General features: G+C 38.3%; 37 protein-coding genes and 1 tRNA gene (1 of these 38 running past the window's edge). 13 read left to right on the forward strand and 25 right to left on the reverse strand.

What is annotated here, in order from left to right:
- Positions 1-338: 338 nt before the first annotated feature.
- The 8 genes from AC6CHH_RS08960 to AC6CHH_RS08995 all read right to left on the reverse strand — a co-directional run bounded on the left by AC6CHH_RS08960 (position 339) and on the right by AC6CHH_RS08995 (position 11,567).
- Positions 339-1,259, reverse strand: a complete 921-nt coding sequence (locus AC6CHH_RS08960) for a molybdate ABC transporter substrate-binding protein (protein WP_498281960.1) — start codon at positions 1,257-1,259, stop codon at positions 339-341.
- A 24-nt stretch (positions 1,260-1,283) separates the two neighbouring features.
- Entirely contained in the window at positions 1,284-1,751 is a 468-nt protein-coding gene (locus AC6CHH_RS08965) for a DsrE family protein (RefSeq protein ID WP_498281962.1), read from the reverse strand.
- Between the two features lie 10 nt (positions 1,752-1,761).
- Complete coding sequence (locus AC6CHH_RS08970; protein WP_498281964.1) at positions 1,762-2,844, reverse strand: c-type cytochrome; 1,083 nt, start codon at positions 2,842-2,844, stop codon at positions 1,762-1,764.
- A gap of 429 nt (positions 2,845-3,273) precedes the next feature.
- A complete protein-coding gene (locus AC6CHH_RS08975) occupies positions 3,274-4,170 on the reverse strand; it encodes a LysR substrate-binding domain-containing protein (protein WP_498281966.1) in 897 nt (298 codons plus the stop codon).
- Between the two features lie 264 nt (positions 4,171-4,434).
- Positions 4,435-6,048, reverse strand: a complete 1,614-nt coding sequence (locus tag AC6CHH_RS08980; RefSeq protein ID WP_498281968.1) for a SusD/RagB family nutrient-binding outer membrane lipoprotein — start codon at positions 6,046-6,048, stop codon at positions 4,435-4,437.
- A gap of 21 nt (positions 6,049-6,069) precedes the next feature.
- Positions 6,070-9,120, reverse strand: a complete 3,051-nt coding sequence (locus AC6CHH_RS08985; RefSeq protein ID WP_498281970.1) for a SusC/RagA family TonB-linked outer membrane protein — start codon at positions 9,118-9,120, stop codon at positions 6,070-6,072.
- Between the two features lie 330 nt (positions 9,121-9,450).
- Entirely contained in the window at positions 9,451-10,836 is a 1,386-nt protein-coding gene (locus AC6CHH_RS08990) for a mechanosensitive ion channel family protein (RefSeq protein ID WP_498281972.1), read from the reverse strand.
- A 185-nt stretch (positions 10,837-11,021) separates the two neighbouring features.
- The gene (locus AC6CHH_RS08995; RefSeq protein ID WP_498281974.1) at positions 11,022-11,567 is read right to left on the reverse strand and encodes a hypothetical protein; all 546 of its coding nucleotides are present in this window, start codon (positions 11,565-11,567) and stop codon (positions 11,022-11,024) included.
- Positions 11,568-11,838: 271 nt separating this feature from the next.
- Here AC6CHH_RS08995 and AC6CHH_RS09000 point away from each other — a divergent pair, with 271 nt between their 5' ends.
- The 3 genes from AC6CHH_RS09000 to AC6CHH_RS09010 all read left to right on the forward strand — a co-directional run bounded on the left by AC6CHH_RS09000 (position 11,839) and on the right by AC6CHH_RS09010 (position 17,693).
- The gene (locus AC6CHH_RS09000; protein WP_498281976.1) at positions 11,839-12,453 is read left to right on the forward strand and encodes a response regulator; all 615 of its coding nucleotides are present in this window, start codon (positions 11,839-11,841) and stop codon (positions 12,451-12,453) included.
- 336 nt (positions 12,454-12,789) lie between these two features.
- Positions 12,790-16,092, forward strand: a complete 3,303-nt coding sequence (locus AC6CHH_RS09005) for a SusC/RagA family TonB-linked outer membrane protein (RefSeq protein ID WP_498281978.1) — start codon at positions 12,790-12,792, stop codon at positions 16,090-16,092.
- 8 nt (positions 16,093-16,100) lie between these two features.
- A complete protein-coding gene (locus tag AC6CHH_RS09010) occupies positions 16,101-17,693 on the forward strand; it encodes a RagB/SusD family nutrient uptake outer membrane protein (RefSeq protein WP_498281980.1) in 1,593 nt (530 codons plus the stop codon).
- A 110-nt stretch (positions 17,694-17,803) separates the two neighbouring features.
- Here AC6CHH_RS09010 and AC6CHH_RS09015 read toward each other — a convergent pair whose 3' ends face one another.
- From AC6CHH_RS09015 to AC6CHH_RS09030, 4 genes are read right to left on the reverse strand one after another with little or no spacing between them, the layout of a single operon-like run.
- Positions 17,804-19,477, reverse strand: coding sequence for a hypothetical protein (locus AC6CHH_RS09015; protein ID WP_498281982.1), 1,674 nt, complete (start codon positions 19,475-19,477; stop codon positions 17,804-17,806).
- Positions 19,478-19,486: 9 nt separating this feature from the next.
- Positions 19,487-20,761 carry a DUF4959 domain-containing protein gene (locus tag AC6CHH_RS09020; RefSeq protein ID WP_498281984.1) on the reverse strand — a complete coding sequence of 425 codons (1,275 nt, stop codon included), beginning with the start codon at positions 20,759-20,761 and terminating at the stop codon, positions 19,487-19,489.
- 32 nt (positions 20,762-20,793) lie between these two features.
- Complete coding sequence (locus tag AC6CHH_RS09025) at positions 20,794-22,749, reverse strand: RagB/SusD family nutrient uptake outer membrane protein (protein ID WP_498281986.1); 1,956 nt, start codon at positions 22,747-22,749, stop codon at positions 20,794-20,796.
- 16 nt (positions 22,750-22,765) lie between these two features.
- Entirely contained in the window at positions 22,766-25,882 is a 3,117-nt protein-coding gene (locus AC6CHH_RS09030; RefSeq protein WP_498281988.1) for a SusC/RagA family TonB-linked outer membrane protein, read from the reverse strand.
- Positions 25,883-26,138: 256 nt separating this feature from the next.
- Here AC6CHH_RS09030 and AC6CHH_RS09035 point away from each other — a divergent pair, with 256 nt between their 5' ends.
- Positions 26,139-27,080, forward strand: a complete 942-nt coding sequence (locus AC6CHH_RS09035) for a glycoside hydrolase family 43 protein (protein WP_498281990.1) — start codon at positions 26,139-26,141, stop codon at positions 27,078-27,080.
- Positions 27,081-27,082: 2 nt separating this feature from the next.
- On the opposite strand, the gene AC6CHH_RS09040 is transcribed toward AC6CHH_RS09035, so the two are convergent.
- Positions 27,083-28,261 carry an MFS transporter gene (locus tag AC6CHH_RS09040; RefSeq protein ID WP_498281992.1) on the reverse strand — a complete coding sequence of 393 codons (1,179 nt, stop codon included), beginning with the start codon at positions 28,259-28,261 and terminating at the stop codon, positions 27,083-27,085.
- 290 nt (positions 28,262-28,551) lie between these two features.
- On the opposite strand from AC6CHH_RS09040, the gene AC6CHH_RS09045 reads away from it, so the two are divergent.
- The 3 genes from AC6CHH_RS09045 to AC6CHH_RS09055 all read left to right on the forward strand — a co-directional run bounded on the left by AC6CHH_RS09045 (position 28,552) and on the right by AC6CHH_RS09055 (position 30,775).
- Positions 28,552-28,624 (forward strand) — tRNA-Lys (locus tag AC6CHH_RS09045).
- A 530-nt stretch (positions 28,625-29,154) separates the two neighbouring features.
- Positions 29,155-29,601 (forward strand): hypothetical protein, encoded by a 447-nt coding sequence (locus tag AC6CHH_RS09050; protein ID WP_498281994.1) that lies wholly within the window; start codon positions 29,155-29,157, stop codon positions 29,599-29,601.
- A 370-nt stretch (positions 29,602-29,971) separates the two neighbouring features.
- Positions 29,972-30,775, forward strand: coding sequence for a hypothetical protein (locus tag AC6CHH_RS09055; protein ID WP_498281996.1), 804 nt, complete (start codon positions 29,972-29,974; stop codon positions 30,773-30,775).
- A 341-nt stretch (positions 30,776-31,116) separates the two neighbouring features.
- Here AC6CHH_RS09055 and AC6CHH_RS09060 read toward each other — a convergent pair whose 3' ends face one another.
- Entirely contained in the window at positions 31,117-32,676 is a 1,560-nt protein-coding gene (locus AC6CHH_RS09060) for a hypothetical protein (protein ID WP_498281998.1), read from the reverse strand.
- 384 nt (positions 32,677-33,060) lie between these two features.
- Between AC6CHH_RS09060 and AC6CHH_RS09065 the strand changes: the two genes are divergently transcribed.
- The 4 genes from AC6CHH_RS09065 (at position 33,061) to AC6CHH_RS09080 (ending at position 39,599) form a co-directional block, all read left to right on the forward strand.
- Entirely contained in the window at positions 33,061-33,495 is a 435-nt protein-coding gene (locus AC6CHH_RS09065; protein WP_498282000.1) for a c-type cytochrome, read from the forward strand.
- Positions 33,496-33,558: 63 nt separating this feature from the next.
- Complete coding sequence (locus AC6CHH_RS09070; RefSeq protein WP_498282002.1) at positions 33,559-35,934, forward strand: PSD1 and planctomycete cytochrome C domain-containing protein; 2,376 nt, start codon at positions 33,559-33,561, stop codon at positions 35,932-35,934.
- Positions 35,935-35,962: 28 nt separating this feature from the next.
- Complete coding sequence (locus AC6CHH_RS09075) at positions 35,963-37,438, forward strand: DUF1501 domain-containing protein (protein WP_498282004.1); 1,476 nt, start codon at positions 35,963-35,965, stop codon at positions 37,436-37,438.
- Positions 37,439-37,448: 10 nt separating this feature from the next.
- Positions 37,449-39,599 carry a c-type cytochrome domain-containing protein gene (locus AC6CHH_RS09080; RefSeq protein ID WP_498282006.1) on the forward strand — a complete coding sequence of 717 codons (2,151 nt, stop codon included), beginning with the start codon at positions 37,449-37,451 and terminating at the stop codon, positions 39,597-39,599.
- A gap of 108 nt (positions 39,600-39,707) precedes the next feature.
- Here the strand turns inward: AC6CHH_RS09080 and AC6CHH_RS09085 are convergent, their stop codons facing one another.
- From AC6CHH_RS09085 to AC6CHH_RS09095, 3 genes are all read right to left on the reverse strand, one after another.
- Positions 39,708-40,163 (reverse strand): hypothetical protein, encoded by a 456-nt coding sequence (locus AC6CHH_RS09085; RefSeq protein WP_498282008.1) that lies wholly within the window; start codon positions 40,161-40,163, stop codon positions 39,708-39,710.
- Between the two features lie 63 nt (positions 40,164-40,226).
- A complete protein-coding gene (locus tag AC6CHH_RS09090; protein ID WP_498282010.1) occupies positions 40,227-40,970 on the reverse strand; it encodes a hypothetical protein in 744 nt (247 codons plus the stop codon).
- 472 nt (positions 40,971-41,442) lie between these two features.
- Positions 41,443-42,012 (reverse strand): dihydrofolate reductase family protein, encoded by a 570-nt coding sequence (locus AC6CHH_RS09095; RefSeq protein ID WP_498282012.1) that lies wholly within the window; start codon positions 42,010-42,012, stop codon positions 41,443-41,445.
- Positions 42,013-42,419: 407 nt separating this feature from the next.
- Here AC6CHH_RS09095 and AC6CHH_RS09100 point away from each other — a divergent pair, with 407 nt between their 5' ends.
- Entirely contained in the window at positions 42,420-43,661 is a 1,242-nt protein-coding gene (locus AC6CHH_RS09100) for a YaiO family outer membrane beta-barrel protein (RefSeq protein WP_498282014.1), read from the forward strand.
- On the opposite strand, the gene AC6CHH_RS09105 is transcribed toward AC6CHH_RS09100, so the two are convergent.
- From AC6CHH_RS09105 to AC6CHH_RS09125, 5 genes are all read right to left on the reverse strand, one after another.
- Positions 43,658-47,077 (reverse strand): sulfatase-like hydrolase/transferase, encoded by a 3,420-nt coding sequence (locus tag AC6CHH_RS09105; RefSeq protein WP_498282016.1) that lies wholly within the window; start codon positions 47,075-47,077, stop codon positions 43,658-43,660. The two genes, AC6CHH_RS09100 and AC6CHH_RS09105, sit on opposite strands and share 4 nt — an antisense overlap.
- Positions 47,071-48,075, reverse strand: a complete 1,005-nt coding sequence (locus AC6CHH_RS09110; protein WP_498282018.1) for a HEAT repeat domain-containing protein — start codon at positions 48,073-48,075, stop codon at positions 47,071-47,073. The genes AC6CHH_RS09105 and AC6CHH_RS09110 overlap by 7 nt, the downstream gene beginning before the upstream one ends.
- A 72-nt stretch (positions 48,076-48,147) precedes the next feature.
- Positions 48,148-48,504, reverse strand: a complete 357-nt coding sequence (locus AC6CHH_RS09115) for a response regulator transcription factor (RefSeq protein ID WP_498282020.1) — start codon at positions 48,502-48,504, stop codon at positions 48,148-48,150.
- A 1-nt stretch (position 48,505) separates the two neighbouring features.
- Positions 48,506-52,417: a response regulator gene (locus AC6CHH_RS09120; RefSeq protein ID WP_498282022.1), complete on the reverse strand. Its 3,912-nt coding sequence runs from the start codon at positions 52,415-52,417 to the stop codon at positions 48,506-48,508.
- Between the two features lie 767 nt (positions 52,418-53,184).
- The gene (locus tag AC6CHH_RS09125; protein ID WP_498282024.1) at positions 53,185-53,721 is read right to left on the reverse strand and encodes a hypothetical protein; all 537 of its coding nucleotides are present in this window, start codon (positions 53,719-53,721) and stop codon (positions 53,185-53,187) included.
- A gap of 225 nt (positions 53,722-53,946) precedes the next feature.
- Here AC6CHH_RS09125 and AC6CHH_RS09130 point away from each other — a divergent pair, with 225 nt between their 5' ends.
- Positions 53,947-54,240 (forward strand): hypothetical protein, encoded by a 294-nt coding sequence (locus AC6CHH_RS09130; protein ID WP_498282026.1) that lies wholly within the window; start codon positions 53,947-53,949, stop codon positions 54,238-54,240.
- Positions 54,241-54,676: 436 nt separating this feature from the next.
- On the opposite strand, the gene AC6CHH_RS09135 is transcribed toward AC6CHH_RS09130, so the two are convergent.
- From AC6CHH_RS09135 to AC6CHH_RS09145, 3 genes are all read right to left on the reverse strand, one after another.
- Entirely contained in the window at positions 54,677-55,213 is a 537-nt protein-coding gene (locus AC6CHH_RS09135) for a hypothetical protein (protein ID WP_498282028.1), read from the reverse strand.
- 170 nt (positions 55,214-55,383) lie between these two features.
- Positions 55,384-55,806, reverse strand: coding sequence for a hypothetical protein (locus AC6CHH_RS09140; protein WP_498282030.1), 423 nt, complete (start codon positions 55,804-55,806; stop codon positions 55,384-55,386).
- 110 nt (positions 55,807-55,916) lie between these two features.
- A protein-coding gene (locus tag AC6CHH_RS09145; RefSeq protein ID WP_498282032.1) for a COG1470 family protein crosses the window boundary here: on the reverse strand, positions 55,917-57,671 show its 3' portion. 999 nt of this gene lie beyond the right edge of the window; 1,755 of the gene's 2,754 nt are visible here — the last part of the coding sequence; the start codon falls outside the window, past its right edge — the gene reads right to left on this strand; the stop codon is at positions 55,917-55,919.

Below are 57,671 nucleotides of genomic sequence, written 5' to 3' on the forward strand. Positions count from 1 at the left end.
TCACTTTCCCAGCTCATCTTGTGTGTCCGGCCATTCTTCCCTTACAGACTGAAAAACCCCAACACATCTACTACAAAGCCTCTAAGATCTTTCTAAACGAATTAGTGAAGCGCTTTGACAAAAAGATCAAGGTCAACCAATCTATGCATAAGTATAATTAAAGGAAGTTAAAACTGGTATGAATTGATTAATACTGTTTAAAAGGGGTAAGTATTGGATTGCTCTCCAACTTTTGGTCTTTTTGAAAGAAAATAATCCTAGTAGATCGATTATACTTTCATTTTTTAAAAGGGTTTTGGATATAATTAAGCCAAAACCCAAGTATCAAAACAGGCTATTTACAGTTCACTGAAGCCATATTTTTTATAGATATTTTTTGCGGTAGGACTGATCATGAAATCTAAAAAATCATTAGCGGCTTGCTGGTGGGGTGCATTTTTTAGCTTTCCGGCAATATAGGTTGCCTTAATGTTTTCTTTTTCAGCTATTTCGACTAAATCTACCGGGTGACCAATCATTTTTTGAAAGTGAACTTCAGAGTACCATACAGGAGCTGCTTGACTTTGTTTATAAAGAATTCTCATGGGGGATTGTCTATGATGAATATGTGTCAAAAAAGTAGATCCATCTTTCGTCTTCTCTTCCATAATAGTTTTTCTCAATGTCTCCCCTCCGGCTTTAATATAGGCCATTTCAATTTGCTTTCCTATGCCCTCCCATAAAGGATTTGGCATACTCACTTTTAAGTTTTTTCTAGCTAGATCTCTTAAATTTTTTACCTTATATGGATTACCCTGGGCGACCATGATGGCTAATTTATTGTAGGTATAGACCTCAGTTCTATCGAAATATTCCGACATTTCTGTTATTCGATTTTTACCTGCAGTATATACGTCAGGTTTTAAGGTTATCCGCATATTTCCGATCGTTAAGGAACCCCCTTTAATTTGGTCAGCTAATTTCCCTGGAGGTAAAGTTTCAGCAAATACCCGTTGATATTCTGGGTATTCCTTTTTAAAAGCTTTCATTAACTCATCTACAACCATAAACTGGTTCCCAGCAAAAAATACGACTAATTGTGGATCATTAATATCTCCATACAAATCCGGAACGTTGTCTATTCCGGGGATGGTAAACATAACAGTGCTTTCAGGTGGTGTGTTCCAAGGAGGATCATATTGATGATCCTGAGAAAAGGAGGCGTTTAAGGAAGTAATTAGAAAAAGTGGGATCAGTAGATTCTTGATACATTTTTGCATAATAAATAGATTTGATAGTTAGAATTATGGATGCACGATAGCCCATCCTTCGTAATGACGTAGAATTATTTCGCCATTTCCAGTCGGCACAAAAGAAATAAATGGATAAAGATCTTCTTTGTTAATTTTTCGCTCTTTTAACGTGTTCTCACATTGCGCTAATATGACTCCTCTTTCTTTAAGACCTGTTAAGGCTTCTAAATATGGACTTCCTTTCTTATAAATTTCAACTCCATCACTAAAAACAATGAGTTCTATTTCCAGCTTTCCTTTAAGTCGAGGGTCATTTAAAGCGTTTTTTATGTTTCTTAAAGCTCCATTCACTCGTTTCTGATCTGATGAATTAATAACATAGAGTGCTTTATAGTGGTCCAATTTGGCTTCGGCACCAGTGAAGGTTAACGATCTCTCCGCAGTTGATACTTGAGCGTATGTGGAGTTAGCAATAAGTGTAAATAAAATTGCCAAAGAAAAAATTTTAATTGATTTCATATATATTGATTTAGTTATTAGATGCGATTTTAGTTTTTAAAGCTTTTTCAATAGGACCGTAAGGCCCATATTTATGTTGTTGCTGATCAAAACTGTCTTGGTATGGGCCAAAGGGCACGTCTACGGGTTTCTTTGCAATGTCTTTCCAATCAGCACTTTGATCTTTATGAGGACGAGGTTGAGAGTTTACAAAGGCAGCCACATGCCAAGCCTCCTCATCACTAAGAATTGTGTTTTCAGCAGTCACACCAAAAGGCATGTTATACTTTACGAAACCGGCAAAGTTTCTTAAGCGATATAATCCCGCGCCATCATTATAGCTATCCTCACCCCACAACGGTGGATACGTGTATTCATTCCCTTTTGCATTTAAGATTCCTTGACCAGATTGACCATGACAACTCTGACAATGTTTCGCGTAAATCGTCTTTCCAATTTTTGGATCGGCCGCAATTTTGAGATAGGGTAGCTTTTTGATTCCTGAATTCTCCGGTTTAACACCAGAGGGAACCTCAGAACCGACCCATTCTATATAAGCGACGATAGCTTTCATTTCTTTACTCTCCGGTGAAAGTTTTTTACCATTCATACTCCGCTCAAAACATCCATTGATACGACCAGCAATGGATACCTTTGCATTCGATCTCGGCCTGAACTGAGGATAGGTGGAAGCGACCGCAGAGTAATTAATCCCATACGGTTTAGTACCTGCTTGGTTGTGACAGTTCTGGCAATTCATTCCATTGGCCATGATGGCGACTGATCCCTTAGGGCCTAAATAGGCAGAGGTATGCGAAACAAGCTCTTTTCCGTAACGTACCAAATCTCCTTTTTCACCAGTGGGGATTGTATTAAGATCAGGCGCTTGCCATCCGATTTTTGGTGATGGTAGATTTTGGGGTTTTTGTTCAGAATCTGGCTTGGAGGTTGTCATGCTGTTCTCTCTTAACTGGACATTAATTGATTTCTTTTCAGGGGATACCAATAGCGTAACTAGGATAATGATTACCAGAAAGAAGAAAAAGATCACCAATACCAATGTTCGTATTGATCCAAGAAGAGCATCGCGAGTTTCAATAACGGTTTTTTCCATATTGTCTAATTATTTATACGTGAACAAGAACGTTATGACCTCATTTTATGTGTAACCAGGAATAAGCGTTTGTTCGTTTTAAGGGTTTATAGTGTTGTCCAAATTTAGAATTAGACTTCTGAATATGGTCATCACAACTTGTTATCATGCATAACTATTTGTAATACTAGGGTAATAGTAGGTCGTTAGCTAATTCTTGTTTGTCAGAAGATTTTATAATATGTTTAGGGGAAAAATTGAAGAAGGTTGTACTTTTTACTAGTCCTGTAAAAAGACGTGTTAAAAAAACAATTGAAAATTGAAGGAATAATGGGGCGGCGTAAAATAAGAGCGCCAGAGGATTGGTAACGAGAAAAAAATCAGTCTTGGATCCCTTTGAAGTAAATTATTGCTTTAAGCCTCGTATTTTCACAGATTAACTTTTGGAAGTTATAAATTAGCATTTGTTCTAAAGAATTGCTTTAATAAATCGTTCAATTTTGAATTCTTGCCATGCAATTGTATAAATTGAAAAGTACGGAAAATTTCTAGGCCATTAATTTCAATAATGCTAAGTTCATTCCGTTGAAGCTCACTGGTGATGGATTGTATGGATAGGAATGCGGCACTATCTGAATATTTTAAGTATTGCTTTATGCTAATGCTGCTCTCCATTTGAATTTCAATGATGAGATCTTTGGTGTTAATTCCGGTCCCTGAAATCGCTTTAAAAACGACATCTAATGTTCCAGATCCAGCCTCTCGTAATATCAGTGGAATCTCAAGAAGTTTTTTCGGTTCGATTTCAGAAAGTTTTGAAATTTTGCTGTTCGTATTCGCGACCAATACGATCTCGTCTTTTAAGAAGTTTTCATAACAGATCTGCGGAAAGCGAGAACTTCCCTCAACAATTGCGAAATCAATTTTTTCTTCTATAATCTGTTGTGAAATAAAATTAGAATTTCCTCTAATAAAAGATACCTGAATTGCTGGAAATGTTTTTTTAAACTTCGCTAAAATTTTAGGTGCCAAAATCTGTGATAGAGTCGTGCTTGCGCCAAACCTAATGGCTCCCTCTGCTATTTTATTTAATTGATTTAGCTCATTTTCCAAATGCGCATAGATTGTAAAAATTTCCTGAGCGTATTTCAACATAACTTCTCCAGCCGGTGTTATTGAAATTGAATTTCCATTTCGTTTAAATAAGGCTGTACCCACTTGTAGTTCTAATTCACGGATGTGTTTAGTGACTGCTGGTTGGGTGATAAATAACTCTGCCGCTGCTTTTGTGAAGCTTAATCTTAGAGCAACTGTATGAAATACTTTTAATCTGAAATCAAATACCATTTACTAGAATCTTTGGTGTAATATTAGACTTTTTTCTGTAAAAAGCACAAAATCATACAGGCTATTTAATGTTGAATTAAGAGAACCTTCTGCATTTTTAGCCTAAGATATTTAGGATCAAGACAATTGCTTTACTGTTGATGTCGTTTTTTCAGGGTCATTGGTGTGGGATAAGCGCCGTATTCATTAAAGGAAGCTTGGTATTGGTAAAATTAAAGCCCTACCTGGTGAGGTAAGGCTTTAACATAAGAATAAGTAGGTTGATTAAAATTTCTTATTCTCTACATCCCACCACAACCTAGTTCCGCCATTGTCTGGTCCTCCAAGCATCCCTACCGCTTCATTAACGGCTACGCTATTGCTATTATACTCTCTTTCGGGATAAGGCATTCTTCTGATTCCAGGGATAGTTGGAATGGTATTTCCGCTGTAATTCACCACCACAGGGAATAATATAGGGTAGCCTGAGCGGCGATATTCTGCCCAAGCTTCATCTCCATCGGGAAACATAGAAATCCATTTTTGGGTAATTATACGTTCCAATTTCCGGTCCTTAGAATCAGCTTCATTCCACTGAATGGTAATGGTACTCAAATAAGGGGAGCCGGCCTTTATATCGTTTTGACCTGCTTTAATCGCTTTAGGATCAATGTATGGTGCGGGTTTGGCACTAGCATTCGCTTTATATACAGCAGACTGGGCCGCAAGGCCATACATTTCGAATGATCTGTCTATACCTGTTTCATAATTAGTTTTAGCATCTCCGGCATCGCTCCAACCCCGCAATGCGGCTTCTGCCTTTAGAAACCAGCTCTCTGATGCGACCATTAATTGCATTTTATTTGCTTGGGGCAACAATTTGGAATACCCATCATAACGGCTCTTTGCATCAATGTCAATCCCTGAACGAATTCCTTTAAATTGGTCTTTGACCACAGGGTCTGTTGCTCCCATAAAGAGCTTTTGTAATCTAGGGTCTTTATATCCAGTTAAAAATGTCTCCATACTGGCTCCCATACGGGTATCACTCCATGAGCTAGAGATGATGTTTAATGGATGATCGGTACTCAGGCTGATATAGCAATTATCTTGGGTGGATTCAAGTAATCCTCCGCTGCTTGTATTTAGCGATTTTTCACCTTCTACTTTTGCTTTGCTTGGATCTTTAAAAGCGATGCGTATCGCTAATCTCAATCTTAAGGTATTTGCATATTTTAACCACCTTTCATAGTTATTACTCGTATAGGCTAAATCTGATTTTTTCATTGCAGCAGAAACGTCTTTGCTCACATAAGTTTTTAAAATTGTAGTCGCCGTATCTAAATCTTTGAAAAAGTTATTGTATGTCTCCTGTTGAGTGTCGTAATGTATTTGGTCATTTTCATCAGGGACGTTGTATTTACTATAAATAATGGGTCCAACTTTATCCGATGTACGGTGCATCGCCGATACTTTAAGAATCTTCGCAAAAGCAAAAATGTCCTGCATTTTTTCATCTCCCCTAGTAAACTCTTCAACACGGTACAGTGGATTCATTGCTCGAATGTATCGATCTACCCATAAGGAAGAATACCATCCTGGAACCAGAGAATAGGTCAGATTGTTTGCATTTCCGACAAAAGGAGCCTGGGCCCCAAAGTAACCTCCATAAGCATCGCTAGTTAGGTTATTGGAGAGTTGATACTCGCCAACATTTTCTGATATGATGCTCCGCTGGGCTTGAGCCAAAAATGCAGCGATCAGGGCGAAATCACCCATGGCTTGTTCATCGGTTACCCCAGCAGGGTTTGTGTTTAAATCGGTGAAATCTTTGGTGCAGCTCAAGGTCAAAAATAGGCTGCAATATAATAGTCCGATTAGTTTTTTATACGGTTTCATATGTTTCGTAAATGAGGGTGATTAAAATGATACTTTAAGATTTAATCCGTAGCTTCTGGTTGCTGGTAAGGCAAAACTGTCGTACCCTTGTCCTCCTACCCCAGTAGTGGTATTTAATTCTGGATCATAAGGGGCATCATTTTTAAAGAAAAATAGATTTCTTCCAGTCAGTGAAACTGAGGCTTTTTTGATTCCTTGCCATTTAATTGGAAGACCATAACTTAATGAGATTTCTCGCATTCGGATATTGGTTGCATCATAGACCAACCCTTCGATGATTCCATCTCGATTTCCTACGGCTGAATAATAAGCTTGGGCCGGAATCAAACCTTCCCATGCTGTCCCATCTTGCTTAACAGCAGGAATATCAACCCCTCCTTTATCGCGTGCCGCAGCACTTTCTTCACTCACCCCAAACGAGTTTAGGTACCCATCGGTAATACTGATTACTTGTCCTCCAAATCGCGCATCAATTGTAAAGCTAAGACTGAATTTATCGTAATTAAAGGTGTTATTCCAACCCACAATGGATTTAGGGTTGTTATTTCCAAGATATCCTTCGGGTCCGATCTGTGGTCGTCCATTATCGTCTACCACCATCACTCCATTCTCATCTCTAAGGAAGGTACGAGCCCAGAAGTCACCAAACGAACCATTTAAGCGAAGCACATTGAAATTCCCTCCAATACTATATCGTTCACCAAGCTTTGGCGCTAATTCCAAAATTTTATTGCGATTGGCTGTAAAATTCATTGAACTATTCCATGATAATTTATCTCCTTTGAGTACATCGACGCCAAGAGCAGCTTCAATCCCTTTATTTTCTACATTTCCGGCATTAAGGAACACAGTGGTTGAAACCTGGCCAACAGGAGCTTGGTAAGAAAAGTACTGGTCTTTCGTGTTGGTTTTATATAAAGCCAAATCAAAATTGATTCGATCATCCCAAAAACGTCCTTCATAACCTATTTCATAACTTCTACTAATTTCTGGCTTTAGTGGTAATCCTTTGTATGGTCCTGACACATTTGCATTCAGTACACCGGTACTCAAAGAGTGGGTCGGGATCGTGCTGTAAATACCAACATCATTCCCAACTTCAGCCATGGTTAACCTTAATTTGCTATAGGTAATAAATGAAGGCATCTTTATCATATCTGATAAGACTGCTGATAGCCCCGCAGACCAGTAAAAATATCCTTTCTTTTCCTGTGGTGTGTTTGCAAGGGTAGACGCCCAGTCGTTTCTAGCAGTTAAATCTAGAAATATTTTATCCTTATACCCCCAGTTAGTGGAAGCAAAGACAGATTGTAATTGACGATTGGTAATGGATTCCGTTAAACTGTTTATTGGCGCATCACGATATATATTACTTAGCAGAAATTTATTGGCAATGGCTAATTTACGTTGATCTATGCTCCATGCATTAGAACGAGTATCATTTATGGAAGTACCTGCTGTGAAATTTAGGGCCAAATCTTCGGAAAGGTTTTTATTTCCAATAAACAAGAAATCTCCATAAAGTGCGGTACTTACCGTTTCATCACGCATATAGCGACCGTTATCTTCTAAAACTCCAGCAATCGTTTCCCCAGACAAAACGCCTTGGGTTCCTGCATGTACCCTGCGTTCCCAGCGATCCCATCTCTTATTTAATGTCCCCCTAGCTGCGACCGACAACCAATCATTTATGTTGTATTTCAATTGAGCTTGCCCAATGATGTTGTCTCTGATTTGATCACTCGGTGTTCGGTTAAGTACCCAGAAAGGATTTTGAGAATGATGGGTTCCAGTTAGACCGGCATCAGCGTTAATATTCCACCAATCTTGAAGATGTAGATTTCTGCTGCTTGATAAATATTCAAAAGTTCTATATTTTTCAAAATCTAATCCCTTGGGAAATAAATACGCTCCAGCAATTGGACTGAAATATAAGCCAGATGTTGGTCTATTGTGGATATCTTGTTTTGAATACATCATACTTCCATCGAAGGCCAGCTTACCTTCAAAAAAGCTTGTCGAATTGCGGAAAGTTGCAGAATGTTGCTTGAAGCTGTTGGTTGGTAATATACCATGATTATTAGTATTTCCATAGGAGAAGTAATTCTGCATTGTACTGGTCCCTCCACTGATAGAAATGGTGTTGATTAAGGTTGTCCCTGTATTGTAGAAGTCATCTATAGGGTCAGCAAAGGTTCCCTTTTCTCCCCAACTTTCCTCACTACCTGGCGCACTCTGTGCATATCTATTTTGAAACTTTGGCAGATAAAAGGCTTGGTCCGCGGTTAAGTTAGAGGATAAATCAATTTTTAAATTTCCTTCCGCGCCTTTTTTTGTGGTAATCATAATTGCCCCGTTTGCTCCCTGACTACCATATAGGGCGGATGCTGATGCCCCTTTAAGTACATTGATGCTCAAAATATCATCTGCGTTTAAGGTGCTTAAAATATCTCCACGATCTGCTCCCCCTCCAAAGGCTCCGGAAGATCCAGTCCCTCCAGTATTGGTAATGGGCAAACCATCTATTACATATAGAGGTTGGTTGCTTCTGTTCGATTTAAAACCTCTTAATACAATATTTACGGATCCACCTATTCCTGAGGAACTTCGGTTAATCTGCATCCCTGAAACTTTTCCCGTTAGGTTGTTTAGAGGATTAGCATCCTTTACTTTGGTAAGTTCTTCTCCTTTTACGGTTTGTGTAGAGTAGGTAAGGCTTTTTGATTTTCGTTGAATACCTAATGCTGTTACAACAACGTCGTCAATCCGAGCTGCCTCAGCAGTCATCGCAATAGCAATTTTCGATTCTTGGGCAGTAACAGTTTTTTGTATCGTGGCATAACCCAAATTACTGATACTCAGTGTTTGTGACTTATTTGGTGCTTCAAGTGTGAAATTACCCTCACTGTCAGAGGTTGTTGCTATTTTACTGGAATTTACACGAATTGTTGCTCCGGCTATCGGCAATTTCGTTTGATCATCGATGATCTTGCCTTTTATGGTCCGGTCTTGAGCAAAAGAGATTTGCATGGCTAAAAGCCAAAGTAAAACTAGGTGGAGTGATTTTAGCATAATTTGAATTCAATGTTTAATACGGGTTATTGTAACAGCAATGATACAATTAATAAATAGAACGACCAAATTTTCAAAATATTTCATAGGTCCTTCTGAAAGAGTAAAATAGATAGAGATAAGATTTTTTTTCGAAGTTAATGGGGAGCCAGAAAGCTTAAGGGGAAGCTGTTAATTAATCTTGGGCTGAATAATATTAAGCTATTTCGACAATTTTGATCGATAAAATCAAAAAAAATTATTTTTGAAAAAGGCAATTATCGATAAGGGTTATTAAAGAGCTACATTTCCCTATCTTCAAAAAGGATATCCTTATCAGATAGGGAAAGCTTAGGCTCCCTTTGGATTTATGAATAAATGTTTGTTCAAGATTCTTCGTAAATCGTCGGAAGCTGGAGATTCAAAAATTTCCAGATCAAAGTATTTAATTGCAGCAAACAAATGATCAAACAAGTCCGACATTGTATCTTCATAAAACGCCCATTTAGTTCCCTTTGTAAACATATAAAGTTCTAAAGGAAGTCCATGTTCAGTGGGAGCTAATTGACGAACAAGAAGAGTTAATTCTTGATGAATATTTGGATTTTGTTCTGCATAAAGTTTGATATACGCCCTAAACAAGCCAATATTTGTCATTCTTCTGCCATTGACTAAAACAGTTGGATCTATTTTATTTTTATGATTAAATTGGTCAATCTCCCTTTCTCTCATTTCTATAAATGGAGCTAAAAGTGAAATCTTTTTTAGTTCTTGTATTTCGTCCTGATTTAAGTACCGAATGGTAGAAATCTTAATTTGAATGGATCTTTTTATTCGTCTACCACCAGTTTCCTGCATTCCTCGAAAATTTTTGAAGGAATCACTCATTAACGTATGGGTAGGTATGGTCACAATGGTTTTGTCCCAGTTTCGGACCTGTACATTGTTGAGGTTTATTTGTAAGACATCTCCATCTACTCCATATTTAGACATTTCAATCCAGTCACCAACTCGTACAGAATCGTTTGCAGAAACTTGGATACTCGCTACAAAACCCAAAATAGTATCTTTGAAAACGAGCATAAGAATGGCTGATGCGGCACCCAAAGATACCAGAAATGACCATGGTGAGCTTCCAGTGATAGAAGAAATAATTAAGGTTCCAGATACAAAAATTAGGAAAATTTGGAGGACCTGAAGATAACTGTCAAGAGGTTTATCCTCAAAGGCTTTTGAGGTCCTTAAAATATCTCGGCCGGTTTTTAGCAGTCCATTCAAAAGGCTGTAAACCGCTAAAATAACCAAAACAACTAGACCTTTGCTCAGCACGGAGGTAAGAGTCGGAAAACCGATAAAAATGTTCGGGAGTAATTGCTGGGAAAAAGAGACTAACAGTAGACGACTTAAGTGTACATGTGTCTTGTTATCCAGAAGAAGATTATCCCAATTGTTTTTAGTCTTTTTGATTAAATTCGATACAATCGAGTTGAAAAAATAGCGAAGAAGCCGATCAAGGAGAATAAGTAAGATAAAAGCAACAAATAAAAGGCAAGCAGTGCTTACTGTATGAGCGGCCTGGTTGTGAATTCCACTTGATTTGGCTAGTTCTAATGTCCATTGGTAAATGGAGCTCGTCGTTTCTTGGGTACTTAAGATAAAGTTCAATAATTCCATATGAACGGACAAATCTACAAAAAACAAACGTAGAGGTCCTGATTTTCCGCGGAATTTGGCCAATATTAGGTCATATTGATGTCTTATTCATAGTAATCTGCCTGTTTATTTTGGTTTTTGAACAGATGACATATTGATTTAAGGTTTTAAGGATCTTTTCGCTACTAATGGTAAATCTAAATAGGGTAAGATTTCTCTATTTAGATTTTACCATTTGGCTTTAACCTTGGCGGGTACACTATCGATCCTTACTGTTTAAATTTAAAAGATACGCCAATATTTAGATTGGATACTCCGTACCCCAATTCTGCGAACGCTGCTACAGACTCGCTAAAAAACCAACGTCCTCCAAGAAATCCAGAAAAACCAAGGCCGCTCCCATAATTATTTACAAAGTCACTCGTATTGTTTTCTGAAGAGTATTTGGCAATATTGTATCCAAGCATCGCTCCCGCGTAAAGATTGAGTTTGGGAAGATGACTAAAACCATTGTAATGGTATGCTCCACGTGCCCCGATCACATAATAGTTCCACTTGGCGGTATAACCCATATCAGTATATTTATAGCCTGTATTTCCCAGATAACCACCCAGACTGATTACTCCTGGACCTCCCATATCCCATACGCCATGGTCAAGGCTAATACTAATTGCAGGTCTAGCTTTTCCCAGACCACCTAAGGTTGTGCCAATGCCAATACCAAGATTGGCTACAGAGCTTCCTTTTTGAAATGATTGAGCCTGAGTCATTGTGATCAAGCAGCATGTAATGAGGTAAAAAATTGTTTTTTTCATAATAGTTTTGATAAGAAGTTTCATGTTGGTCGCGAGGTGTTTTTCTCCTCGAAGCTAATTGTTAATGAATATTCTATTACATTGGTCCATCCAATTAGATAGATATCATAGTCACAAACCTACGATCTAATCGCCCCTAGTTTTAGCCCCCTAAAGGGGGTATTTATATCGTGTATAATTACAGTACATTTGTATAGATAATCGATGATTATTAACCAGGATATTCTTGAATGTTATCCAGTATAAACAATTAGTTAGCGAATGTGTAATTATGATGATTAAAGTGGTGATAGTTGATGACCATAAGATTCTAACAGAAGGTCTGCAGAGTCTGATTATGGATTCTGAATACGCAAAAGTAGTTGGAGTGGCACACAGCGCAGCGGAATGTAGGGCTTCGCTTGGATTTTGGAGGCCTGATGTCCTGTTATTAGATGTGGGCCTACCGGACATTTCTGGAGTCGATTTTTGCAAAGAAATTAAAGCGGATTTCCCTCAGATAAAAGTCCTTGCCCTGACGACTCATACCGAGTTTACAGTGGTAAAAGAAATGTTAAACAACGGAGCCTCAGGTTACCTGGTTAAAAATGCAATGGCCGCCGAGGTTCTCTCAGGAATACAGGCGGTTGCACAGGGCGAAATATTTCTTTCGCATGAAATTGATATTTTGATGAAAAAACCAGCAGTTCAAAATATTTGGTTGACCCTGAAGGAGCGTGAATTGCTTCGATTGATTTCTGAGGGACTGACTAATATCGAGATAGCAGATAAACTTTTTTTGAGTCCGGAAACCATAAAAGGGTATCGAAAAAACCTGCTATTGAAACTTGGGGCTAAGAATACAGCTTTATTAGTGAAAATAGCAATAGAACAAAAGCTTATTTAGCGTATTATTTAGGATAATCTGATAATTTCCTAATAAAGAGAAGAAAATTTCCAAAATTTTTCTGATAAAACCTTGAAGTGCATATTATAATTGCTAAAAAATAGTGATCTGCTAAAATTGGTTTGAATTTTTTAAAGTATCCTCGTAAAGACCTTTGAATATGCGAAATAATGCGTTCATTGCGTCAGAAATGACATTTATATTTTTGTTATTGGGGATGTTTTTTCCTGATGTTAACAATAAATTAACATTCGTGCTAAAATCCATCACTAAAAACCAAAAAATTTAATATGTTTGCTCCCGGATAGAATTTTTACAACCTTAAACTTATTCTAAATGACAAGTAAATCTGCTTTAATCAAGGCATTGATTATGGCTGTTTCATTGGGAAGTATCGGCACCACCTATGCAAAAGGGAATGCTATGGCTTCTTTATGGTTACAGTTAAAGGTGCAAGGCACCATCAGTGATGAAAACGGTCCAGTTGCCGGTGCATCAATTAAAATCAAAGGAACGGGAATCTCCACATTTTCGGATGAGAATGGGAATTATTCGCTTAATGACATTAAAAGTGGTTCTGTTATTGTGTTTTCCTATGTAGGTTTCAAAACGCAAGAAATTACTTATTCCAACCAAACGAGTTTAAATGTTAAACTTGAGTCAGACATGGCCGATTTGGATGAAATCGTGGTTGTTGCATATGGTACTACTAAAAAGTCTTCTTTTACAGGGTCGGCATCGGTAGTAAAAGCAGAGCAAATTCAAAAAATATCAGGTACGGGTTTTGCAGAAGCCTTACAAGGCGCTAGTGCCGGGGTTAATGTCACGAACAACGAAGGTAATCCAGGTGGAAATTCACGAATCCAAATTCGTGGAATCAGTTCAATGTCTGGATCATCAAACCCGCTGTATGTTGTAGATGGAATGCCTTATGAGGGTCAATTAAATACCATTTCTCAGAGTGATATCGAATCCATCACTGTGCTAAAAGATGCTGCAGCTTCCTCTTTATATGGCTCAAGAGCGGCAAATGGTGTTGTTGTAATTACAACAAAAAGGGGTAAATCGAATAAACCACAAATCAATTTAAGATCTTCATGGGGAACTTCCGATAATGCAGTCGCTAATCCGGTGAAAGCAGATCCATACGAACATCTTTTGAATACCTGGGAAGGGATGTATAATGATCAGTATTATAAATATGGTCTGGACAAAAATGCTGCAGGAAATTGGGCGACCGCGAATGTGCTCGGCAAGAACCTTAAAGCTATAAAAAACTCAAAGGGAGAAAATTCGTACGTTTCCCCTTTTGCACACATCAATGAAGACTATGTTTTGCATGATGGAAACGGCAACCCATATATTAACCCAAATCTAAAATTGGTATGGGATGAAAGTGATTACGATTTCTATGGCGCAGTTTTTTCAAGGAAACTACGACAAGATTATGGTGTTGATTTGAGTGGTACAGCAAATGAAGGAAGAACCAACTATTTCCTTTCCGCAGGCTATCTGGATGATAACGGTTATGCGAGCAAACAATACTTTAAAAGAAACAACTTCAGAGCAAACATTACCTCTCAGATTACTGATTGGTTACAAATAGGAGGTAATTTGTCTTATTCAAATGCTAAACAGAATTTATCTGGCGCAAGCAGAGCATTGGTGTTTACAACTACTCTACAATCACCTTGGCTCAGAAATATAGACAATACAGATTGGGAGTATTCTTTAAAGACTGGTGAGCGTATGTTCGATTACGGTTCCTATACCAACAATTTCTTTGGAATTCAAACTTTAAATAATGGCGGCGATTATTGGGATAATCCAAATGATGAGAGTTTCAACAACAATTTGAACAACATGATCTCATCTAGGTTCTTTGCTGAATTTAAGCTCCCATTTAATTTAAAATTCAAATCTTCGCTAAGTATTGACAATAACATTGACAAATTCTTTGGTTATGGATCAGCTGTGCATGATGCCTCTCAAAGAGAACCTTACGGAATTACCGTTACCACTAACGGAGGGAATGCAACAAGAACCAATGTAGATAAGAAATCGGTTACCTTTAACAACATCCTCTCGTGGGAGCAAAATTTCGGTAAGCATAATATCTCAGCTTTAGCAGGTCAGGAGGCCTACTCAATGAATCTTTATTACGATAATTCATATGGGGAAGGAATTATGCAGATTGGACAATATGAATTAGGTTCCACCACCAGAAATTGGAGTAATACATCCCATAGAGACCGTTATAATTTAATGTCATACTTGGGAAAGGTCGACTATAATTTCGATTCGAAATATTATCTTTCTGGGTCTGTTCGTCGCGATGGGTCTTCTCGCTTCCATCCGGATAACCGTTGGGGGAATTTTTATTCTGCGGGTCTTTCTTGGAAAATTAATAGTGAAGAATTCCTAAAGGATGTTAGCTGGTTAAATAATTTGTCATTCCGTACAAGTTATGGTACAACTGGAAATGATAAATTGATCACCAGAAATGGTAATGGAACATCAGGAGGTGAGATTTTATACGCTTACCAAGGTGTTTATTCTCCGGATGACTTGTATACCGTTGCCGGATTAAAACCAGCAGCTTATCCTACACCAGAACTGATCTGGGAAAAAAACAAACAGTTTAATTTGGCATTCGATTTTAGTGTTTTTAACAGAATCAATGGTACGATTGAATACTACAACCGAGCTTCTCAGGACTTATTGTTTTACAAGGATTTTCCTCTTTCTGCACAAGCAGGTAATGCAACAGGCTTAAACACCAATTTAGGAAATCTAACCAATAGCGGTTTTGAATTTACCTTAGGAGCTGATATAATTCGTAAAAAAGATTTTAATTGGAAAGCAGATTTCAATATTTCAACCTTGAAAAATGAAATCACGTATTTACCAGGGGGTGAGTTCACATACGAAAACAGGACCGCTGGATATAAAGTTGCTGAGGGAAAATCTTTATTCGAATTTTTTATGGTGAAAAATGCTGGTGTAAATCCTGAAACAGGAAATATGCAGTACTGGATACAAGATGAGAATAAGAGCGATTGGGTGAAAACAGAAGACTATAGTCTGGTAACGACTGACGATTTTCAGTACGTTGGATCAACCCTACCTAAAGCATTTGGCTCATTGACAAATAGTTTTGGGTACAAAGGAATTGATTTGTCTATCATGCTTTATTACTCAATTGGTGGGAAAATGTATGACTATGCGTACATCGAACGAACTGCTTTACGTGGCGGGGTTGGTGTGATCCAAGATTTGGTTGGTGATAGATGGAAAAATCCAGGAGATCAAGCGTTACTTCCGAAATGGTCAAATGACAATTATTCCAATACGAGAAAAGCATCTGACTTTTATGTTTTTGATAACGATTATCTAAGATTGAGAAATGTAACCCTAGGATATAATCTGCCGAAAAACGTATTGGGGAAAATAGCTTTATCAAATGTGAGAGTTTTTGTCTCAGGTGATAATTTACTAACCTTTGGAAAGGCAAAGAATAGATATTCAGATCCTGAAACCGGTCTTTCTGGAAACAACTACAACGGTAGTGCAGATACTGATAATGGTATCCAAGGGTCAAGAAGAGTGTTTACAGGTGGTTTACAAGTTTCGTTTTAATAAAGATTATGAAAAAGATATTCAAAAAAATTCAAATATTATCCCTGGCCTCAATTATTGGATTGGCCAGTAGTTGTAGTGACTTTTTGGAAACAGGGCCATCTGTTGATACCCCTGAAGAAACTGCATTATCCAATACTACAGGTTTGCAAATGATTCTAACCTCAGCCTATAGTCAGCTGTATTTTAATGCTGGCGGTAGTGACCGTGTGTATGCAGGCTTACCTGGTTTACAAATGTATGTTGATTTGGGCGCTTCAGATATCCTGTGTCATACGAATATGGGGGGAAACCAACTGGAAGCCTATGGATATGATCCAAAGAAAACCCAAGCAAATGGTAACGCTAGTTCCATCTGGTCGATGATGTATAAAATTATTAATCAGGTGAACAGTGTAATCGATAACGTTCCAAATGCGGTTGGTCCTCAAGAAGAGAAGGATGCCATTTTGGGTCAAGCGAAGGCTATTCGAGGAGTCTGCTACTTTCATCTGATACAGAATTATCAACAAACCTATGCCATTGCAAAAGATAAGCCAGGCGTTATCCTAAGACTTACCGGGGAAGATGATCAAAATCTACCACGTGCTACCGTTCAACAAACCTATGATCAAATTGTCTCAGATTTATTGGATGCAAAAGACCTGTTGTCTGCATTTGATCGCCAAGGAGAATGGTTCATTAATCAAGATGTAGTTACCGGACAATTGGCACGTGTATACTTGGTGATGAACGATTGGACCAATGCTTTGGAACAAGCTACTCAGGTGTATAACAAATATCCTCAACTGATGACAAGAGATCAGTATCGTGGGGGTTTTGATGACGTGATAAGCAAGAAATATCCTGAAATTATTTGGGCGGTAAAATACACTGATCAAAATAATTTAGGAGGTGGAACTCAGTTTAATTTTTGGTATAATCAGGACGCAAAATATGGTGAAGGATTCACAGACGGCCCAATTTATGCATTCCTTGATTTTTTTGCAGACGGGAAGTATGAGCAACTCTTTGAGAAAACAGAAGACCGTTACCAATTTTGGAAAAGAACCAATAATGCGAATGCAGAGTGGTCTAACAAATGGGCGTATGATAAATACAAACATTATGGAGATGCTAACGGTGCGGTTCAAGGCAATACACGTCCTGAAATCTCTCTTATGAGAAGTGCAGAAATGCTATTGATTATGGCTGAAGCTTCAGCTGAATTAAACAATGGTCAGGGACTGAACTATCTTACCAAACTCCAAAAAGCAAGAGGTGTTAAAAATGTAACTACTTCCAGCTCAGGAAATCTTCTTTTGGAGGCTATTTATACAGAGAGAAGAAAGGAACTTCTTTGTGAGGGTGTTACTGGACTCTATGATTTATTAAGACTTCAGAAGCCGTTGATTCGCTATCAAGAAACGCCAACCTATAAGGAGGGGCATTATACTTGGGGCGTATCTTATTTGAATGAGTATGTTGCTAATTCAGCAAATCCATACGGTACATTTGCTTCAAATGATTATAGATTGTTATGTCAAATTCCGCAATTGGAGATTGTCAATAACGAGGCATTAACGGAAGCAGATCAAAATCCATATAGCGGAACAAAATAGATTTTAAAGGTTAATTTCTGAGTCTTAATCAGACTTTTATTACGAAACAGGCCACCTTGAAATAGATTTAAGGTGGCCTGTTTTACGTTTGGAGCATGTCTTAGCTATTGCTAATTCTTACTGAATCTAAAGTTTGAAAAATAGTAAACCATATCCGCTGGTGGACTGAATGTCATGGACGGTTCTCCTCCAATGTTAATCACAATTACCCTGTTGTGTCTATCCACTAAGGAAGAAAGGTCGACTGTAATATCGGTCCATTTCTCTAAATTAGCCTCACTGATTTTGAAATCATCTGCATTGGCATTCCACAATTCCTGGCCAAAACTACTTTCTTCTTTAAAAGCCCATAAATAATTCATCACACGAGGCCAAATCCTTCTAAAAGGCGTGTACGCGCCTTCAAGACTAGATTTTGCGGGTGTGTAAACTTTAAACTTTAAATATCTGTATTCCGGAATATTAAACCGGTATTCTGTTGGTAAAGTAAATACGAAGGAGCCATTTTTATTGTCCAGAGTGGCTTTGATCGGATTGATTATGCCTGTGCCCGCTGGATAACTAGTCGCAGGGTTTACCAAAGTCATTCCCCACGCAGTTGTTTGAGCTTTCCCGTCCAAAAAGAAGTTCATAGGAATAAGGGTCTCCTCAGGAGTTGTCACCCATTCAATAATCCCATCGTGATCAAAGGGTTCAAGCAAATGGTCAATCCCCATTGAATTAGGAACATACTTTATTTTTTTAATTATACCCAATTCCAACAAATCGACCATTGTCTGGGCATTGGCATCAGAAATAGGGGATACTTTTCGAATGAATGGCATATATTCTCCTGCACCAATCGTTTTGACCACACCATTTTTATTGTAACTTAAGGTGGTTAATTCAAACAGCGTACCCCCGGTTAAATCCAATTCTTCCACATTGGGAAAATAAAACAGATCTTGCAAGGTATTGGTATGAACTGGGAATGTCAATTTTGTAAAAGAAGACACCCCATCTGAGGTGAATGTGCTAATTCCATTTGCCACCAGTATGTCCTTTTCAGCAGGATTAAATACTGTGGATCCTGTTGGGATAGCCACCGACAATGGTTTCACAATTTCTATAGAATCTAAAATGGGTACTCCACCGATTTTTGGTATGACGTTATACTTCATAGTCATCTCTAAAGGCACCCCAGACTGAAGATTAGCGGCAAAAATCCGGGGATTATCCGTTTGCATTCCGGTAATTTTCGCGCCGTCTTTATCGGTATATTCGTATTTTAGGCTTTTATAATCCATAAGAATGGACGATAGTGAAGTGGTCCAATCGAGTACTGCTGCATTTGGAGACGTTAATACCCGAGGAGAGGGAACGGTGATATTTTCGATATCCGTATTTGTATAAGGTATTACAGCTATCTCTTGTGGAACAGATTTGTTATCAAACTTATCAACAGTATACACTTTTATTCTGTACAGTTTGGGTTGATCTAGATTTTTGACATTAACCCAAGAGACCAAAGAGTCGATCACAATTTGCTGATCATCATATTCAATAATGGTCTTGATAGACTTTCCCATCGTAATTTGCTTGGAAGGAATTCGTCCAGCTTTCATCAGGTCCAATTCTACCCTTTGGTATCCAATTTTACTAACTATGGTGTCATATTTTGCCGGATATATGGTTACTTCCGAATAAGGTTCAATATTTTCATACATTCCCTTACATGAAAAGACTAACCCCAAGGCACCTATCAAAAAGAGATAGACGGCGAAGTTTTTTGATTTTTTCTTCATGATTGAAAATTAATTTCTTTTTTTACCAAATAGTGTAATCTCTGACAGACAGTTTGCATCCTCTAAGGTGTAGTTCCCATTGAAGCTTTTTACAGCCTCATACCTAAACCAACGAGTGGGTTTCGTGTATGCTGGTTCATCGGGATACATGTACGCCATATCACCCGCTTCACCCAGTTTAACAAATTCCAATTCACTTAGTCCTTGAGGAGTAGGGATCTTATTTTGAGAAACAAACTCCCAGGATTCGCTCGCGTCATCCCAGATATACATGTTATAGATACCAACATTTTCACTGCGGTAATACTGTCCTCTAGAAATATTGGCTAATCCACCAGAGTGACGCTGCACTGTTATAACGCGGCTTAATTCATAGTGCGCACCTAAGTCAATGATTATATTCCAAGGCATGTTACCATCATTTTTGCTGCCCGTACGTCCTCTACTATTGGTGTGCATAAAGTTTAAGTTATCCCCACGGTCAATGATGTCATCAACGACATATCTGGAGCGACCCTCAAGACCTTCTCCGAAAGCCATCGGAATACCACCAATTGAGTCGTTTGCTGCTGGCAACACCCAACTAGTTTTCGGGATTTTGTTGTCTTCGAACAAGGATATACTTCCTTTATCCATCGTTTCTGTTATATTCCCATAAATATCCTCTACACGGATTTTCACGGCCACCTTTTCAGTAGGAGGAAGAAATAAGTCATTTATAAAGCGACGGTCCTCGGCTAGATTTGACGAGAAAACTGAAGTAAGGGTTCTGGTTTCGCCTTCCATATTAAAAGTGAAATCGACATACACGTTGATGTTCTGTTCCAATTCATTTGTCCAGTCGACAAAGAAGGAACTGAATCCAGGTTTCACCTCAAGAGAATTCGCAACCCGGCTAAAAGCAGGCTCTAATGGCTCTACATTTACATTTAAGGGTTCTGATCGATTTCCAGCTCTATCTATCGCAAACAACTGGATCGAATGTTCTTTTGTGTCGGGAAAACCATAAACATCTAAAGAGTCAACAAAATAGGAAGATGAGAATGTATACGACTTTCCTTCAGCGTTTGTATAAATCGCCTCAATACTCAATAAATCCTCATCTTCAGGTGGGGTATAGAAAAAGCGTGCCCCGCCATAAAGTGATTTGTAACTTTTCAGGGTCACCTTCCCTGGAGGGGTGCCGTCATCACTATTCGGTTTGAATCGTTCGACCTCTTTACAGGCTGAAAACAGCACTATAATTAGTGTGATGTATATGAGTTTAAGTTTGTGTCTGGTCATAATTGTAAAATTAATTTGTCCTTTGGCTTTTTTTACCATCCTGGGTTTTGAATTAATTGTCCATTGGTGTTCATCTCGTTTAGACTAATTGGCCATAAACAATCAGTAATGGTAAACCGGCGTTCTTGTTTAACTTCTAATACGAAGAAAGAGGAACCGGTTGTTCCGGTATGTGTCCATCCCCAGACTGGTGAAGAAAAAGATGATGGTGCTTTTTTATATCTCCACATATCCCAGAAATGAATGCCTTCAAAGGCTAGCTCAATACTGCGCTCCTTCATAATAATTTCCCTTAAACCTTCTTTGGTCGTATGTTTATTGACCGTTTTTGCCAAAGTTGGATCTGACCAAACCTCTTCAACATTTGGAATGCCTGCTCTATTTCTAACTTTGTTTATTTCCGTGTAAACCGCCTGAGAAGGACCAGAGTATTCATTCAATATTTCGGCCTTCATCAGGTATAAATCAGCCATACGGATGATTGGATACGGGAATTTGATTGTTCTTTGCCAAGCTCCGGACTGCGATTCTGGATGTACAAACTTTTGGATACCGATTCCAGTTGTTAGAAAATCAGTCGTATGCTGAGAAGAATTATACCCACCATCTGAATTTCCATACATCATGGTATTAATGCGGACAGCATGTCCTCTCCAATATCCCGCTGTGATTCCTAAATTTGCATAAAAACGAGGTTCCCGGTCCATATAAAGATTGATCGTCTCGGCTCCCGGTTGCATGTATCCATTCCAGTGCGTATATTCTTCATCTAAAACACCAGGTGTCTGAATGATGTCATGTTTATGGTTAAAATCGTACGTTAAATCCTCGTCAATCGGCAATCCATTTTCTGTATAATAACGCTCTGCCATTTGATAGGTAGCGGCCATCCATTGCCAGGAGAATGATGCGGTATTAACCACTCCATCTCCATATCCTTCGGGCAGTCGAATGTTCGAAGAGTGTGCTAATTCTCCTTGATTATAGTAGTTTAAATTGGAGTTACCCCAAATTAACTCCTTATTCCAAGGATCTACAATTAACATTCTTAAATCATATAAGGTTCGCATACGTTCTTCGTTAGCAGAAAATGCATCTCTGTCAAAGATAAAGGGCTCTTTTTCAAAATGGTAAAGACCTAATCCGTTTGCCTCACAAATAGCGATAGCCTCATTAACCGCATCAAGGGCTACTTTCCATTTTTCTTTGTCTTCATTTAGTGGGAAAAATGGTTGTCCATCTTTATCCATAAAATCTCCGAAATATTCTCGGTTTCCATTAAAGAATGGACTTGCTCTAAATAACAAAACACGAGCTTTGATGGATTTTGCCACCACTTGGTCAATTTGGCCTAGGTTGTTTGAGGTGGCTCTTTCTGCTAAATCTGGGATAGCTTCATTCATCAGATTCAAGACATAGTCGAAACATTCTTCAACTTTTTTCCTAGGTAAGAACAGTTCTTCTTTGGTGGATTCCGGAGAAGCTACTTTTTCCGGAATGACAATCGGTCCATAGCGTTGTACTAAAAGAAAAGTAAAATATCCTTTTAAGAATTTTACCTGTGCTTTCCAATCTGCTTTTTCTGAATCGGTCATGTCTTTAACCTGATCAATGTTTGCTAGGAAAACTTCCGTTTGTCGAATTCCCTCATAAAGGGGTTTTCCTCCTTGAGATCCAGACCAGAACCCCAATTGAGGATTAGTTTGAGATTGTAGACCTCGCATAATGCGAATAGCCCGGAGGTTACTCTCTGTATTGTTTATATCCAGACGTCCAATCCATTCGTCTCCTAGTGTCCAGGAGGTTGTATGCGTTTGGTCGTCATTAGGTAAATAGCTGTATACTTTTGCTAAGGCATTATACGCATCTATTTTAAGGACAAATATATCCTCTAGCTTTAGCGTATTATCAGGGACTACATCCAGGAACTTTGTACAAGAACCCAACGTAACCATCATTGCGAGTAATAAAAATTTGATTGTCTTCATTTTTTGGTTCATTTAATTAATACACAAGTTGAATTCCTATGTTAAATCTTTTATTTGGTGGGTAACCTAAACCGTTTCTTCCTACCTCAGGATCCCAAAGTTTAAATGGGCTAAAAACATGTACATTTTCAGTACTGAAGTAAATACGACTTCCAGGATTTAACCCGATTCGTTTTAAGTTTTTAGGACTGTATCCGATTTCTAAAGACTTTAATCGCAGAAACGAACCATCTCTTAACCACCAAGAGGATTGCTGAACATTATTTGTAATAGGTTCAGTTGATAACCTAGGCCAAAAGGCGTGTATATTTGGGTTGGTTTCACTCCAGTAATCTTCGGCAATGATGGATAAGGCATTTCTTCTTCCGGCAAACGGTGCAATTCCATAATTCCCATTACTTGCTTGATCGGTTGCATTAATAAAGAATGAGACATTCTTGTTACCCTGTAAGAAAAATGATAGGTCAAAGCTTTTATAGCCCACCGACATCCCAAAACCATATTGGATTTCTGGTACCGTCGGGTACCCCATGGCCACACGGTCATTACTATTAACCACTCCATCACCATTGATGTCTTTGTATTTAATATCTCCGGCCATATATTCACCAAAATCTTGTATTGGGGAATTCAAAATTTCTTGTTCGTCTACAAATAGACGTTCTGCTAATAACCCCCACTGTTGGTTGATATTATTCCCTTGTCTTTTTAGGTACGTATCCGGATAATCTCTCTCATCTAACTCGTCTAATTTGTTCACAGCATAGGTGAAGTTAGCCCGTCCTGAAATCCATAAATCTGTTCCGAAAAATTTTTGATAATCGACTGAACCATCAAAACCTTGAGAACTTACTCTTCCAACATTCCCACTAACACTGGCCTCCAGACCGGCAGAAGCTGGGAAATTTTCCCTATTTAAGTAGATCTTACTACGAATATCTTTGAAGAAATCCCCTGTAAACTTTAAAGATTCATTCATGAAGTTCATCTCCACTCCTAAATTCCATTTTTCAGACTGTTCCCAGGTTATATCCGGATTTGCATACCGATTCACATTAAATCCATCGTATGCATTCATGAAACTTGTCCCCCATCGATAAGCTCCACCACCTAAGGAAATGTCTGAGAGGTAGAAGAATCGACCGCTCCTCTGTGCAATTGCATCATTACCCACTAATCCCCAGGTACCTCTTATTTTTAAGGTACTAATGGCTGATTTAATTGGTTCCCAGAATTTTTCATTCGATACCATCCAACTTGCCCCAAATGAAGGGAAGAATCCATATCGTTTTTCTCCAGTAAATTTTTCGGAACCGTTATAACCATAGGCAACCTCTGCAAAGTATCTGTTATCATAATCATAGGTTAAACGTCCTGAATTACCCATATTCCTTTCAGGAAGTGTTTCATAGATTGAGCGGCTATTTCCGGCGGTTAATAGTTTTTCCTCCATCATTCCAACAGTCATTAATCCAACATTGTGGAGGCCAAACATTCTATTCCAGTTCAGGCGAGCTTCAAAATAATAATGTCCATTAGCATCTCTTCCTGGAACGACCTCTCCAAGATACGCTTGACCCGTGGTTGGATTTAAAGGATATAGGGTATAATCTCCGCTAATTTGATTATAGGTTTCTAAATCATAGAAAAAAGGATTATAGCTTCTAGTACTAGAATATTTGTTCCAGGTGCTCACAGATCCCTTCCCTTGGACCTTTAGTCCTTCAGTAATAAAACCTAGATCCTGAGAAAGGGTAGCCATGGCAATAATGCTACTTTCATTCCGATCTTCATAACCTCGAACCATCTCCGCATACGGATTTGACTTAAGTGATCCAGTCACATAGGTATTACCGAAAAGGATATGATCAGTAAATTCATTTGCAGCATCGGGCTCGTAAACCGCTGGAAAATCGACAGGGTTACTGTTCATGATCATTCGGAAGATGTTACTCGCTGATTGATATGGTCCAGTATAACGTTCAAACCTTCCTTGTATTCTGGTGTCTAAGGTTGTGGTTTTAGTTAATTTAAAAATCACATTAGAACGAATAAAAATTCGGTTGATGTCAATGTTATTATTGAAATTATTTCGTGTATCTACATTCAGCAATCCAGTTTCTTTGTCGTAACCGGTCGATACATAGTAAGTGGCAACTTGTCCACCACCTGATAAATTGATGTTTGCTTTGGTATTGGTGGTTGAAGTTTTAAATAAGGTGTTGTACCAATCCGTATTTGGAAAAATCATTGGATCTAATCCTGCCGCGGTAGATTGAATTTTTTGTTCTGAATAATAAGCCCCCAATACAGGATCTCGGGTGATACGGGCCTGATTATACAACCTCATGTAATCAATTCCGTCAACCATATCAATGATTTTAGTTGGCATCGAGGTATTCACATCTATACGTGCATTTAGCTTCACAGGTCCTTCTTTACCTGCTTTTGTGGTAATCATGATAATTCCATTTGCTCCACGAGCACCATAAAGCACCGTAGCGGAAGCGTCCTTAAGAATGGAAAAACTCTCAATGTCATCCGGTTGTAGGCGTGCTAAATTGTCTGTGGTTGATTCAAACCCATCAATTAAAATTAAAGGGGAGGTTTGATACCCAAATGTGGTAACGCCTCGTATAAAAAACTGAGCGTTATCAGCCCCAGGTTCACCAGAGGTTTGATAAGAGATCACTCCCGGAATTCTTCCTGCGAAGGAACTGGTTAAATTGGAGGATGGTATTTTCAAATCCGAAGCTTTGACTGTCGTGATTGCCCCTACGACAGAAGATTTCTTCTGCGTACCAAAGGCTACCACCGTTACCTCGTCAATGCTACTTCCGTCCTCGTACATGATAATCTCAAGAATGTTTCGTGCGTCAACGGCTTGAGTCACAGTTTTCATTCCAATAGAACTAAACGATAGGCTATCGCCAGGATTTGCGGTAATCTCAAATTCTCCATTTTCATTAGTAGCTGTGGAAGGGACTTTGTTTTTCGATACGCTTACTCCTTGGATAAGTTCGCCATTGGTTGCACTTTTTACAACCCCGGTTATTTGCTTCTGTGAGAAAGCAAGAAATGGGACAAACAGGATTAAGATGAAAAACAGTAACTTTTCTATTGGTCTTTCCATAAGAATTAGGTTAGTGTTGGTTAATTATAAAAAATTGGTTGTATTAATATTGGCTGTTGAGTAAAGGTATATATTAGTCTTTAATATTCAAATAATTTAAACATTAAATAATTATGAATTGTTGAAAAATGTTAAAGAATGGCTGATATCTTGAATTTTTTTCTTTTAAAGTTTTAATTTTTCGTTTTAAATAGTAGTAATTTGTAACCGATTTCTAATATTTAAGATATATTTGATTCTAATCTAAACTTACCTTATGTCTAAAACATTCTTAATAGGAAGCCTTTTTATATTAAGTTCCTTGAATCTCTTTGCTCAAGAAACTGATTCCAGTTTTATCTTTTCATATTTTAGAGATAATGGTCAGGACGGATTGCATTTAGCCTTTAGCAAGGATGGGCTTTTATGGGAACCACTTAACGAGGATAGATCCTTTTTAAAGCCTGAGCTTAGTCCTGATAAACTAATGAGAGATCCATGTATTATAAAAGCTGATGGAAAATACCATATGGTTTGGACTGTCAGTTGGACACAAAAAGGAATTGGCTACGCCAGTTCTGATGATTTGATCCACTGGTCCGAACAACAGTATATTCCTGTGATGGAATACGAAAAGAATACTCGCAATTCTTGGGCCCCAGAGCTTACTTACGATCCTAGAAATAAAACATTTATGATTTACTGGGCATCTACGATTACAGGAAAATTTCCTGAGACTCAGATTGAAGCCGATAATGGATATAATCACCGGATATACTACACAACCACGAAGGATTTCAAGACTTACTCCAACACTAAGCTGCTTTATGAACCAGGTTTTAATTCCATTGATGCCACCATTTTGCCTTCTGGTAACCAGTGGATGATGGTTATAAAAGACGAGACCAGGGAACCTGCTCAGAAGAATTTGAAGTTAGCCTTTTCTGACAAGTTGGTTGGACCTTATTCTCAGTCAAGTGAACCCATTACGGGAGATTACTGGGCTGAGGGGCCAACAGTAATTCACCATCAGGGGGAGTGGTACATTTATTTTGATAAATACGTTGAAAATCGTTTTGGGTTAATCAAATCCAAGGACCTTCAATCATGGACCGATGTTTCAGATCAATTAAAATTGCCTGAGGGTATCCGTCATGGTACTATTCTTAAAATATCAAATAAAGAATTAAAAAAGCTAAAGGAAGTTTCAACCAAATAATGTTAATTCCCCTTAAATATACTTAATCTACTGGTCATGATAAACATCAATAGACCAAAGAGTGAGAACAAAGCAAATGAGTAACGAAGGCTGAATAGTTCAGCGATATAGCCTATTAAGGGTGGGCCCATTAAAAAACCCAAAAATGATATGCTTGAAACCATGGCTAAGGCAACTCCTGCAGGAATGGTTTTATGTTTCCCTGTAACGCTATACACGGTTGGTACGTTGCAGGCAACGCCTAGACCAACCAACATGAATGCTAAGGTACAGACCCATATATTAGGAAATATCACCGATGAAATCATCCCCAAAAACATCATAGCACCGCTAATTTGTAAGGTTCTTTGACGCCCGAGCTTGCTGATTACCGCATCACCCAAGAAGCGACCTAAGGCCATCATGACCATAAAGGAAGCATATCCTAAGGCAACCCATTTGGACGGAGCTTTCACAACATCATTAAAATACACACCACTCCAATCAAACATCGCTCCCTCTGTTGCCATACTAAAGAAGCCAATTATTCCTAACTGAATAATTAATGCATCGGGTTTATATTTTGATTTCTGTTCTTGTTTTTCTTTCGGGAGTTCGTCGATAAGATACCGTTTATTAAGGATAATATTCGCCAGTAGAAGAACAACAATTCCAATAAAGTGAGTTGAAGTTGAGGATTGAAAATTAATCGAAAACAAACCGATCAATGCCCCCATAAAACCTGCTAAAGACCAAGCGCCATGGAAAGAGGACATTATAGGTTTCCCATAAAGGTCTTCTGCTAAAACGCCCTGTGTGTTAACAGATATGTTGCATAGATTTCCAGCGATACCATACAAAAATAAAGAGGCTCCCAGCCACCATGCATTAGTGGAAAAAGCGATCAAAATTAGGATTAAACTATAAAATATGGAAGACCATGGCAATACCTTTCTACTTCCAAACCTATTTACTAATGCAGCTGAAAGCGGCATGGTCACAAGTTGACCAATAGGTAACATCAATAAGATGGTTCCTAATTCTGCTTCAGAAAGTGCTAGTGCGGATTTAATGGTCGGAATTCTACTTGCCCAGGTTGCAAATGCAAGCCCCTGCCCGAAATAAAACAAGGCAACCGCCATACGGATGCGGTTTTTCACGGATTGTGAAGCATTAATGCTTACATCTGTTAATGATGTCATTGTCTATATATTTTATGCAAATGTAGAATATTATTTAAAACAAATCATGTACTAAGTGTAAAATTTACACACTACTAGACGTTGTGATTAATTATCTGACAGTCAATAAAATAAAAATGAGTAAAAGTAGAATTTAAATAACGTTTTTAGAGGTCAGGTTTTGTGTTCTTATAGTTCTCTCGGTTCACTAAAGTCATCCTGATCCATGAGATACTTTAAAAATAGTCAGTATTTATCACTAGATGGTTTTGATTATTTTAATCTGACTTGTATCTTTGGACACATAAAAAGACTTCGTAGCTCAGTTGGTAGAGCAACAGACTCTTAATCTGTGGGTCCTGAGTTCGAGCCTCAGCGGGGTCACTTTCTAAAAAAGCCGTTTTTACTTGCGTAAAACGGCTTTTGCGTTTCTTAGGGTGGTTTTTGTAACTTCAGCCCTACCCATTTTGAAGCCTTCAAAGCGGTGTGTTTTGCATAGTTTTTTTGTTGAACTTCACGTAAATGCGTCACAAATACGTCCCTGAATTTTACGTGTTAATGAAAAAATTATGACAACCGTAACCGCTAAAGTTTATAATTGCATTATAAACTTTGATTATGAAAAACTAAATTAGCTTTATCAATTCTTGAAAGAGAGTTGGGGATCCTTTCAAAAGTCGAAACTTTAAATATTTTGGGAGGATTGGATCCAGTACATAGCGATGTTTGGGTCGTGGGTGGTGAAACATTTGTGTGGGATTCAAACAGAGGAATGTGGACTGGTCAAATTTCCGAGGTAGTTATTACACGAAACCCAACTGGAGACGAAAGCTTGAAAACAAGGGCATGCCGCTTATGATGCTTTTTGGCAATATGTTACGAATGATGGTAATTCAGGTAATTAATAAGGTGCTATGAAATTGTTTAAAAAAATATCTTTGATTGTTTTTTGTCTCATTCTAATAATTTTTGGATATGAGCTTGTCAGGAGGCGAGTTGGTGGTTTTGCAGGGTCTTATCCATTTGCTGAATCTTGGGAAGTTAATAAGACTATGGGTGAAATTGAGGATAATCTTAAGAAATTACATGAAAAGAATCCTGATATTTTTTTAGACAAGAATAACCTAGTTATAGAGCTTGATCATACTGGTCATTGGAAATGTGTTTCTTTCTCTTATAAAGAAAGAAATGAAATTGTTAAAGTTTTATTCAGAGAATTTGATAGGTATACACGAATTTTATTAGTTAGTTTTACAGATACAAATTCAGGAGAAGTTAAGCTTATGAATAAAGATTTTAATTGGTTTGAGAACAGAAAAGAGAAAGAAATTTTCGAATCTAGAATCTTAAAGTTTTTATAACTGGGAAGTCTACCAGTATGGTCAACGAGAAATTCGTTACATCCGTTAAGCTCTATACTATAAACCGTATCACGACCTCCGATATGAGGGTACAGGACAGCAATCTTGGGGTAGGTAGAATGTAAAATATTTTGTTTATATGTAATAATGAAGATAAAAAACAATCAATAAAGGTAATTATTTTTCGAATAACGTTCTTTAACTGATGACGCGCGGAATCGGATTTCATGGAATTTCATATATTTACGTTATTAATATACCAATACACAGCCTAGAATCGCTCATAATCTGGATATAACGATAGAACTTGGATAGTATATTGGTGGTCCATCAAGAATTAAAGGCTTACTATCTACGAATTTAAATGAAAATGGTGCGAAGAATATTCTTGTATTTGTTGGTTTATTTAGCAGGTTTTTTGGTCGCTAGCTGTAACCCCAACAAATGCGCTCGCCATGCGACTGGTATTAATGGTCGATATATCAACGACACGTTCCTTCAACAGTTTCCGGATTCGGTAGCGGGAAGCATCCATGGCTATTGTTATGAAATGAACTTCATCAGCGCCGACAGTGTGATGATCAACTACGGCTTTGAGCGAGGTACGTTGGGGTATGAAAAGAGAGGAGATTGTACATTTGCACTGCTTGCAGCAACGCAAAATTACGATCTGACTTTTACGTTAAATGAGGATAGCACTATTACCCTTCACGACAGTTCCTGGGTAATGCTCGATACCTCATGGGTAGGTGCCCCGCTGAATTCGGCATTCATAAAGGTGTCGGATATAAGTGGGTCTACATGGGGTTTTCAGCAATACTTGAACGAAAAATTCATAGCAGGCAACTATTTCCTATACAAGGGCGGTCAGCCTATAAGCGAGGAAGTCGTGTTTAGTGCCGATGGAGACGTAAGCGGATTGGCTGGTTACAACACTTATACCATCTGTTTCAGCGGCGACTGTGTACAAGAAACGAAAACACCGCATAACATAATCAGCTTTGGTAGCGACGGTAACATGGAGGACAGCTATGCCTTCAAAGTAAACCATAAAAACAGTAGCATAGCCTTTTATGCACTGGGCGGTCAGCTTAAAGATTCCGATGGAGAGCCAATGAAAGGTGGAAGAAGTGTGGAAAAACTGGTATTCGAATTAAAGAGCAGAAATCACTAAAACTGCATATATGATTTAGGAATAAGAAAATATACAAAAGAGAGCTAAATATAGTTTCTGGTGGCAAAAGCTCGACAACAATTTGTAGACATAAACCAAAATCCTATACTTACAGAGGAAACAATACAAATTTTTATAAAAATTTTTACCCCTTGCAAAACTATATCATCTAAACCTAAAAAACAGGTTATATAGGATCATCCATTAAGAAAAGGATGAAGAAGGGTGGATCGCGCAAGAAAGAGCTTATAACTAGATCATCACATTTCAAATTCGATTTCTTCGGATTAGAAAAGGTATAGCTTAGTCATTGAATCGGCATCTATGGTAGAAACGATCGATTAATGCTCTTCATACACTCTCAAAGTCAGCGGTACTTCGGTATCACTTAGATTCTTCATTTGAAAATAAAGGACACAAATCTTTCCTTCTTTATTAATTAAAATTTTCTGATTCTTGCCAATTACATAAGGAGGTTCAGCCAAGATGTCCGCATCCCAAAGTCTTCTGCCCAAGGGATCAGTTTTTAATAAAAATTGATATTGACCTAAATGCCCTACGGCATCACCTGAAACATATAGATCACCTTTCTGATCGTTTGAAATGGAATAAGGGTAGGTATTTGACATGTATCCAGCGGGTATATTTCGATAATGCGTACCCCAATTCAATTGTCCATTTTCCCAATTAATTTCACAAAGCCAGAGCTCTGATGGTATGTTATGATGCATCAAAATTACTGGATTTCCATTTAATGATTTAATAGTACTATAAGGAACAGTATTGTGTGTTTTTGGTAATATGGTTTCCCAAATTAGGTTATAATCCATATCATATCGTTGAAACATAACTTTAGGATCGTACACCAAATCCTCTTTAATATAAAAACTATTTGACGAAAAAACTCCCGTTTTATTCATAGTTAACAAGGCACCTATATCATCTGAATTTACATTGTTAGTCGTATATTTGTATTCTTTTCTTGATAGCACCTCTGCATCCTCATCAATGATAAAGTCCACTAGTTTGTGATTGAGTAAACTACCAGTGCTCAATGATTGATCATATTCAGAAGTTTTAACCTTGTAAGTTCCATCAGGTAATTCTTCTGTTCCATGATATCGTTGATTTTGTGTATTACTGATGGTTTTATTCCACAGAAAATTGCCTTGCAAATCTAATTTTGTAACCGTTATGATCGATTTTAGCGGACCTACGAAATCGGAGAAAATTAGATGACCACTTTTTAACAGCACCACTGCCGTTGGGTACTTAATATTGTCGCTTACATTCAAGTTTTTTTGATGCCAGAGTACTTTACCCTCTTTATTGATTTCTAAAGCGCTTGGATATGTTGTAAATTGAGGTCCGTTATGACAGGCATACAAAATGACATATGAATTTCGGTCTGTCTCCTTCATATCAACCACATGAACAAAGTTCTGAACATCAATCGTACTCGATAAGATATTGCGTAATCCCCTGGTCACAATTTTGATTTGGTTACTGTATTCAACCTTTTCAGAAATTCTAGATTTTATAAAGGCCCTAATATATAGTGTTTTAAAATGACCCATTCTATATAAGGTATCTGTCAATTTTTGATTATTTAAAATTCGAAACTCATCATCTATAGTTGGTGATGAATTTTCAGATATGCATATTCCCCATTCTTCAGATATATCCAGTGTCCTATTGCCTAATTCAACGTCAATTATGAGGTCATCCAATCCTGTCTGTTCATAGCTTTTAATACTGAATGAGTCAACAATTGGTTTTTGTATTTCTTGGGTAATTTCTTTTTTACATGAACTAAAAAAGGATAACAAGAGTATAGAAAGAAAAATAAGTTGAGATATCTGTTTTTTTAGGATTGAACAAGGAATGGATAAAATTTTCATGAATGATAATAAATGGACGCTATATTGCTTGAACAAAGATATAATTTTGAAGGACGATTAAATACATAATGGATCAAAATATGAACTTTCGTTAAAGAATTTTTCTGTGCCCCTAAAGGTTAATACCTCTGTGTGATTTTTACTCATTTTGCAGTACGTTTCTATAAGGGCAAGACCATCCTACCATTATCGTTTAAATAATTGACTTTAATTAAATTACGCATACTTGAAATGTAACCTTTTTAGTGAAAATTAACTAAAATCTTTCAGGTATTAGAGAAATTTTGGTAACTTAAAATTGTTAATCAATTGACGTTTAAAAATTTACCCAGTAATGGGCTAACCTTCAACCTATTTCTAACTATTAGGAGCCAACTGTTGCGTATGAAACGAACAACAATCTATGCTATAAGTTGGTTATTAAGTTTAATAACATTAATTGCATGCCATGGGAGCAGTACCCCAAAAAATTCGACGGTAAAACAGACCGTTGCGAATAAAAAGGGAGATTATATACGAGAAATAGAAGGAGATGATGAGGAAGTTTCTAAGGAAACAATGGAAAGAGGAAAAGTAATGTTATCCTATTCGGACTGCTATTCCTGTCATCGCAAAGATAGAAAAGCCATTGGACCCTCCTTCAGTGATATCAATTTAAGATATCCGAGAAAGCAGGTATTCATTCGGATATTGGCTCAGCGTGTTATCTTGGGAGGCAGTGGTTCTTGGGGCTATTCCGTAATGAGCGCCCACCCGAAGCTACAGATCCAAGATGCGGAAGCAATGGTGACTTACATTCTTTCTAATGTTAGTGAATAAAAATGGATCATTGAAATAGGGGAAATAAATACCCTGAAATATGTTTAAGCCTTAAGTAACATTATGACAGCTAGTAAACCTTCCTTTCCAAAACGTAACCTACTAGTAATTTGCGTAGTTTTTAGCGTACTGGGTTTGTTGATTTCACTCTTGAGTAGATGTAATTCTTCAGCGGATAATTCACTCTCTTCGGCAAAGGGAGAGTTTGTGTTGCCTAAATATGTAGATTTCAATTATCATATCAAACCCATCCTTTCGGACAAATGTTTTGCCTGTCATGGCCCGGATAATAATACCCGTGAAAGCGGGCTACGTCTGGATACAGAGAAGGGGGCATATCAAGCATTGGTCGAAAGTCCAGACAAACACGCCATAGTGCCTGGGAAGCCCAATATTAGTGAAGCTTTTCTGAGGATCACTTCTAAAGATGAAACTATCCGGATGCCCCCGCTCGCCTCAAACTTACCCCTAAGCAATTACGACATAAATTTAATTGAACTCTGGATAAAACAGGGGGCTGAATACAAGCCTCATTGGGCTTTTACCCCACCTATTGAACCCGAAATTCCTGAACAGAATAAAATTAAATGGGGAGACAATGTTATTGATAAGTTCGTGCTTGATAAAATGGTAAAATCAGGATTTGAACCTAATCCTCAAGCGGACAAAAATAGATTGTTACGCCGGGTGAGTCTGGATTTAACAGGGCTTCCTCCCGAAGAAGAAGTTATGGAACGCTTTTTAAAAGATACATCTGATCAAGCTTATGATCGTTTAATTGACGAATTGATAGCCTCACCGGCCTATGGCGAACAGATGGCTTTACATTGGATGGACCTCGCTCGTTATGCCGATTCCTATGGATACCAAGATGATGATATAAGAACGCAATGGCCCTGGAGAGATTGGGTGATCCATGCCTTTAATGAAAACATGTCTTATGATAAATTTGTGACTTGGCAATTGGCGGGTGATTTGTTACCCAATCCGACAAAAGAACAGATTCTTGCCACCGCATTTAATCGCAACCATAAAATAACCGAAGAAGGAGGTGTTGTTGAAGAAGAATACCGTGTTGCCTATGCCTTAGATAAAACAAATACCTATGCAAAAGGAATATTGGGTATTACGATGGAGTGTGCGCAATGTCATGACCATAAATACGACCCGTTCACCCAGAAAAACTACTATGGTATGTTCGCATTCTTTAATAACTCCTTGGAGAAGGGACTCGAAGGTCTCGTGAACTCTGGTCCTTCAAAGACTCCTCGGCTTACCCTTACCCAAGAGGACATTAAAGGAATATTGAACTTTATAAACCAACCGGAGGAAAATGGAGAGGTCTCCGTTTCTGTGATGGGAGAACGTGACAGCATCAGACCTACTTATATCCTAGATCGGGGGGTGTACGATTCTCCGAAGGAACGCGTTTATCCTCAAACCCCTCAGGCAGTTCTTCCCTTTGACAGTACAAAATATGCCTCCAATAGATTGGGTCTTGCGCAGTGGACGTTCAGTGATAAAAACCCGCTGACCTCACGTGTGTTCGTCAACCAAATGTGGGCTATGGTATTTGGACGTGGACTAGTTGCCTCAGTTGCTGACTTTGGAAACCAGGGAGATCTGCCAAGCCATCCGGAGCTATTGGACTGGTTAGCATTGGATTTCCAGAAAAGCGGTTGGAATGTTAAGCGATTAATGAAGCAATTGGTTAGTTCAAAAACTTATCAGCAGTCCTCTAAAATCACCAAAAAACATTTAGAAGTAGATCCTGACAACATTTACCTTGCAAGGGCAAAACGAATACGATTGCCTGCTCAGATGATTCGGGATCAAGTGCTAGCAACAAGCGGTTTGTTAAACAGGAGCATTGGCGGACCAAGTATAAAACCTTATCAGCCCGATGGGATTTGGGAAGTGAGTAGTTCGGGACGAGGTGCACTTGCTCAATACGTTCAGGATCATGGAGAGGATCTATACCGGCGAGGGCTGTACGTGTTTTTTAAACTAACATTGCCTCCTCCCAATATGCTGATCTTTGACGCCAGTAATCGTGATGCCTGTGAGGTGCAGCGCAACCGCACCAACACGCCATTACAGGCTTTGGTAATGATGAATGATCCTGCTATTCTAGAGGCCTCGCGAGTATTCTCCTCTAAATTAATTGCCAAATTCCCCGATGTAGGTCATTCCAATTATATAAAGAAGGCCTTTAAAAGAGTGTTATGCCGAGACGCCACGGAAAATGAGCTCGAACTGCTGAATCAATATTATGTAGTGGAACTTGAACGTTTTACTAAGAAGAAAGAAGATGCAAAAGCATTTTTGACTGTTGGAGAAGCCCCAATTGACCCTAAGATTTCTAAAGAGAAATTAGCAGCTTTGATGTCTGTGGTACATGCTATCTACAATTTGGAGGAGACATTGACCAAAGGATAAGGAATACTTATCGATAAATTGATTTTTTATGAAGAAGACTGATCACAATTTTGATAAAGAAGTAAAAGAGGCGCAACTGTTCCAAAACCGTAGACAATTTCTGTCTAGCCTGAGTGTTGGGATTGGGAGCGTAGCCTTAGGATCGTTATTGATTCCTGATTTGTTTTCAGGAAAACCCGGAAGTCAGGAAGCTTTTGAAAAAGCGCTTCCCCACTTTGCTCCTAAAGCAAAGCGTGTCATCTATTTATTTCAATCTGGAGGTGTCTCCCAGCTGGAATCATTTGACTATAAGCCAAAATTGAGGGAAATGATTGGCCAGGATCTGCCTGCATCAATCAGGGGTGATCAGCGGCTGACCGGAATGACAGCAGGTCAAGCTAATTTTCCGTTGGTAGGATCGTATTTTGATTTTGCTCAGTATGGGCAAAGTAGAGCATGGGTAAGTAGTCTTTTTCCACATATGGCAAGCGTCGTTGATAACCTTTGCATTATTAGATCCATGCATACAGATGCCATCAACCATGATCCAGCGATTACTTTTTTTCAAACAGGTTCTCAACAAGGTAGCCGAGCGAGCATGGGAGCCTGGTTGAGCTATGGTTTGGGAAGTGAAAATCAGAATTTACCCGGATTCTGTGTGCTAGTCTCCAAAGGAAAAGGAAATGGACAAGGTGTATACTCGAAATTATGGACCAATGGATTTTTAGATTCAGTTCATCAAGGCGTGCAGTTCATGGGGGGGCCTGACCCGGTGCTATACTTGAACAATCCCGAAGGAACCACTAAAGCGAGTCGTAGAAAGCTCCTTGACAAACTCGCGGAACTCAATAGTCTGCAGTATGAAACTTTTGGGGATCCTGAGATAACCGCAAAGGTCCAACAATACGAAATGGCTTATAGAATGCAAACCTCAGTGCCAGAGGTGACGGACCTTTCCAAAGAACCTGACCATATCATTAAGTTATACGGCCCAGAATGTCTGGTGCCTGGAACATATGCTGCTAATTGTCTTCTGGCTCGTAAACTATCGGAAAATGGGGTTCGATTTGTACAACTCTACCATCAAGGCTGGGATCAACACGGAGGCCTACCGGCAGAAATGACTTTACAAGCAAAAGATGTCGATCAAGCTTCTGCAGCTTTGATCACTGATCTTAAACAGAGAGGCTTGCTTGATGAGACGCTGGTTATATGGGGAGGTGAATTTGGAAGAACCAACTATTGTCAAGGCGGCCTTACGGTTGACAATTATGGACGTGACCATCACCCTCGCTGCTTTAGTGTCTGGATGGCTGGGGGAGGAATAAAACCTGGAATGGTTTACGGAGAGACGGACGAACTTGGCTATAATATTGTAAAGGACCCAGTACATGTCCATGATTTTCATGCCACCATCCTGCATACTCTTGGTCTGGACCATGAAAAACTAACCTATAAACATTTGGGCAGAAGATACCGACTCACTGATGTAGCGGGTAATGTAATTAAAGATATTCTAGCTTAACAGCAGTTAAATGAGCATAAGGAATTGGCATTTCAATATACTGATAGGATTAAATAGTTTTATCATTTTCTTCACGCTGTTCGAAAACAGCATACAAATTCCTGTTTTTTTGCAGGTCATCGGCAGACTGCATCCCCTGTTGTTACATTTCCCCATTGTCCTGCTTATTATTTCCTGGCTAATGTACTTGTTCCGCATTAAGATCCGGAAGGATGTCCCTAAAATCAACTCGGTCATTGATTCATTTATGCTTATCAGTGCCTTTTTAATTTCCGTAACGGCAATTATGGGCTTGTTGCTTTCAAAGGAAGGGGGACATGACGGGAATAGTTACCTATGGCATAAATACACAGGAATAATGCTTTCTTTATTATCGCTCGGGCTCATTGGATATCTACGCTTTAATCAACCTAAAATATACCATCCCCTGTTTACAGCTGGGGTGAATCTGTCCATGGTCCTGCTTCTTTTAGTCGGCCATTTTGGAGCAAATCTCACTCACGGAGAAGATTTTCTATCTGCTCCCCTAGTCACTAAAACATCCAAAGAACTGGATATCGAAAATGCGATGGTATTTGAAGATGCGGTGATGCCCATCCTGCAGCAAAAATGTATGGGTTGCCATAACTCAAGTAAATCTAAGGGTGATTTAATACTATCAGATAGCTCCTCTATCCAAAAAGGAGGGAAAAACGGAAAATTATTTCTGGCCGGAAATCCAGCCACCAGTTTAATGATACAACGCCTGTTGTTGGATATCGAAGACCAGCACCGCATGCCACCAAAAGGTAAACCACAATTAAGCATCGATGAAATATCACTACTTAAGGCATGGATCCAGAATGGTGGTAAGTTTAATGTTCCATTGTCGGCATTCAGTGAACAGGATACCTTATTTCAGTCTGTGAAAACAGTTTATGGCTTGCAGAATTCCGAAAGCTATGATTTTGAACCAGTAGATCAGCAGCTTATTGAAAAATTAGCAACACCTTATCGGGTTATAAATCGAATAAATGCGACCTCGTCGGCCCTAAACATCAATTTTTATGGCAAAGATTTTTTTAACGATCAATCACTTCCAGAGCTAATTCCGATCGCTCAGCAGATCGTATCGATGAATTTAAGTTCTATGCCGCTAAAACTAGGTGATATCCATACCTTAAAAAAATTTACGAACCTAAGGATTCTGAATTTGAATAACACGGGTCTCTCAAATACTGATCTTGTTTTGTTGAGTGATTTGGAAAATCTGAAAAGTATTAGCCTTGTTGGAACGGAAATAAAAGGCGATGGATTGAAAAAAATTGCAAAAATGCCAAACATCCGTAAGATTTTTGTCTGGAATACGACAATAGGTTCGAAAGAATTGGAAAATATAAGAAAAGAAATTCCATCCGTTCGGATTGATGCGGGAACTAAACTAGACGATAGTCAAAAATTGGTGTTGACATTACCTAAAATCAATCCGGCAAGTAGTTTTTTCTTGAACAAATTAATGGTCTCCCTGGCTCACCCAATTTCAGGCGTACAATTGAGGTATACTCTTGATGGATCTAGCCCAGATAGCTCTAGTGCATCTATTTATCAAAACCCTTTTATGGTTGAAAAGGATGCCCTGTTACGCGTAAAAGCCGTTAAAGAGAACTGGCTTCAGAGTAATGAGGTCTCTCGAAATTTTCTTCTAGCATCATTTATTCCAGCAAGAGTGAAACTAGAGAGCAAACCAAATCATCTTTATAAAGCCAGGAGGGAGCTGAGCTTTTTCGATTTGGAAAGTGGCGGGGAGAATCATGCTGATGGCAAATGGATTGGTTTTCAGGGCAACGATCTTTCGAGCTGTCTTTTTTTTGATCACCCTGTTCAATTGAATACACTTTCCCTGAGTATCAAACAAGAATACAACCAACATATTTACCCCCCAGAATCTATTGAGCTTTGGGGAGGAGAAGACTCCGTGCATTTAAAGTTGATGGGGAGAGTTGATTTGGTTTTAGAAAAACCAGATCAAATGCAAAGAAGGAGAATCATTACGTGTCCTGTCCCGGGTGAGAAGGTTCGTGTTATTCGATTAAAAGCAAAACATTATTCAAAGATTCCCGAAGGTTTTCCTGGCAATGGCTCAACACCTTGGTTATTTGTGGATGAGATTATTTTAAAATAAAGGAGAAGCGTCAAATTTTAGGGATAGAGAGTTAAATCTATTCTTTTGTGCCTTTATTTTCCTACACAATCCCTTAATAGTTGTCCGAAGAATTTCGGCATTATCCGCTTATTTTTTGAATATCCAAATTTGGTTTTGCTGATTTAATTGAACCGGAGTGTCGTTTTGGCTCACGCCTATTACCTTGAAATTTTTATATGGATCTTTTTCATCTATTTTCGCTTCAATGGAAACCTTATCCTTCATCCCAGCTTTGAGTTCAATAAGGAATTCTGCGTGTTTTGATTGGATGAGATTGATCGTAATGAATTTTGAATTTTTGTTTACGGTAAACGATAAAGGCTTCTGTTCTCCATTCAACTGGGTGTAAATTTTTATATTTTCTGCAGGGTATAAGGGCGCATCCCCGAAAAGTAAATCTTTTCCGGTATTGTCAACGTAATTTAAATTGACAACCATTGGAATTAGGATATCTGCACAAAACGTTTTTTCATCGTCGTCTTTACAACTCACTATGGTAAAAAGTGCCGCTGCCAGAATTAATAGTTTATAATAATTTCTCATTTAATTGATTAGCTAATCGTTAGACGAGAATATCATTTGGTTTGCTACCGTATTAATTTTAATTTATTTGGTTGAGATAACAATCACTCCATTTTTAGATTTCACTCCATAAAGGGAATCCACTTCGTTATTTTTAAATATTTCTAAAGATTTGATTTTTTTAGGGTTAATTTCTTGGATGAAATTTGGATCCTTCGCGACTCCATCCACGAATACCAGAGGTAATCCAATCCTTTCCAATTCTCCATTTTTCTTTTCCCAAGATTCCCATCCACTTGGTCCTATCATGATGCGGTATCTCCTAGGGGATTTTAATTGATACTGACCGTCGGCTAATGACGACAGGATTTTTTCTTTAGCGCTCTGCATGTTAATTATTTCCTTAACCTTGGTAAGGTATTTTTCAAAACTGTCAGATTCAGAAACCGACATTTCGTGCTGATAGGCTGAAATAAAGTAACTTTTATCTTTAGCTTTATACGTGATTTCCAATGGTAAATACCCCGTTTTTTGTTTGTTATTTGATTTTATTTCTAAGAGATTAATCTGATCGATAAGCTCAAGAAATTCAGTTTTCTCTTTATTTGAAAGTGCTAACTTATGATAAGTCCCTCGTGTGGTGTCCATTCGATCAAGCATGGGACGTATTTCTTGCCACAGGAAAAGAGAATCATTGGAATACTCTATTTCAGCAATCCTTATATATTCTATATCCGAGGATTTAAGTTGACTTTGAGCTATTATTGGAATAGTAAATAGGGTAATTAAGAACAAACTTTTTATAGAAGTTGGAATGTATGGTTTCATAAAATTGGTTTTAAAGGGTTAATGATTATTTGAATCACTGCTCTCAATATATTCTTATTGCCTGAGTGATTAACCTCACTTTAGTTTTATATTCTCTAAATTTATACAATAATTTTCAAAAAAATACATAATATTTTGAGACCCAAAAAGTTATCGTATAATGGAATAGGAAAAAGGAATACAGCTATTCAAAAAGTTTATGGCAAACACTGATCTAGAAACTCTTGTTACCGAAGAACTTTGTAAGCCAGAAAACCTGAACAAGTAACAATTTCCCTGGATGCCTGAGTAGGCCGTTGATCTAACGCGAAAGCAGATTATAATTTTTTAATTAGTGCCGGTCCCGCTTCAGAAGCGGTGATCACAATGCCAGTAATAATGGGGGCATGTTGGATTATAGGCAAGTCTTCTGCCATGTAGCCATCCTAAGGTGTTCATTGGATGGCTGGGTCTATTCTTTAGCGACAATAGCTTAGTGTTTCAGCGTTCCCAAATGACGGTACGTATTGAGCATTACTCCAGTCGGTGAAGTCGCTGTGCTTATTAATTCCAGTTCCCGGGCCTTAAAGCTATCAGATAAAAGGCGTCTACCATGTCCTAATAATAAGGGATAGACAATCAGAACAACCTCATCAACGAGTCCTGCTTCCAATAATAAGGAGGTTAAAGATATACTTCCGGTCAACACCAGATCAGGTCCATCGGTTAACTTGATTTTGTGTAGCTCCTCTATGAAACCTTCCTCAAGCCCCTTTACAGGACCCCAATTCAGGCTTTCTGGCCTATGAGTGACTACGTATTTTGTTGCACCATTTATGGCGTTTGCCATCGGAAAGTCCCCAGCATTTGGCCAATATTGCAAAAACTCTTCATAGGTCTTGCGGCCAAGCAGCATGTCAAATTGTGTACCATACCTCTCAAGAAGCATAGCCATCCCCTCAGGGGTGCGAAACGGTGCCGTCCATCCACCGTATTCGTAGTTTTTGTCATGCTCAATTACACCATCAAGGGAAATGTGTTCGAAAATTCTAATCTTTCTCATTGTAAGGTTGTTTGTTTAAAATTCTCTAAATTTAAGGTAGATCTATTGCTTGCATAGGGGGGATTCCCGACAATACCAGGGGGCAATTAACCAAAGATTCACTGGAATGCAGGAATAAAAGAAGCTTGATTAATAGATACGATCCTGATAAAAAACAATTATTTAGGTATGGGCAACGTCTCGAGAAAAAAGAAGATGTTGTTGACTAAATTTAGCACTCTGAATTGAGTTCGATTAATCAGATAAAAAAATATTTTAATATTCCATCCTGAGAATTTTTGTGTCAACTAAAATAAACGAATAACTGATCGAAACTCATTTGAATACAAACATATTTCATTAATTTTAGTTTCTTTACATAGTCATACAAACTAGTAATACAAACTCGACTTAACGTTCTATCTAGCATGAATAAACTTTTCTTTTTTTTGCTTTGCCTGTTTATATTCCCTTTGGTAACCCTTGGTCAAGAAAAGGACCTTACTGCTGATGAGCTTTTTCTTCGGGCACGTCATTTGGCTTTCGAACAAAATGATTATTCGCAGGCGATTAAATTAAGCAAAGAAGCGTTGGCAAAGGCCCCTGATTATACTGATCTCAGCGTGTTTTTAGGTCGTTTGTTTACGTGGTCCAAACAAGCAGATTCCGCCAGGATGGTATTTGAAGGTTTGCAACTAAGACAGGTAAATTCTGAGGATTTCTTTTTGGCTTATGCCTCACTCGAATATTGGAACGATCAACCATCCAAAGCGATTGCCTTGATCGATAGCGGGCTGACTTTGCATCCCAGCTCACAGGACCTCTTATTGCTAAGGACCAAAGTAAATTACAGCAATAACAATTTTAAGGAAGCCGATAAATCTATCACTCAGCTGCTCAAGTTGAATCCTAGGCACACCGAAGCACGAGCTCTATCCAAAAATATTCAAGAATATTCTGCAAAGAATGCTATTGGACTTACTTATAACTTTGCGTACTTTGATAAACAATTTGAGGATAATTGGCATATTGTAGGGGTTAACTATCGCCGCATGACATCTATTGGGCCTATCATCCTTCGTGCGAATTACGCGAATAAATTTGCAGACAATGGACTGCAGCTAGAACTTGAAGCCTACCCAAGGCTTTCTAAAATGTTCTATCTATATATCGGAGCCGGGTATTCGGATAATGTAGGCATATTCCCAAAGTACCGCACTGGAGTTTCTCTGTATGCTAATTTACCAAATAGCTTTGAGGGAGAAATAGGGTATAGACAAATTTATTTTAGCAATAATATATGGATGTATACCGCATCGGTAGGTAAATACGTTCAGAATTTCTGGTTCAACTTCCGAACATATTTGACCCCTGGCCAGGAAAATATTTCTCAATCTTACACTGGTACCGTACGTTATTACACAAAAGGGGCTAATGATTATATAGGCTTACTCATAGGAAGCGGATTAAGCCCAGAGGAAAATCGTAATAACTTACTGGATAATGCACCTTATAAACTTAAAACATTCAAAGTCGGTGCGGAATATAACTTTTCCATCAACAAGACCAATTTGTTCTCACTTTCCTCTACATATTATAACCAAGAGTTTAGACCGAACCAGAAAGGTAATCAATTGGACCTTGTCTTGGGCTATACCAAAACATTTTAAGGCTTTAATGTAAGGTTGAAATAATTAGTTAGGACGCTATCCGGAAGAAGCCTCTTTTTTTGCTCAAAAAGCTTGTTCTTGCGTTTAAAGGCCTCAAAACGATGAGTAATAATGTCGTAAGTAGAGGCGTCAGTAACAGGTTCTTCGTTCAAATGCGGATCAAGCTTGTAGAGTTGGCCGTGGGAAAGGTGATAAGTCCCGTAAACAAAATCATCCAACTGGTTTTTACTTTGCATTATGGGTACTCCATTGCTTTTTGTAGAAATACCCTCTCCTAAACCTCTTCCAATCCAAGCGATGGTTTTGGGAGTCCTAATGTTGAAATTCTCGCGATAATAGGCCAATAGGGTTGGAGCGACATCGAAATGACTCACAGGATGAGAAAAGGTACGTGTTTGTTTTAAAAGAGGCGAATAGAGGATGAGAGGCACGTGGTACCGATCAATCTTATTTTGCAAGGGGATTTCAGGCATGCTGTGATCCCCCGTTATCAAAAATATGGTGTTTTTATACTCCTCTCGTTGTTTATATTCCTCGAAAAATTTTTGTAAAGCATCATCTAGATTTAGAACAGTTACCAGCTGTTTACGATTTTGAATGGCCCAATTTCTCTGTTCCTTTGTCAGATCCAATCTCAAGAGCCTTTGATCAAAGCGTTTCTCGTAATAAGAACTATTATTAATTAGAAACGGATTGTGGGTGGAGAGTGTCATCAACACATGAAAATAAGGTTGTTTATTGCCATTTTGCACCTCTAATAACTTATTCAAAACAGCTTGATCTTCGTATCCCCAACTTTCTCCATTTTCTTCGGGAAGCTTCTTGTAAGGAGGAGCAAAGGATCCTTGATCAATTAACGTATCCACTACACTATAGTCCGCATACTTCTTCATGAAATCGAAATTGGCATCCCCTCCATAGAAAAGACCAGTGGAAAAATTATTTTTCTGAAGTATATTAAATAAGTTAAAATGCGGCGTGAGAATTTTCTGCTCCAGAAAGCCATGACTACCAAACGGTAAAGAACCCAATACTGTTGGCAAGACCGAAAAGGTCCTCCCTGAGGAGCTAATGTTATTTTTCCAATAAAGTGACTCTCGTGATATTGAATCAATAAAAGGTGTAAAATTGCCAATATATCCGTCAGGCGAACTGTATGCATGGCCTAATCCCTCCACAATAATAATGACTAGATTGGGGATTTTTTCTGAGGATTGCATATATGAGCCAAGGATATCTTTAGTATTCTCGGTTCGCATAAAAGGATATTCCTGGTCACCCTCATCTGTATTGGGCTGCTTGTTCTCTAGCCAAGTCAACATGGCAGGGTTATCCTGAACATAATTAGTAATGTTTGAGTCGAAAAAATATCGCCATTTACTGCGCTGCGATTCACGTACAAATTCATCTTTTCCCTCGGGGAGAAATGTAATGAAGGAAATAAAACAAGAAATTATCCCAACCAAGGCAACAATTGCTCCTATATAGGTATGGATAAATGGCCGTCTTCCGGTCAGCCAAAAAGGTAGGCTAATCACCACTAAGAGGAGTAAAAGAAATGCTAGATTGGTTAAATTCAACATTCCGCTAGCTTTCAATATCTGCTGGATCTCTTCCATAGTATAATAGAAGACATCTGCGCCAAGTATATTACGCGTTTCTGCAAAATAGAGAAATAGAACAAATTGTGATAATACTACAAATGTGAACCAAATCTTTAGGAGTAGTTTGCTCCATGCCTGAGTGATGAACTGTAGAATCAAAAACAGCACACTAGTTCCGCCTATCAATTGAAAAGCAAAATGAAGATTGTCGAGAACCAATGGTCCTATTATATGTGCATCTGTAAGTTGAATAAACCGGCGCTCATACCACCAACATTCGGCACCTACTGCCAGGATGAAAAGGGCTAAAAAAACTAGGGAAATACTACCTAAATATTGGAGAGAACTCTGCAACTGAATGAGTATTCTTCGCCCATACGATTCTTGATTGGTTGACTGTTGAAATCCTTGGCGGGTCATCTCTCCCCATCCATGTTTTTTTCGAAAATAATCTACAATGCCCCGGATGCTAGCCCTAACCACAATAGGATGGAAATAAAAAGGTTCTAAAATCGCAGTAGCGACAAGTTTGGACAAATCTTGCTTTTTACTGTATACCTGATGATTTACCAAATCGACTAAAATAGCATAAATAGAATACAGAATACCAGAAGAAATCACCAAAGCAAATAGCGCTAAAAAGAAAGGCCAGTTGATAATTCCAAATAGGAGAAAAGTTAAGAAGACAATGTAACCAGAGAATTCGATTAGGGGTCCCAAGAACTCAAAGAAAAACCAGTAAGGAATGCTAATCAAACCTAACTTACCATACTTAGGATTGAACATTAGCTTCCTGTGTTTCCAAAGTGTCTCCATTGTTCCACGCATCCAACGGTTTCGTTGTGTCTTCAATACTGCTTTTGATTCAGGTACCTCTGTCCAACACAGGGGATCTGGAATATTGACAACTTCATAGGCTTCTCCTAGCTCTTCCATATATCGGCGCATTCGGACCACAAGTTCCATATCTTCCCCTACGGTATTTTTATCGTACCCCCCACAAGCTAGAACAATTTTTTTATCAAATGCACCAAATGCCCCAGAAATTAAGATCAATCCAGATGCTCTAGACCAGGCCATTCTTCCCAGTACAAAAGCACGAATGTATTCTAAGGACTGCATGCGTCCTAACCACGATTTTGGAAGATTAACACTGACTACCTTTCCATTTTCAATCTTACAGTTGTTGGCCAGTCGAATAACTCCGCCGCATGCGATGACTCTTTTAGCTGTTTGTTCCAGAAATGGCTTGGCTAATTTTAACAGGGCATCCTGCTCAAGGATACAGTCCACATCAATACACACGATAAAATCACCTGATGAAATATTCACTCCAACATTTAGTGCATCGGCCTTCCCTCCATTTTCTTTATCTACGACAACTAATTTTTTAAAAGCTGGATTTTTACTTTTATATACCTGGCGAATATCTTTTGTTTCCAACTCGCCCTGGACATAAAACGTAACAGGTTCCAAAGCATATGCATTTATCAGACGCTGCATGGAATCATCACGGCTGCCATCGTTAACAATAATGATTTCTAGATTGTGGTAATAGATAGACAAAAGAGACCGAACGTTGTCGACAATTGTCATACCTTCATTATAAGCTGGGGCAATCAGGCTGAATGAAGGAGCATTTGGATTGGTCGCTATTATCGTGTAATCAGTAAATGTATTATCATGCTTGTAACGTGATACCGCACCATACGCATAAAGGGCTATCCAGATATAAATGATAAAGATTGCTGTTGAGTATAAAAGAAACAGCCAAATCACAATTTCATATACAAGATGGGCAAATTCTAGCATGTCTTTTCCTGTAAAGAGTGTTTAATAATTTTTATCAATTTTATGGTTGTATCTTTATTTGCGATACGTTCGCGTAAATATTGTTGTTGTCCCAATAACACCAAAGCCTCGGCAGACAAAATTTTTAAGGCTACAGAAGGACTTTCTTCAAGTTGCTGTTGTAAAAAGGGTATGGATTGCTTGCTTTTTGATACTTTTAATGCCCGTATAATTTCAAGTTGCACTTCTTCTGATTGTTGGGGAAAAGTGTTCATCAATTGACCCACAGTCTCTGCTTTTTCCAAGGCCTGCAGCGTAAGGACAGCCTGTACGCGGATGCTGATCTCTGAATGATTTAATAGCATGAGAACGTCATCGTAAACAGGTAAAAGGCGGTACTTACGCGTAAGTCGCAATGCAAACACCACGACCGATGTGTTCTTACTCAACAACCAATCAGTAACTCGCTTAGCATGTGTCTGGGGAATTTCTTTAATTGACTGTAACAGGCGTAGTTGCTGCCAGTCAGATAAGAAATGATCGACCGTGTCTAAAAAATCAAGGCCTTCGTATCCCTTAAATCGAACCAAAGCGTATTGAGCTTCTTGATAAATTTGTTTATCTGTATGATTCAGTAAAGTCACGATTTCTGGGACAGCTTGGTCCATTCCCATAGCTGTAAGCTCTTGAATACCCCCAGCAACTAGATAAGGTTTTTTTTGCCGTATTTTTTTCCAAGCTTCATCCTGTAAATTGTAGATATGAAATAACTGGGTCACCTCGTTATGTGCTGCGCCAGAAAATTTTTGCTCTGATGCTACAAGCACACTTAAAAAGACACGACGGAACGATGGTTTTTGCAAGAATTTTGCAAATATAGTATCTGGTTGGTCAACAGCATTCCCCTCTACAATAGCCTCGGCGACTTTATGTTCAATCATTTGTGTCCATAGTTGCCGGTCATGTAAAATTTTATGCCTGTGAAAGCTATAGAACAAGACTAGAATGGCTAATAGCAAGACTAAAATCAACACAATAATAATCGCAATTATAAGCTCATGAATAGTAATCCTTTGTAACATAAACTGACCTTATTTGTTTATCAATCGTCTGATTCGCAAAAGTAACTCATTTGGACTGAAGGGTTTAACCATAAAATCAGAGGCCCCTAAATCGAACGCATCGACCACAACCTCCTCTTGTCCCATGCTGGAAAGAACGATCACCGGTAATTTTTTTCCGAAACCCTTTATGGCTGACAAAATTTCAATTCCAGAGGCAAAAGGCATCATTATATCGGTAATCACTAAATCTACTTCTAGTTCCCGAATAGTGTCAATTGCATCTTTACCGTTTCTAGTCAAAATGACTTCATGTCCTTCCTTAATCAATTTGTGTTCAATGGTTCTAAGGATTAATTCATCGTCTTCTGCTATTAAAATCACCATGTTATCGCTCGTTTAAAAGTTTTGTAATTAGTTTTAGACCTAACTCTACTTCTTCCTCAATCAAGGTTGTGTCTAAAGATTTCGGATTAATATTGTTTTCTAAATCGGAAGCTATCTTGGAAAGCTTTACTAATCCAGCTGTTGATGCCGTTCCCCGCATTTTGTGAAGAATCTGCTTCATTTGGGCTGTATTTGCCGCAAGTTTTGCCTTGTTTAAATTATCTCTTGCTTGTTTGATCTCCTGCATGACAAGCTCAAGAAAAAAACGCACAAAACTAGGGTCATCTCCCGTTTGTTCATTGAGAACATCTAAATCCAAATGATCTTTTAGTTCAAGAATATCTTCTTCTATTGGAACCTCTTGTTGTATAAATTTTTGCAAGACTGATTCTAAATCATGCTGACGAATGGGTTTTGGTAAAAAATCTGACATTCCCGCAGCCAAACATTTTTCTTTTTCTCCGGATACATTCCCCGCGGTTACACCAATGATGGGGATCTCCTTATATCCCTTTATTTCCCGGATTTGTTTTGTTGCTTCGATCCCATCCACTTGCGGCATTTGTACATCCATGAGAATGATGTCAAAAATCTGTTCCTTACAGGCTACAATCGCCTCAGCTCCATCTTTCACTTCGATAAGTTCGGCATTTGGCATAATTGAGGCCATTATTCGTGAATTTAATACCATGTTAACCGGGTTGTCATCAGCGAGTAAAACACGAAATTGCTGCCTGTAAACAAGGTCGTTACCTGATGTACTGTTTACCGAGGTCCTATCATTGCCTGTCTTGTAATATTCGACTGCCCTACGTATTGTGTGGTATAATTCCTCAGATTTAATAGGTTTAAGTAAGCAAAAAGAATGTTCTTCTTGTCTAAATGCTGAAATCACTTCGTGTTCTTCGGATGACGTGTGCAAAACGATTAAAGGCGTCTCTTGATCTTGCTTTTGGAACATTTCTTTGATCTTTTTAATGGTTTCAAGGCCCGAAAGGATAGGCATGTGGTAGTCCATCAATATCATATCAAAACGTTCTCCTCGCATTATGAGCTGCAAAGCCTCCATTCCATTCTCAGCCAAAACGGAGTCCACCTGTTTGAATGCTAACATATGTTGAAGAATCATCCGATTATTAGCATTATCATCAACAATCAATACTCTACGAAGTGGAAGTTCTTCAATTTCTTGCTCGTCTCCTAGCTCAAAAGGAACCTCTAAATCGAAAAAGAAGGTCGAACCAACACCTATTTCACTTTTTAGCCTCAACTCGCTACCCATGTATTTGAGTAAGTTATTTGAAATGGTCAATCCCAATCCCGTACCCCCATACCGCTTGCTGACAGAGCTATCTTCTTGCGTAAATGCATCAAAAATACGCTGCTGTTTGTCTATTGGAATGCCTATACCGGTGTCCCTTACAGAAAAACGTAAGCGCATAAGATCAGCTGTTGAGCTACTTAGCCGTTCTATTTTCAATTCAATCTCACCTTGCTCGGTAAATTTGACAGCGTTTCCTAATAGATTGATCAATACTTGTTTGATCCGGGCTTCGTCAATCCAGATAAAGGAAGGCAAGTCCTGTTGAATATTTAATAAAAGTTCAATATCTTTTCGTTGTGCCTGGTACAATACGACATTTGTAACTTGATTCGCCAAATCATAAACGCCAAATTTATCAATATATAACTCCAGTTTACCGGACTCTATTTTAGAAAAATCTAAGATATCATTGATGATATTCAACAGGCTGCTTCCAGATTCGTTAATGTAGTTCAGGTACTGTTTTTGAGTGTCATTCAGCGGTGTTTTCAGCAATAGATCTGAAAAGCCTATCACGCCATTCAATGGCGTTCGGATTTCATGACTCATATTCGCCAAAAATTCGGATTTCGCCTTACTCGCCATATCGGCTAGTTCCTTTGCTTTCTTTAGTTCTTCATTTCCTCGTACAGAATCGGTTATATTTTGTGTAAAGATGATAATCCCTCCAATATTGCCTTGGGCCAAATGCCATGGTCGGACCTCCCAATTAAAATGTTGAGCATCAGCCACACCTCCCGCCTGAATTACCTCGTCTACATTTTTGTAAGATTTTCCGGATAAAGCGTCTTCATAGATTTTTTTTCGTTCGGTGGGGATATCAGGAAAGATTTCAAATAGATTTTTATGAAGAAGGTCTTCATGTGTTCCTCCTTTATGAAAATCATCGAGCCACTGGTTGCTGATTGAGACGTAATTAAAATCTCGATCCAACATCGCGACAGATGCCGGTACATAGTCGACGAAAGCTTGCAGCATCGCCTCTTTTTTTGCCAATTCCAAATACAGGGTCTTACTATGGTCAATATCCTGTATAATGCCAAAAATCCGCTTACACCTCCCATTCTCCATTTCTGGAATACCTTTAACCCGTACCCAAATAGTCTCACCATTCCATTTTTTGAGTCTCAATTCCGTATAATAAGGTTTTCCTTTTTTGATGGCTCCTTCTACGATTTTCTTTAGTTTTACTTTACTGTCTTCCTCGTAAAAACTAATTGCTGTTTCGAAATTTGGTTGAAAATCTTTATCAACGCCATGAATTAATTTGGTCGAATCAGACCAATAAACTTTATCTTCTTCCAGGTTCAATTCCCAACCACCAACTTGGGCGACGGCATTTGTTTGTTCAAGAATTTGCTTCGTGTGCAGCAAATCATTCTCCAGACGTATACGATCGGTCATATTGAGGGAGGTACCTACGACATATTTTTCTCCATCCACATCCGTCTCCAGCATGTTATGGTACAACCAGTAAATGGATTCACCGTCCTTAGTTTTTAGAACCATCATTCCAGAGTCTTCCCCTCGTTCAGCTATTCGTTGTAGATAATCATCCACCAATTGTATATGATGTTCAGGCACGAGATTACGCAAGTTGAGGTTCTTAACCTCCCGGCGACTGTACTTTAAAAGCTCTCGTCCTTTTTCATTGACAGAAAGAATATTTCCCTGGAGATCATGCATACTCATTAAGCCGATTGCATTTTCAAAGAAGTTTCTGAAGCGCCTTTCCGAATTAGCCAACTTTTCCTTTTCTTGGATTTCCTTCGTAATATTTCTTCCAAAGGCAAATATTTCCTTTGTGAGGGGGTCATATTTAAAATGCCATTCAATAATGGTGGCACCTTCCTCCAGCTCCGTATAGGTTGTCAACTGCGCCTCATATTCGGTATTGGCTAATCCCTCCAAAGTTTCCTGCAAGCTTGAATCCGAATTTTTTAGCAGATTAATAAATGGGGTTTGAACTATCGAGGTGCGAGACACCTTTAATACTTCAGTGAAAGCTGGATTTACATCTTTAATTTGAAACTGCTCGTCCAATACGCAAATCATATTGTTCGTAATATGAAATATTTCGGAAAAATATCCAGCTTGAATTTTCCTTTTTTTTCCTAATAAAATCTTGGTAACCGCTCTGGCGAGCTGTTCGAGGGAATCTATTTGTTTTTGCGACAAGGATTTTGGATGAAAATCAATCACGCAAATCGTACCCAAGATATAGCCTTCATCGTCAATTAATGGAGCACCCGCATAGAAACGGATATTACCCTCCCTGATTAAAGGGTTGGAAGAGGAACGATCATCCTCAAAGGTGTCTTCAATGACCAGTACTTCTTTACTCAAAATGGTATATTGACATACCGTATTCCTACGCTCGACGGTGTCCAGATCAAGACCTACGCAACTTTGTATCCGCTGTGTATCTTCCTCCATCATGGCTATGAGCGAAGCAGGGCTGTCTGTAATCAAACAAGCTGCTTGCGCAAACACGTCAAGCTCAGGATCTTTCCCTATTCCCAGGAGTTCATATGATTTAAGCTTCTTAATACGTTCCAACTCAGAACTTGGAAGTGGGTAGTTTTCCATAAATTAGGACTACATTAAAGTGTGATTTAGTATTGTCTGTGAAGTTAATAAAAAACTTTCATCAAGTCTTATAACAAGAATAATAGAGGTTTTTGCAAGATTCTCTAGAGCATTAACAATCCTAAAATGAAAAAGTTGATATAATTCGTATTAGTAGACCGTTTACCACCTTACTGGATTTTTTAAAAAAATATCAACTGATTTAAGTTGCCGGAGGGCTTTGAATCTATCGAATAACAGCGCTATTGTGAGATAATGTCTCCTTGATCGCTTGCTGCAAATGCTCTCGCAGATACGTCTCTCAGACCTAGCTAAAAATGAGGTCAAATCAAAAGGAGTAAATGTTAGTCCTACAAATCGAAATGCTTTTTCACTGCATCAGGAAACTTTATTAAAATTAGAAATGCAACGGATAATTTTTCAACGGTAACCTGAATAGTTCTATCCGGCTCAAGGGAAGAAAAAAGTTTGACTATGAAATAGCCGTGAACAATATTCTGGATGAAAAAAAATCTCAATATATACGCTGAGCGAAGGTTTCGCTCTGAATCAAGCCTACAGATTAAGAGGTAGGACGGGCCTCTTAGAACAACCTGGAGTTTTTAAGGAACCAATATTAAAAACAAAAAAATGAGCTCGATGATTGACATTTCCCCATAGGTTTTGTTCAAACTTTAAAGAGATGACGCGCTATCGAACTCATTATAATCACAAATCTGAATTATTCAATATTTCTTGGAAAAGTAAAATTGCCACTTTTATTGATTTTAGTCATCATAGTCATCGTCATAGTCTTCATCATCATCATAGTCTTCATAGAAATCTTCAGGATGTCTGGTGATAGGGACATCGTTAATTACTCGTATATTTGCTCTACCCAAGTCAACATTGATCATGAATGATGGAATCTCAACCGAGAACAGCCAATTTCCTCTTTCCCGATATACATATCCATCCCGGTAAGGATCATAAAAAGTATTATAATCTTTGAAATAAACATGATGACGCGAATCGTAGCGATGTGCACGCGCCCAAGAAGGGATGCCGTGTTTGCGACGCTCTTTGATATATTCTTTACGTCTTTTTACGGATTCACGATAATACTCTGATTCTTTTTTATTCCTCTCACGGTAATATTCATCTGATTTCTTTTCCCTTTCACGAATGTATTCGCGACGTTTCTTATCAGCCTCCTTGCGGTGTTCCCAATATTTGTCGTCATGGCCTCGTTGCGCCTTGGCCTCAATAATCCCGGCCGAAAGTACGGTAAGACCGGTAACAATAATTAATAGTAACTTTTTCATGTCAATCATTCTATAGATCCAAAACCCTACTCTAAAATTATACCAGTTCAAATATGAACATCTATTGTTAGGACCGGCTGTCTTAAGGAAAGTTTAACGGGAATAATTTTCTTAGTATACTTTTTTAGTTTGATATAGCCTGTATTTAATAATCCCTCTGGAAAATCTGCAATTTATATCTACATTTGTTATTAATTTTTCGTTAAACTTTAAACTTTTATTGCAATGAAAAAGTTATTCTATGCCCTAGCAATTTCGGGTGTTCTATTTACTGCATGTAATAATGCGACTACTAAAGATGATCATGGACACGATCATACAGATGGTTCTCACGACCATAGCAAAGGAGAGGTTCATACTCACGCAGATGGTACCACACATGAGGGAGCTGAGCATGCTGATTCTACCAGTCAAGAGGAATTCTCTGTAAAGCAGGATTCTTCAGCAAAAGGTGACGCCGCTAATTCGTTAGAAAGTAAAGAACACAAGCACGAGGACGGAGAAACTCACGTCCACTAACTGAAATCTAATAAAAAAACATGCTAAGGATAAAATCTTGCTATCCTTAGCATGTATCTTGTCGCTTATTAGCTGTGAACAAAAGCAGGTAGATGATGGAGATGCGATAGATCATTGATTGTTAAGAGTCGTTAATGTACTTTACGAGAATAATATTGAACTCTTGGTAGAGTTTAGGTCTTTGGTCAGAAAGCAAAATTTACCGCGCATTGTACCGTTTTGGACGAAAATTCCGAACCATTATACCAATGCTCTCTTATTGTTTGCCTGCTTAGGGATTAGCGATTGAAAGCAAGCGCAGATTCATTACCCTCTCCAGGGATAGTCATGAGTTTTTGGTTTCAGAAATGAAATATATTATTTAATAGGATTATTGAACTCGTTTACAATCTATATGCTCCTACTAAATCAAAAGTCAACGCTTAGGATTAATATATTAAATTGGGCCTATTGTGAAAACAACTCTGGACTGATAACTTGCTGCAGGGACGGTCACAGATACTCCCCCCAAACGTAATTGGACGGGAATATTATTGTACCTGGCGAGCGCTAATACAGCTTGAATAGTGAATAATTCTGTGTCAAAGGTTGTGATAGGTTGATAAGTGGTGCCACCATTTATAGCGCATAGTACACAGACTGTTGAACCATTGCCCGTTCTTCTAATGGACAAATTAAAAGAATTGTGCCAGTCTGGATTTGCTTCATATCGTACTGAAACTTTACCGCTTGCTAATAATAGTGGCACTTGCACGGTGAGTAGAATTTGATCGACAGGACTTTCATAGATGCCAAGATAGTTCGATCCGGCCTCGGTAAGTTGAATAGGATTCACATTCCAGGTGGAACCAAGTACACTCAAGGTCCTTTGTCCATGCGCAGCTCCTCCAATAAGGATAACGAATAGGAGAGCAAATATTCTACGTATGGTTGTTCTTTCGAAATAAGAACCATTCATTAAAGTCTTTTTCATAAAATTGACTCAAAGAAACCCATTTCATCTTCTTGAGTGGGAGGAATGGAGTCATTATTCCTTCTTTGGTTAAAGAATTCTTTCTGATTCTTGCGTAAGAAACCGATGTCATCAAGAAATCTATCGGTTGATCTGAAAAATCTTATATATATAGGTGTTCTGCGCATTTTTTATTCACTAATAGTATAACTGATTACAATGATGGTGTTTATCGAGGTTGATAAATCTGAATAATTATTAGTTGTTAAAGTCAAGCTAAGTTGGTGACCACTACTGACGCCACTTCCAGTGAATGCACCACCAATTCCATTGATAATTATCGTTGGAGTCGTCCCCAGAATTACCTGACCACTAGGAATTCCTAGGGCTCCTCCGCCTGTTAATGTGGCATTACCTGTTAAGATCTTTATATCGACTCCTGGAATTGTTTGGTTGATCGATGCCGATATGATTCGGCTATTTCCTCCGACAGCAATAGCCGAGGTATAATTTAGCCATTTGGAAGAATTGATAGCGGGAGCAGAAATTGGTTTACCAGCCTCAGTGGGAGAGGTAAAGCTCATATTGATATTTCCTATGGGTTCGATGTCCATTAATGCTAGGCTTGGAAGAGTAATTGCAATAGTACTAGACCCCGTCGTTTGGCAAAATGCCCCTATAGGAAAAATTAGACAACACAAGAGTATAATTCGATGAATATAATTCATTCGGCACCTCCCTTATATCCGATTTCTATTGTCTGTTTTTGATGTTTGATTTCTAATTGTCTCTTTTGTACTTCGATATCTACTTCTTTGGTTTCTCCGGCTTTTAGTATCAGATCGTATGTATCGGTTAGTATTCGGAAACGTTTATCAAGATTATTTGGGTAAATTCTGATCGTCCATTTACCTGGCCTGAGGTAGGTGAAATCAAAATCTGTCCCTATGGCAGCTCTTTTTCGAAAAGTTTGAGTTCCGTTGGAAATTTCAATAATTACATAATCTACTTGATCCTTCTTGGAATGGGTTGGTTTTTTTGTATATAGTTGTACATTCTCCTTTTCAGGATCTATAAGGTTGATTTGACCAATTATTTTTGCTGCCTTAGTCATTCCAAAATTAAACATGTTTGGGTTATTTTTATCAATTTTTAATTCGATTGGAATGGGGATATCACTAATATCATTTATTGAGAGGCTTGTCCGATCTACTTCTAAGAAATAATCTCCCGGGACTACATTTTTGAAAATAAACTTACCTTGCCTATCTGTAATAGAAACATGTTGACCAAGATTTAGTTTTATGCCATCGGTTCTTTTTACACCCAAATTATTAATTTTCCCATGCAAAGCAGTATAGGAGGCAACCTTACGAATAGGTAATTTTAATTGCATCGTATAACGTAAAGATACAATGAAATCTTTGTGCCCTAACTCCCCTCGCTGGAGCATATATCTTCCCGATAATTCCAAGGAATGCGTTTGCCGGATTTTTTGTCTGAAGAGCACTTCGAATTGATTTCTATCCCTGAAATAGTCCTCAGGCATAAAATTGTTCTGATAGAAGATATTTAATGTGCTTTTTGAGGACAACGTACTCATAATTCTTGCCCCGTAATATACATTTCTCTGGTTTTTTTCTTTATACCTAGAGGTTTTAGCTAGACTTCCAAATATATTAAATGAGGTATGGTATTTATCAAATCCGAGGTTTGCGGTGTAATAATTAGAATTCCCAGAGAAACCTGTAATATGGTTGTCTGTTTTTCCGAACTGACTTTCTAAATTCAATTGAAAATCACCTATTTTTTGGTTAAGAGAGAGTCTCAAAAAGAGTTCCTCATAATTGAATTGCTTTGGTGTTAAGCGATCCTCATATCGTTGATAACCATTGTAGAGAATGATGTTTCCATTTTTGTTATACCGATAGTTTACGCCATAGTGAATGTCGGTCCTATATGGAGCAGCATACAACAGGGTATCTCGTTGAAAATTTTTAGCATCTTTATTGAAATTGGCGAAAATTTCTACCTTTTTGAAAAGGCTATATTTCACGTTACTATTAATCATTGAGGTATTGGTGTAGTACCCGGAAAACCGAGGATTGGCGACTAAATATCCAATATTGACATTCGTTTTTTTGAAATTACCGTCTCCTTGAATTCGATAAGCAACGCTTTGATCATTTCCTGAATTGCTAAAAGCAAATTCCCCTAATAAATTTATTTTATCAAGGACTCTGGTTTTAGCTATCAGATATGGAAGATGCGCATCACTTTCTAGATCATAGTTCTGAAACCTTAATTCGTTTATACCTTTTAGGGGAGATTTATACAAATAACCTACCGTAAAACTGGTATTGGGATTTAAATTATAGGTTGAATATAGGTTAAATTCGTCTTTTATATCTCGAAAGAATCTTGGTTTGTTGTAAAAGCTCCCTAAAGTTATTTTTCCCAGATCAACTCGTATCTCTGC

This window comes from Sphingobacterium sp. GQ94 (genome assembly GCF_059758715.1).

What these genes read in the sequence shown, in the direction of transcription:
- AC6CHH_RS08960 (WP_498281960.1), bottom strand. Translation starts at nt 1,259, where the DNA reads ATGCAAAAATGTATCAAGAATCTACTGATCCCACTTTTTCTAATTACT.
- AC6CHH_RS08965 (WP_498281962.1), bottom strand. Translation starts at nt 1,751, where the DNA reads ATGAAATCAATTAAAATTTTTTCTTTGGCAATTTTATTTACACTTATT.
- AC6CHH_RS08970 (WP_498281964.1), bottom strand. Translation starts at nt 2,844, where the DNA reads ATGGAAAAAACCGTTATTGAAACTCGCGATGCTCTTCTTGGATCAATA.
- AC6CHH_RS08975 (WP_498281966.1), bottom strand. Translation starts at nt 4,170, where the DNA reads ATGGTATTTGATTTCAGATTAAAAGTATTTCATACAGTTGCTCTAAGA.
- AC6CHH_RS08980 (WP_498281968.1), bottom strand. Translation starts at nt 6,048, where the DNA reads ATGAAACCGTATAAAAAACTAATCGGACTATTATATTGCAGCCTATTT.
- AC6CHH_RS08985 (WP_498281970.1), bottom strand. Translation starts at nt 9,120, where the DNA reads ATGCTAAAATCACTCCACCTAGTTTTACTTTGGCTTTTAGCCATGCAA.
- AC6CHH_RS08995 (WP_498281974.1), bottom strand. Translation starts at nt 11,567, where the DNA reads ATGAAAAAAACAATTTTTTACCTCATTACATGCTGCTTGATCACAATG.
- AC6CHH_RS09000 (WP_498281976.1), top strand. Translation starts at nt 11,839, where the DNA reads ATGATGATTAAAGTGGTGATAGTTGATGACCATAAGATTCTAACAGAA.
- AC6CHH_RS09005 (WP_498281978.1), top strand. Translation starts at nt 12,790, where the DNA reads ATGACAAGTAAATCTGCTTTAATCAAGGCATTGATTATGGCTGTTTCA.
- AC6CHH_RS09010 (WP_498281980.1), top strand. Translation starts at nt 16,101, where the DNA reads ATGAAAAAGATATTCAAAAAAATTCAAATATTATCCCTGGCCTCAATT.
- AC6CHH_RS09015 (WP_498281982.1), bottom strand. Translation starts at nt 19,477, where the DNA reads ATGAAGAAAAAATCAAAAAACTTCGCCGTCTATCTCTTTTTGATAGGT.
- AC6CHH_RS09020 (WP_498281984.1), bottom strand. Translation starts at nt 20,761, where the DNA reads ATGACCAGACACAAACTTAAACTCATATACATCACACTAATTATAGTG.
- AC6CHH_RS09025 (WP_498281986.1), bottom strand. Translation starts at nt 22,749, where the DNA reads ATGAAGACAATCAAATTTTTATTACTCGCAATGATGGTTACGTTGGGT.
- AC6CHH_RS09030 (WP_498281988.1), bottom strand. Translation starts at nt 25,882, where the DNA reads ATGGAAAGACCAATAGAAAAGTTACTGTTTTTCATCTTAATCCTGTTT.
- AC6CHH_RS09035 (WP_498281990.1), top strand. Translation starts at nt 26,139, where the DNA reads ATGTCTAAAACATTCTTAATAGGAAGCCTTTTTATATTAAGTTCCTTG.
- AC6CHH_RS09040 (WP_498281992.1), bottom strand. Translation starts at nt 28,261, where the DNA reads ATGACATCATTAACAGATGTAAGCATTAATGCTTCACAATCCGTGAAA.
- AC6CHH_RS09050 (WP_498281994.1), top strand. Translation starts at nt 29,155, where the DNA reads ATGAAATTGTTTAAAAAAATATCTTTGATTGTTTTTTGTCTCATTCTA.
- AC6CHH_RS09055 (WP_498281996.1), top strand. Translation starts at nt 29,972, where the DNA reads ATGGTGCGAAGAATATTCTTGTATTTGTTGGTTTATTTAGCAGGTTTT.
- AC6CHH_RS09060 (WP_498281998.1), bottom strand. Translation starts at nt 32,676, where the DNA reads ATGAAAATTTTATCCATTCCTTGTTCAATCCTAAAAAAACAGATATCT.
- AC6CHH_RS09065 (WP_498282000.1), top strand. Translation starts at nt 33,061, where the DNA reads ATGAAACGAACAACAATCTATGCTATAAGTTGGTTATTAAGTTTAATA.
- AC6CHH_RS09070 (WP_498282002.1), top strand. Translation starts at nt 33,559, where the DNA reads ATGACAGCTAGTAAACCTTCCTTTCCAAAACGTAACCTACTAGTAATT.
- AC6CHH_RS09075 (WP_498282004.1), top strand. Translation starts at nt 35,963, where the DNA reads ATGAAGAAGACTGATCACAATTTTGATAAAGAAGTAAAAGAGGCGCAA.
- AC6CHH_RS09080 (WP_498282006.1), top strand. Translation starts at nt 37,449, where the DNA reads ATGAGCATAAGGAATTGGCATTTCAATATACTGATAGGATTAAATAGT.
- AC6CHH_RS09085 (WP_498282008.1), bottom strand. Translation starts at nt 40,163, where the DNA reads ATGAGAAATTATTATAAACTATTAATTCTGGCAGCGGCACTTTTTACC.
- AC6CHH_RS09090 (WP_498282010.1), bottom strand. Translation starts at nt 40,970, where the DNA reads ATGAAACCATACATTCCAACTTCTATAAAAAGTTTGTTCTTAATTACC.
- AC6CHH_RS09095 (WP_498282012.1), bottom strand. Translation starts at nt 42,012, where the DNA reads ATGAGAAAGATTAGAATTTTCGAACACATTTCCCTTGATGGTGTAATT.
- AC6CHH_RS09100 (WP_498282014.1), top strand. Translation starts at nt 42,420, where the DNA reads ATGAATAAACTTTTCTTTTTTTTGCTTTGCCTGTTTATATTCCCTTTG.
- AC6CHH_RS09105 (WP_498282016.1), bottom strand. Translation starts at nt 47,077, where the DNA reads ATGCTAGAATTTGCCCATCTTGTATATGAAATTGTGATTTGGCTGTTT.
- AC6CHH_RS09115 (WP_498282020.1), bottom strand. Translation starts at nt 48,504, where the DNA reads ATGGTGATTTTAATAGCAGAAGACGATGAATTAATCCTTAGAACCATT.
- AC6CHH_RS09120 (WP_498282022.1), bottom strand. Translation starts at nt 52,417, where the DNA reads ATGGAAAACTACCCACTTCCAAGTTCTGAGTTGGAACGTATTAAGAAG.
- AC6CHH_RS09125 (WP_498282024.1), bottom strand. Translation starts at nt 53,721, where the DNA reads ATGAAAAAGTTACTATTAATTATTGTTACCGGTCTTACCGTACTTTCG.
- AC6CHH_RS09130 (WP_498282026.1), top strand. Translation starts at nt 53,947, where the DNA reads ATGAAAAAGTTATTCTATGCCCTAGCAATTTCGGGTGTTCTATTTACT.
- AC6CHH_RS09135 (WP_498282028.1), bottom strand. Translation starts at nt 55,213, where the DNA reads ATGAAAAAGACTTTAATGAATGGTTCTTATTTCGAAAGAACAACCATA.
- AC6CHH_RS09140 (WP_498282030.1), bottom strand. Translation starts at nt 55,806, where the DNA reads ATGGACATCGAACCCATAGGAAATATCAATATGAGCTTTACCTCTCCC.